The sequence below is a fragment of the Ascidiaceihabitans donghaensis genome (assembly GCF_900302465.1).
In the GTDB taxonomy this organism is placed as follows: Bacteria; Pseudomonadota; Alphaproteobacteria; order Rhodobacterales; family Rhodobacteraceae; genus Ascidiaceihabitans; species Ascidiaceihabitans donghaensis.
The window spans coordinates 515,381-573,051 of the sequence record NZ_OMOR01000001.1 but is presented as its reverse complement, the minus strand read 5'-3'; the positions used below and the strand labels follow the sequence as shown (position 1 = coordinate 573,051).

Annotated in this window: 51 protein-coding genes, 1 tRNA gene and 1 rRNA gene (1 of these 53 cut by a window edge); 24 read left to right on the top strand and 29 right to left on the bottom strand. The window is 55.7% G+C overall.

The window, feature by feature from the left end; genetic code table 11:
* The first annotated feature begins 121 nt into the window (after window positions 1-121).
* Both ASD8599_RS02805 and rpe read left to right on the top strand, forming a co-directional pair.
* On the top strand, window positions 122-1,132 hold the full coding sequence (locus ASD8599_RS02805) for an SDR family NAD(P)-dependent oxidoreductase (protein WP_108827126.1): 1,011 nt from the start codon (window positions 122-124) through the stop codon (window positions 1,130-1,132).
* Between the two features lie 104 nt (window positions 1,133-1,236).
* Window positions 1,237-1,929 carry a ribulose-phosphate 3-epimerase gene (gene rpe / locus ASD8599_RS02800; protein WP_108827125.1) on the top strand — a complete coding sequence of 231 codons (693 nt, stop codon included), beginning with the start codon at window positions 1,237-1,239 and terminating at the stop codon, window positions 1,927-1,929.
* A gap of 52 nt (window positions 1,930-1,981) precedes the next feature.
* On the opposite strand, the gene ASD8599_RS02795 is transcribed toward rpe, so the two are convergent.
* The 7 genes from ASD8599_RS02795 to ASD8599_RS02765 form a co-directional block, all read right to left on the bottom strand.
* On the bottom strand, window positions 1,982-3,472 hold the full coding sequence (locus ASD8599_RS02795; protein ID WP_108827124.1) for a class I adenylate-forming enzyme family protein: 1,491 nt from the start codon (window positions 3,470-3,472) through the stop codon (window positions 1,982-1,984).
* Window positions 3,469-4,242: an oxepin-CoA hydrolase, alternative type gene (locus tag ASD8599_RS02790; protein ID WP_108827123.1), complete on the bottom strand. Its 774-nt coding sequence runs from the start codon at window positions 4,240-4,242 to the stop codon at window positions 3,469-3,471. Before ASD8599_RS02790 ends, ASD8599_RS02795 begins: the two co-directional genes overlap by 4 nt.
* The gene (locus ASD8599_RS02785) at window positions 4,239-4,655 is read right to left on the bottom strand and encodes a PaaI family thioesterase (RefSeq protein WP_108827122.1); all 417 of its coding nucleotides are present in this window, start codon (window positions 4,653-4,655) and stop codon (window positions 4,239-4,241) included. The genes ASD8599_RS02790 and ASD8599_RS02785 overlap by 4 nt, the downstream gene beginning before the upstream one ends.
* Window positions 4,652-5,755 carry an acyl-CoA dehydrogenase family protein gene (locus ASD8599_RS02780; protein WP_108827121.1) on the bottom strand — a complete coding sequence of 368 codons (1,104 nt, stop codon included), beginning with the start codon at window positions 5,753-5,755 and terminating at the stop codon, window positions 4,652-4,654. Before ASD8599_RS02780 ends, ASD8599_RS02785 begins: the two co-directional genes overlap by 4 nt.
* Before the next feature lie 3 nt (window positions 5,756-5,758).
* On the bottom strand, window positions 5,759-6,952 hold the full coding sequence (locus tag ASD8599_RS02775) for an acyl-CoA dehydrogenase family protein (RefSeq protein WP_108827120.1): 1,194 nt from the start codon (window positions 6,950-6,952) through the stop codon (window positions 5,759-5,761).
* Window positions 6,953-6,970: 18 nt separating this feature from the next.
* Window positions 6,971-9,046, bottom strand: coding sequence for a 3-hydroxyacyl-CoA dehydrogenase NAD-binding domain-containing protein (locus ASD8599_RS02770; RefSeq protein WP_108827119.1), 2,076 nt, complete (start codon window positions 9,044-9,046; stop codon window positions 6,971-6,973).
* A 121-nt stretch (window positions 9,047-9,167) separates the two neighbouring features.
* A complete protein-coding gene (locus ASD8599_RS02765; RefSeq protein WP_245925910.1) occupies window positions 9,168-9,689 on the bottom strand; it encodes a class I SAM-dependent methyltransferase in 522 nt (173 codons plus the stop codon).
* A 145-nt stretch (window positions 9,690-9,834) separates the two neighbouring features.
* Here ASD8599_RS02765 and ASD8599_RS02760 point away from each other — a divergent pair, with 145 nt between their 5' ends.
* Genes ASD8599_RS02760 through ASD8599_RS02745 form a run of 4 tightly spaced genes read left to right on the top strand, consistent with a single transcriptional unit; the run spans window position 9,835 to window position 15,701 of the window.
* Window positions 9,835-11,604: an ABC transporter ATP-binding protein gene (locus ASD8599_RS02760; RefSeq protein ID WP_108827118.1), complete on the top strand. Its 1,770-nt coding sequence runs from the start codon at window positions 9,835-9,837 to the stop codon at window positions 11,602-11,604.
* Window positions 11,597-13,528 (top strand): ABC transporter substrate-binding protein, encoded by a 1,932-nt coding sequence (locus ASD8599_RS02755; protein ID WP_108827117.1) that lies wholly within the window; start codon window positions 11,597-11,599, stop codon window positions 13,526-13,528. Before ASD8599_RS02760 ends, ASD8599_RS02755 begins: the two co-directional genes overlap by 8 nt.
* Entirely contained in the window at window positions 13,525-14,550 is a 1,026-nt protein-coding gene (locus ASD8599_RS02750) for an ABC transporter permease (RefSeq protein ID WP_108827116.1), read from the top strand. Before ASD8599_RS02755 ends, ASD8599_RS02750 begins: the two co-directional genes overlap by 4 nt.
* The gene (locus ASD8599_RS02745) at window positions 14,547-15,701 is read left to right on the top strand and encodes an ABC transporter permease (RefSeq protein WP_108827115.1); all 1,155 of its coding nucleotides are present in this window, start codon (window positions 14,547-14,549) and stop codon (window positions 15,699-15,701) included. Before ASD8599_RS02750 ends, ASD8599_RS02745 begins: the two co-directional genes overlap by 4 nt.
* A gap of 72 nt (window positions 15,702-15,773) precedes the next feature.
* On the opposite strand, the gene ASD8599_RS02740 is transcribed toward ASD8599_RS02745, so the two are convergent.
* Window positions 15,774-17,903: a DEAD/DEAH box helicase gene (locus ASD8599_RS02740; RefSeq protein WP_108829967.1), complete on the bottom strand. Its 2,130-nt coding sequence runs from the start codon at window positions 17,901-17,903 to the stop codon at window positions 15,774-15,776.
* A gap of 73 nt (window positions 17,904-17,976) precedes the next feature.
* Window positions 17,977-20,337: a mechanosensitive ion channel family protein gene (locus tag ASD8599_RS02735; protein ID WP_108827114.1), complete on the bottom strand. Its 2,361-nt coding sequence runs from the start codon at window positions 20,335-20,337 to the stop codon at window positions 17,977-17,979.
* A 165-nt stretch (window positions 20,338-20,502) separates the two neighbouring features.
* Between ASD8599_RS02735 and ASD8599_RS02730 the strand changes: the two genes are divergently transcribed.
* The 9 genes from ASD8599_RS02730 (at window position 20,503) to ASD8599_RS02690 (ending at window position 28,939) form a co-directional block, all read left to right on the top strand.
* Complete coding sequence (locus ASD8599_RS02730; RefSeq protein ID WP_108827113.1) at window positions 20,503-21,771, top strand: nucleotide sugar dehydrogenase; 1,269 nt, start codon at window positions 20,503-20,505, stop codon at window positions 21,769-21,771.
* 37 nt (window positions 21,772-21,808) lie between these two features.
* Window positions 21,809-23,023, top strand: coding sequence for a glycosyltransferase family protein (locus ASD8599_RS02725; RefSeq protein WP_108827112.1), 1,215 nt, complete (start codon window positions 21,809-21,811; stop codon window positions 23,021-23,023).
* Complete coding sequence (locus ASD8599_RS02720) at window positions 23,020-24,267, top strand: glycosyltransferase family 4 protein (protein WP_108827111.1); 1,248 nt, start codon at window positions 23,020-23,022, stop codon at window positions 24,265-24,267. The genes ASD8599_RS02725 and ASD8599_RS02720 overlap by 4 nt, the downstream gene beginning before the upstream one ends.
* Before the next feature lie 62 nt (window positions 24,268-24,329).
* Window positions 24,330-25,340 carry a glycosyltransferase family 4 protein gene (locus tag ASD8599_RS02715; RefSeq protein ID WP_108829966.1) on the top strand — a complete coding sequence of 337 codons (1,011 nt, stop codon included), beginning with the start codon at window positions 24,330-24,332 and terminating at the stop codon, window positions 25,338-25,340.
* Entirely contained in the window at window positions 25,337-25,921 is a 585-nt protein-coding gene (locus ASD8599_RS02710; RefSeq protein ID WP_108827110.1) for a histidine phosphatase family protein, read from the top strand. Before ASD8599_RS02715 ends, ASD8599_RS02710 begins: the two co-directional genes overlap by 4 nt.
* A complete protein-coding gene (locus ASD8599_RS02705; RefSeq protein WP_108827109.1) occupies window positions 25,918-27,054 on the top strand; it encodes a glycosyltransferase family protein in 1,137 nt (378 codons plus the stop codon). The genes ASD8599_RS02710 and ASD8599_RS02705 overlap by 4 nt, the downstream gene beginning before the upstream one ends.
* Window positions 27,051-27,791, top strand: a complete 741-nt coding sequence (locus ASD8599_RS02700; RefSeq protein WP_108827108.1) for a polysaccharide deacetylase family protein — start codon at window positions 27,051-27,053, stop codon at window positions 27,789-27,791. Before ASD8599_RS02705 ends, ASD8599_RS02700 begins: the two co-directional genes overlap by 4 nt.
* The gene (locus ASD8599_RS02695) at window positions 27,788-28,288 is read left to right on the top strand and encodes a class I SAM-dependent methyltransferase (RefSeq protein ID WP_108827107.1); all 501 of its coding nucleotides are present in this window, start codon (window positions 27,788-27,790) and stop codon (window positions 28,286-28,288) included. Before ASD8599_RS02700 ends, ASD8599_RS02695 begins: the two co-directional genes overlap by 4 nt.
* 93 nt (window positions 28,289-28,381) lie before the next feature.
* Window positions 28,382-28,939, top strand: coding sequence for a PA14 domain-containing protein (locus ASD8599_RS02690; RefSeq protein WP_108827106.1), 558 nt, complete (start codon window positions 28,382-28,384; stop codon window positions 28,937-28,939).
* A 57-nt stretch (window positions 28,940-28,996) separates the two neighbouring features.
* Here the strand turns inward: ASD8599_RS02690 and ASD8599_RS02685 are convergent, their stop codons facing one another.
* Entirely contained in the window at window positions 28,997-29,182 is a 186-nt protein-coding gene (locus ASD8599_RS02685) for a CTP synthetase (protein WP_108827105.1), read from the bottom strand.
* 241 nt (window positions 29,183-29,423) lie between these two features.
* Between ASD8599_RS02685 and ASD8599_RS02680 the strand changes: the two genes are divergently transcribed.
* Window positions 29,424-29,723 carry a hypothetical protein gene (locus ASD8599_RS02680; protein ID WP_219928848.1) on the top strand — a complete coding sequence of 100 codons (300 nt, stop codon included), beginning with the start codon at window positions 29,424-29,426 and terminating at the stop codon, window positions 29,721-29,723.
* On the opposite strand, the gene ASD8599_RS02675 is transcribed toward ASD8599_RS02680, so the two are convergent.
* Complete coding sequence (locus ASD8599_RS02675; protein WP_108827104.1) at window positions 29,720-30,307, bottom strand: hypothetical protein; 588 nt, start codon at window positions 30,305-30,307, stop codon at window positions 29,720-29,722. The two genes, ASD8599_RS02680 and ASD8599_RS02675, sit on opposite strands and share 4 nt — an antisense overlap.
* Before the next feature lie 218 nt (window positions 30,308-30,525).
* Window positions 30,526-32,322 carry a translation elongation factor 4 gene (gene lepA / locus ASD8599_RS02670; protein ID WP_108827103.1) on the bottom strand — a complete coding sequence of 599 codons (1,797 nt, stop codon included), beginning with the start codon at window positions 32,320-32,322 and terminating at the stop codon, window positions 30,526-30,528.
* Between the two features lie 34 nt (window positions 32,323-32,356).
* Between lepA and ASD8599_RS02665 the strand changes: the two genes are divergently transcribed.
* Together ASD8599_RS02665 and ASD8599_RS02660 are read left to right on the top strand one after the other, a co-directional pair.
* A complete protein-coding gene (locus ASD8599_RS02665) occupies window positions 32,357-33,742 on the top strand; it encodes a hypothetical protein (protein ID WP_146188178.1) in 1,386 nt (461 codons plus the stop codon).
* Window positions 33,743-33,877: 135 nt separating this feature from the next.
* Window positions 33,878-34,255, top strand: a complete 378-nt coding sequence (locus ASD8599_RS02660) for a hypothetical protein (protein WP_108827101.1) — start codon at window positions 33,878-33,880, stop codon at window positions 34,253-34,255.
* 21 nt (window positions 34,256-34,276) lie between these two features.
* On the opposite strand, the gene ASD8599_RS02655 is transcribed toward ASD8599_RS02660, so the two are convergent.
* The 5 genes from ASD8599_RS02655 to hisD form a co-directional block, all read right to left on the bottom strand.
* Window positions 34,277-34,867: a GNAT family N-acetyltransferase gene (locus ASD8599_RS02655; RefSeq protein WP_108827100.1), complete on the bottom strand. Its 591-nt coding sequence runs from the start codon at window positions 34,865-34,867 to the stop codon at window positions 34,277-34,279.
* The gene (locus tag ASD8599_RS02650; protein WP_108827099.1) at window positions 34,864-35,253 is read right to left on the bottom strand and encodes a ketosteroid isomerase-related protein; all 390 of its coding nucleotides are present in this window, start codon (window positions 35,251-35,253) and stop codon (window positions 34,864-34,866) included. The genes ASD8599_RS02655 and ASD8599_RS02650 overlap by 4 nt, the downstream gene beginning before the upstream one ends.
* A complete protein-coding gene (locus tag ASD8599_RS02645) occupies window positions 35,244-35,705 on the bottom strand; it encodes an arsenate-mycothiol transferase ArsC (RefSeq protein ID WP_108827098.1) in 462 nt (153 codons plus the stop codon). Before ASD8599_RS02645 ends, ASD8599_RS02650 begins: the two co-directional genes overlap by 10 nt.
* Window positions 35,706-36,185, bottom strand: a complete 480-nt coding sequence (locus ASD8599_RS02640; RefSeq protein WP_108827097.1) for a UPF0262 family protein — start codon at window positions 36,183-36,185, stop codon at window positions 35,706-35,708.
* A gap of 139 nt (window positions 36,186-36,324) precedes the next feature.
* On the bottom strand, window positions 36,325-37,626 hold the full coding sequence (hisD, locus tag ASD8599_RS02635; RefSeq protein WP_108829964.1) for a histidinol dehydrogenase: 1,302 nt from the start codon (window positions 37,624-37,626) through the stop codon (window positions 36,325-36,327).
* Window positions 37,627-37,906: 280 nt separating this feature from the next.
* Between hisD and ASD8599_RS02625 the strand changes: the two genes are divergently transcribed.
* Window positions 37,907-39,319, top strand: a complete 1,413-nt coding sequence (locus ASD8599_RS02625; protein ID WP_108827095.1) for a calcium-binding protein — start codon at window positions 37,907-37,909, stop codon at window positions 39,317-39,319.
* Between the two features lie 254 nt (window positions 39,320-39,573).
* Window positions 39,574-41,184, top strand: coding sequence for a calcium-binding protein (locus ASD8599_RS02620; protein WP_108827094.1), 1,611 nt, complete (start codon window positions 39,574-39,576; stop codon window positions 41,182-41,184).
* A 100-nt stretch (window positions 41,185-41,284) separates the two neighbouring features.
* On the opposite strand, the gene ASD8599_RS02615 is transcribed toward ASD8599_RS02620, so the two are convergent.
* The 3 genes from ASD8599_RS02615 to ASD8599_RS20225 are packed head-to-tail and all read right to left on the bottom strand — an operon-like array spanning window position 41,285 to window position 43,170.
* Complete coding sequence (locus ASD8599_RS02615) at window positions 41,285-41,746, bottom strand: DUF2948 family protein (RefSeq protein ID WP_108827093.1); 462 nt, start codon at window positions 41,744-41,746, stop codon at window positions 41,285-41,287.
* Complete coding sequence (murA, locus tag ASD8599_RS02610; protein WP_108827092.1) at window positions 41,746-43,014, bottom strand: UDP-N-acetylglucosamine 1-carboxyvinyltransferase; 1,269 nt, start codon at window positions 43,012-43,014, stop codon at window positions 41,746-41,748. The genes ASD8599_RS02615 and murA overlap by 1 nt, the downstream gene beginning before the upstream one ends.
* Window positions 43,015-43,170: a hypothetical protein gene (locus ASD8599_RS20225; protein ID WP_181364391.1), complete on the bottom strand. Its 156-nt coding sequence runs from the start codon at window positions 43,168-43,170 to the stop codon at window positions 43,015-43,017.
* A gap of 84 nt (window positions 43,171-43,254) precedes the next feature.
* On the opposite strand from ASD8599_RS20225, the gene ASD8599_RS02605 reads away from it, so the two are divergent.
* Window positions 43,255-43,329: transfer RNA gene (locus ASD8599_RS02605), tRNA-Thr, on the top strand.
* 53 nt (window positions 43,330-43,382) lie between these two features.
* Here the strand turns inward: ASD8599_RS02605 and ASD8599_RS02600 are convergent.
* On the bottom strand, window positions 43,383-45,368 hold the full coding sequence (locus ASD8599_RS02600; RefSeq protein ID WP_108827091.1) for a S9 family peptidase: 1,986 nt from the start codon (window positions 45,366-45,368) through the stop codon (window positions 43,383-43,385).
* Window positions 45,369-45,625: 257 nt separating this feature from the next.
* On the opposite strand from ASD8599_RS02600, the gene ASD8599_RS02595 reads away from it, so the two are divergent.
* The 3 genes from ASD8599_RS02595 to ASD8599_RS02585 all read left to right on the top strand — a co-directional run bounded on the left by ASD8599_RS02595 (window position 45,626) and on the right by ASD8599_RS02585 (window position 49,919).
* A complete protein-coding gene (locus tag ASD8599_RS02595) occupies window positions 45,626-47,245 on the top strand; it encodes a GMC family oxidoreductase (protein ID WP_108827090.1) in 1,620 nt (539 codons plus the stop codon).
* 161 nt (window positions 47,246-47,406) lie between these two features.
* The gene (locus ASD8599_RS02590) at window positions 47,407-48,087 is read left to right on the top strand and encodes a TetR/AcrR family transcriptional regulator (protein WP_108827089.1); all 681 of its coding nucleotides are present in this window, start codon (window positions 47,407-47,409) and stop codon (window positions 48,085-48,087) included.
* Window positions 48,072-49,919 carry an FAD-dependent monooxygenase gene (locus ASD8599_RS02585; RefSeq protein ID WP_108827088.1) on the top strand — a complete coding sequence of 616 codons (1,848 nt, stop codon included), beginning with the start codon at window positions 48,072-48,074 and terminating at the stop codon, window positions 49,917-49,919. Before ASD8599_RS02590 ends, ASD8599_RS02585 begins: the two co-directional genes overlap by 16 nt.
* 10 nt (window positions 49,920-49,929) lie before the next feature.
* On the opposite strand, the gene prfH is transcribed toward ASD8599_RS02585, so the two are convergent.
* From prfH to rrf, 8 genes are all read right to left on the bottom strand, one after another.
* A complete protein-coding gene (gene prfH, locus ASD8599_RS02580; RefSeq protein ID WP_108827087.1) occupies window positions 49,930-50,574 on the bottom strand; it encodes a peptide chain release factor H in 645 nt (214 codons plus the stop codon).
* On the bottom strand, window positions 50,567-51,706 hold the full coding sequence (locus ASD8599_RS02575; RefSeq protein ID WP_108827086.1) for an RNA ligase RtcB family protein: 1,140 nt from the start codon (window positions 51,704-51,706) through the stop codon (window positions 50,567-50,569). Before ASD8599_RS02575 ends, prfH begins: the two co-directional genes overlap by 8 nt.
* A gap of 296 nt (window positions 51,707-52,002) precedes the next feature.
* Entirely contained in the window at window positions 52,003-53,148 is a 1,146-nt protein-coding gene (locus ASD8599_RS02570) for a M24 family metallopeptidase (RefSeq protein WP_108827085.1), read from the bottom strand.
* A gap of 2 nt (window positions 53,149-53,150) precedes the next feature.
* Window positions 53,151-54,299 carry an amidohydrolase gene (locus ASD8599_RS02565; protein ID WP_108827084.1) on the bottom strand — a complete coding sequence of 383 codons (1,149 nt, stop codon included), beginning with the start codon at window positions 54,297-54,299 and terminating at the stop codon, window positions 53,151-53,153.
* A gap of 96 nt (window positions 54,300-54,395) precedes the next feature.
* Complete coding sequence (locus ASD8599_RS02560) at window positions 54,396-55,655, bottom strand: phospholipase effector Tle1 domain-containing protein (RefSeq protein ID WP_108827083.1); 1,260 nt, start codon at window positions 55,653-55,655, stop codon at window positions 54,396-54,398.
* Window positions 55,656-55,668: 13 nt separating this feature from the next.
* Entirely contained in the window at window positions 55,669-56,301 is a 633-nt protein-coding gene (locus ASD8599_RS02555; RefSeq protein ID WP_108827082.1) for a hypothetical protein, read from the bottom strand.
* 84 nt (window positions 56,302-56,385) lie between these two features.
* Complete coding sequence (locus tag ASD8599_RS02550; protein WP_108827081.1) at window positions 56,386-57,504, bottom strand: DUF4123 domain-containing protein; 1,119 nt, start codon at window positions 57,502-57,504, stop codon at window positions 56,386-56,388.
* Between the two features lie 159 nt (window positions 57,505-57,663).
* A 5S ribosomal RNA gene (gene rrf, locus ASD8599_RS02545) occupies window positions 57,664-57,671 on the bottom strand; it runs 107 nt beyond the window's last position.

Genomic DNA, 57,671 nt, shown 5'->3' with positions numbered 1-57,671 from the left:
TTTCCGCCACTGTGACGCATTTAATTCTAAAGTTAAATTAAAAAGGTCCGTTCCGCTTGGCGCTGGCCTTTTCGCCTCCGGTGCTTCAGTTTGAAAACAAGGGATCAGGTAAGGCACAACAATGACACGCACTGCATTGGTAACAGGTTCGGCGGGGTTCATCGGCTACTTCACAGCCAAGGCACTTCTGGATCAGGGATGGCGTGTCGTCGGGCTGGACGCGATGACCGACTACTACGATGTCCGCCTGAAAGATCGCAGGCATGCCATGCTGCATCAAAATGCAGGCTTTAGCGCAGTGAACGCCCGCCTTGAAACACCCGGGGTGCTGCAAGATCTTTTTGAAACTCATCAGTTCGATGCAGTCGTTCACTTGGCAGCACAAGCAGGGGTGCGCTATTCTATCGACGCGCCGCGATCCTATGTCGAAGCGAATTTGATGGGCACGTTTGAATTGCTGGAAGCCGCGCGGGCCGTGCCACCAGCGCATATGCTTTTGGCGTCAACATCCAGCGTTTATGGCGCAAACACCCAAATGCCTTACACAGAAGCCGACAAAGTGGACGCGCAAATGTCCTTTTATGCAGCCACCAAGAAGGCCACCGAGAACATGGCACATTCTTATGCGCATCTGTACGATTTGCCGATCACAATGTTCCGGTTCTTTACCGTTTACGGCGCTTGGGGCAGGCCTGACATGGCGCATTTTAAATTCACCAAAGCTATTCTGAACAATGAACCCATCGAAATCTACAACCATGGAAAAATGCAACGGGACTTTACCTACATAGACGATCTCGTACGCGGAATAACCGCCTTGATTGATGCTGTGCCGCCAATGCCCGGGGCTGATCCGATCCAAGGCGATAGCCTGTCAGCAGTTGCGCCCCACAGGGTGGTAAACATAGGCACCGGCGCACCCGTTGCCTTGATGGATTTTGTGGAATCGATTGAAACGGCCATTGGCCAAAAGGCCACGAAAATATTCAAAGACATGCAACCGGGTGATGTCCCAGCGACCTGGGCGGACACGACCTTGCTCAAAACACTGACCGGTGACGCACCAACGACCCCGATCCAAACCGGCATCCAAACCTTTGTTGACTGGTACCGCGACTATTATCAGGTCTGATCCGGCTTCATCTCGCCAAATAAACCTCCCCCGGAGGGTCCTAAGGTTTGCCACGCACGCATGCACCCGCTATAGCGCGGCAAACCCAACAAAAAGGCACTGCCATGACCTTCAATCGTTCTATCAAAATCGCGCCGTCCATTCTTTCCGCGGACTTCGCCAACTTTGGCGCTGAATGCGAAGCAATTGAAGCACAAGGGGCAGACTGGGTGCATGTGGATGTGATGGACGGACATTTCGTGCCCAACATCACCTTTGGCCCTGCCACCTGTGCCGCGATCCGCCCCCATATCAAAGGGGTCATGGATGTGCACCTGATGATTGCGCCTGTTGATCCCTATATCGAAGCTTTTGCAAACGCAGGTGCAGATGTCATCACGGCGCATGTTGAGGCAGGACCACACATCCACCGCACCATGCAAGCCATCAGAGGGGCCGGAGCCAAAGCCGGTGTCGCACTGAACCCGGCCACTCCCGCGTCCGCGGTCGAATATCTGCTGGATATGGTGGATTTGGTCTGTGTGATGACGGTGAACCCGGGATTTGGCGGACAGAAATTCATTCACAGCCAGGTCGAAAAAGTCCGGCAGCTGCGCGCCATGATCGGGGACCGGCCCATCCACATCGAAATCGACGGTGGCGTTGATCCGACGACGGCGCCTTTGGTCGCAAATGCGGGCGCTGATGTTCTGGTTGCTGGATCCGCGGTGTTTCGAGGGGGCTCTGTGCTAGACCCTGCACCCTACGGAGCGAACATCCGATCGATTCGTGAGGCCGCAACCAGCATCGAAGTTTGAAACCGGGGCTCTGCCCCGGACCCCGGGATACTTACAGCGAAAAGAAACAGGATCAGTCGAGTTGATCCGCAAATGTTTCGACAAGCTTATGCTTCAAGATCTTTCCTGTTGGCGCAGCGGGCAGCACTTTGGCAAACACATAACGTTTGGGTCTTTTGTACCCCACCAGCCGCTCGGATACGAATGCGCCAAGGCTTTCGGCATCCAGAGCGTCAAGGTCCGCAAGCTGCACAAATGCCAACACCTCTTCATCGCCGTCTTTGCGCCGCCCTACAACTGCCGCTTGCACGACTTTCGGGTGGTCATTCAGTGCGGCTTCGACCTCGGGCGGGTAGACGTTGAACCCACCATGGATGATCAATTCCTTTGAACGCCCAACGATGTGCAACAGACCATGATCGTCAATCCGCCCCAGATCACCTGTGTGCATCCACCCATTGGCATCCAGCACTTTGGCGGTCTCCTCGGGGTTCTTGTAGTAGCCTTTCATAATGTGTGGCCCGCGGGTGATAACCTCTCCCACGCCTGCGCCGCCCCCGGGCACGTCCTCGTCGATTCCGATTTCGATGCCCGGCAACGCTGGGCCCACAGATGTGTCGGAATTGCCGATGGGATTGCTTGTGGCGGACGTCCCCGCTGTCGTTTCCGTCATCCCATACCCGTTTTGGATCGCCACGCCATAGAACGCCTCGGCCTCGCGCTTCCATGTGGGATCAAGGGGGGCCGCACCGGAGGACACATAGCGCAGCGTCTCGGACCCCAGTTTTTCCAGTCCTTGTTCTTTGGTGTATTGCATCAAAAGCGCGTGCATTTGCGGCACGCCTGAAAACAGCGTCACCCCGTCGCGCAATGCCGCATACAACTTTGCCACCTCGAATCGCGGCGCAAGCCGCACAGGCGCCCCCGCATAGACCGCCGCCACCACCACCGAACACAGCCCGAACACATGTGTGGTGGGCAACACGCCATAGATTACATCTTCGTGCTTCATGTTTCGCAGGTTGGCTGATGTCAGCCCCCCGAAGCGAACATTTGAGTGCGTTAGCATGACCCCTTTGGGGTCTCCGGTCGTTCCGGTGGTATAAAGCAAAACCGCCACATCGCCTTCGGCATCAGGCTTGCTGGTCAATGCTTTCATATGAAGCGAACCGTAGTCCCCTGAGATTTCATGCCCGCCCATGCGCGTGGCATGCGCCTTTGCATCTTTGGACACAGACGTTGTCATAAACACAGCCGCAGGTTCGGCATGGGCCAGAATGCGATCTACTTCGCTTTCCGTCTGTCGCGCGTTAACCGGAATCGCCCGTGCGCCCAGTTTCCAACATGCAAACAGCAAGGCCACAGCCGCCACGCAATTTTCGGACAAGATCAACACACGGTCGGCTTTCTGGACGCCTGCATCTTCAAGGACCGATACAAGCGCGTCGCTGGCCGCGTCCAAACCACCATAGCTCAGTGCAATCCCCGTCACATCCGACACTGCATCCGCCTCTGCGCGAGATGCCACTTGCGCCGCCAGATAGTCTTCGACGCGTGCGTTCATGTGCCGTACTCCGGTTTGCGTTTGCCCAAAAACGCGGCGATGCCTTCTGCGGCCTCATCCGCGCCTGCCGCGTGGGCCATGGCATCGCGTTCCACATCCAGCTGCGCCGCTTCGCTTTGGTCATAGGCTTGCGCCACCATTGCCCTGATCCGGCCCTGAGCGTTGCGCGGGCCAATTGCTACGGCATCCGCCAATGCGTTGGCTTCTGCCAAAACCTGATCCAGCGGGCACGTCACATTGATCGCGCCTAGGCCTTCCATCCGCTCCGCAGTAACGGGCCGCGCCAGAACGCACATTTCCATTGCCAAAGGACGCGGGATCATCCGGGCCAAAGATGCTGTTAATCCCCCATCCGGCACCAACCCCGCCTTGACGTAAGCGGCTGTAAATTTGCAGCCCGCTTCCGCCACAATAAAATCACAAGCCAAAGCAATAGATGCTCCGGCCCCGGCCGCGCCGCCTTTGACAGCCGCAATCACAGGCACGTCGCACGCGCGAATGGCACGGATCACGTCATGCAGTATTTCGATCTTTTGCTGGCGCCCCTCTTCCGAAAGCGATCGCCGTTCTTGCAACGCATTCAAATCGCCGCCAGCGCAGAAGAAATCCCCTTGGGATGTGATGATAACAGCCCGAACACGTCGATCTTTTGCTTGGGTACAGGCCTGTTGGATCGCGCCGTAGTATTCCGGTGTGATCGCGCCGCGCTTGGCTGCATTCCCGTTCCATACGATCAAACGATCGCCTGCGTCTTCGATGTAGGCTGTCATGCAAGTCTCTCCTGTGGCACCCGTTTAAACACCCCCGAGGACGTGGCAATCACGCGCCCTTCTTCGTCCACCAGTTCGGCATCAATGAACAAAAGGCTTTTGCCACCGCCCGTCACCCGCCCTGTCGCCGTGACACGCCCTTTGAACGCAGGGGCCAGATAATGCGTGTTCATGGAGATCGTCAAAAACGGCGCTTTGCCGGTGTCGTCCACCGTCAAGGATCCGGTGGTGCCCGACGCGTTGTCCAGAAGGCAGGTGATAATCCCGCCATGCAATGCCTTGTGGCGGTTGGTGTGCTGCGGGCCGATGTCCAGCCAGCAGCGTCCTTTTCCATCTTTTGCAGACACATCCACAACGTAACCAATCAGGCTTTGTGTGCCTGTCTCGTCCCGGATTATGCCCGTTTCACTCATGCGGCGCTCAGCGCGATGAACTTTTCAAGGTGGTGGTCCGTGTCCCCAAAGCGGTGATCCGACATGGTAATCCGTTTGGCAATATGCGCCAGTTCGTATTCCTGCGTCATGGCGATGCCACCATGCATCTGGATCGCTTCCTCTGACACAAGCCGCCCAGCTCGCCCCATCAGGTTTTTCGCTGCGTGGATGTTCATGTCGCGCATCTTTGCGTCAGCCTCAAGGTAGCCAGCGGCGCGGGTCACAGCCGAGGTCGCTTGCTCCATCTCGATCAGCAGATCGGACATGCGGTGCGCCAGCGCCTGAAACGTGCCAATGGGCCGCCCGAATTGCTTGCGTGTCATCAGGTATTCCTTGGTCAGGTTCGCCGCCGTGTGCATCGCGCCCAGCGTCTCGGCACATTGTGCAACAGTGGCGGCTGCGTTGGCGCTTTCAAGCAGCGCGTACCCTTTGCCTTCTTCCCCGATCACGGTGCCTTCAACGTCGTCCAAAGTCACCTCTGCGGCGCGCCCACCCGACATCAGCGGATAGCCTTGCATGGTGACGCCTTTGGCCCCTTTTTCGACAGCGAACAGCGTGATGCCATCCTTTTCGCCAACCTCGCCCGAGGTGCGCGACGAGACGATCATCACGTCTGCGGCTTCGGCGTTCATCACAACGGCTTTGCGGCCATTGATGACATTGCCTTTGGCGGTGGTTTGTACGCGGTTCAGGTCATAGCGGCTGGTCGGTTCGCCGTGGGCCAGCGCCAGTTGCAGACCGCCGCCAATGATCTCTTCAACGCGGTCGGTGTCGCCTGCTTCCGCCAAGATGCGGCCACACAGAAGTGCACCATCAAGGAACGGTTCGACCACGCCTGCGCGCCCCAATTCTTCAAACACCACAGCGATGTCGAAACCCATGCCGCCAAAGCCGCCTTGATCTTCGGTAAACAGTGCGCCGATGACGCCCAATTCGGCCAGTTGTTCCCAGATTTCGGCGGACATGCCGCTCTCCGAATCCAAAATCTTGTTGCGGGTTTCGGTTGTGTAGCGGTCGCTGAGAAAACGGCGCAGCGTGTCTTGCAGCATTTGCCGCTCTTCGGTCAGTTCGAAATTCATGGATCAGCCCCCCATTGAAACTTTTGCGATGATCCCGCGTTGGATCTCGTTTGAACCGCCGAAGATCGACAGCTTGCGATTGTTGAAATAATGCGCGGCCAGTGGGCCTGCGTCATGTGGATCGGGCAGCGGCTCATTGCTGCCTTCCACCATTTCGGATGCAAACGGCATGGCATAGACGCCCACGGCACGCCGTGCCAAGTCGTTGATTTCCTGACGGATAATCGTGCCTTTGACCTTCAACATCGACGCTTCGATCCCCGGAGCGGCCCCATCAGCGGCACGTGAAATGATGCGCAGGTTCGTTGTTGCCATCGCCATCAGATCAATTTCCACCTGCGCCACACGGGCTGCGAAATGCGGGTTCTGCATCAAAGGTTTGCCGCCGGACATTTCGGATTTTGCGATCCGTTTGACCGTGGCAATCCCTGCTTGGGAATAACCCACGCCTGCAATGTTCGTGCGTTCATGGGTCAGCAGATACTTGGCGTAGGTCCAGCCTTTGTTTTCCTCGCCCACAAGGTTCTCGACCGGCACTTTGACGTCTGTGAACCAGACCTCGTTCACCTCATGGGTACCATCCAGCAGGATGATGGGGCGCACTTCGACGCCCGGTGTGTCCATGTCGATCAGCAGGAAGGAAATGCCTTCTTGTTGCTTCACGGTGCTGTCGGTGCGCACCAAACAGAAGATCATGTTGGCGTGCTGGCCCAGCGTCGTCCATGTCTTTTGACCGTTGACGATATAGTGGTCGCCCTCGCGCACAGCCTTGGTTTTCAAGGACGCCAGATCAGACCCCGCACCCGGTTCGGAATAACCCTGACACCACCAGTCGGTGCCATCCAGCATACGCGGCAACCAGTAGTCGTTTTGTTCCCTTGAGCCGAATTTGTGCAGCACAGGCGCCAGCATCGAAAAGCCGAACGGCACGGTGCGCGGCGCGTGGTAGCGGGCGGATTCCTCGTCAAAGATGTGGCGCTGCACGGCGTTCCATTCGGTGCCGCCAAATTCGGCAGGCCAGTTGGGCACCAGCCAGCCTTGGGCGTTCAGCGTTGCGTGCCAGCCTTCCATGTCGTCCTTGGACAGGCCCGTGCCAAGCCGCACTTTGTTGGCCAGATCCTTGTCCAGTTTTTCGTCAAAAAACGCGCGCACTTCGTCGCGAAAGGCCAGTTCTTCGTCTGTGTAGTTCAGATCCATGGGTCTTCCTTTCGGGGTTTAAGAGTTCAGGCTGTCGAAGGTTTTCCCTTCGGCCACCAGTTGTTCCAGCAAGGGCGCGGGCGCCCAGAATTCGGGGTTGGTTTCAGCGTAGGACTTAATGTCGCCAAGCAGATCGTCGAGGCCCACAATGTCCGCCCATTTCAGCGGTCCACCGCGATAGCGCGGGAAGCCGTAGCCAAAGAGCAGCGTCATATCCACGTCGAGCGGGCGTCGCGCGATGCCTTCGCCCACGACCTTCGCGCTCTCGTTGACCATGGCGGCCATGTAGTAGCGCACGATGTCGTCAGCGGTGAATGTACGTTGCGGCGTTCCAGCGCGATCTTCCTCGATCAGGGGCATGACGTCAGGGTTCGGCACGCGCGCCTTCGCGCCAGCCGCATAATCGTAGTAGCCTTTGCCAGTTTTCTGACCGAAATTGCCCGCCTCACACATTTTGTCCGCATAGGTGGCACCATCCGGCATCGTGCCTTCGGCCCGTTTGCGCTTGCGCACCGCCCAGCCGATATCAAGCCCGGCAAGGTCGGCCACGGCGAAAGGCCCCATGGCGAACCCGAAGGCCTCTAAGGCGGCGTCAATGTCATAGGGCGACGCGCCTTGCATCACCATTTGATCGGCGGCTTGACGGTACGTCGACAGGATACGGTTGCCGATGAACCCGTCACAAACCCCTGCGCGGACAGAAATCTTGTTCAACCGTTTGCCCAGCGCAAAGCCCGTTGCCACCACGTCAATGGCGGTTTTATCGGGCACGACAACCTCAAGCAGTTTCATCACATGGGCAGGCGAGAAAAAGTGCAATCCAATCACGTCTTCAGGCCGTTTGGTGCAGGCCGCGATTTCGTTGACGTCCAGATAGGATGTGTTGGAAGCAAGGATCGCGCCCTGTTTGCAGACGTCGTCCAGCTTGGTGAAAACCTGTTTCTTGACGGCCATATCCTCGAAGACGGCCTCGATCACAAGATCCACGTCAGACAGGGCCGCGTAGTCCGTCGAGACCTGCAAGGCCTTGTCCATGATCGCGTCGTGTTGGGCCTGGCTGATCTTGCCGCGTTTGAGCGCGCCTGCCAGATTGCCACCGATGCGGCCGCGTGCGGCTTCGCCTGCCTCGGATGACATTTCCAGCATGGTGACTTGCAAGCCCGACAGCAGCGCCGCCGTGGCGATGCCAGCGCCCATGGTGCCGCCGCCAATGACGCCGATGTGGTCCACGGCGCGCGGGTCTACCCCTTTCAGTTCGGGCAGGTTGCTGACCGCATGTTCAGAGAAAAAGGCGTGGATCATGCCCTTGCGCTGGTCGGTGTTCATCAGTTCGATGAAGATGTCGCGTTCGGCCAACAGCCCCTCGGCGAACGGTTTTTCCACGCTGGCCTGCACCGCACGCACGGCTTTGGCCGGGGCGATTTGACCACGGCCACGGGCCAGAACCGCATCGTAGGTCGCGTCCCAGTCGATGCCCTCGGGCGCGGGCATTTCGCTGACGGGGCGACGGGCGGCGCCGTCGTCCAGCAGCTTTTGGGCGTAGGCGATGCCAAGCTCTGTTGGATCGCCATCCTGCACCACGTCAATCGCGCCCATCTTATGCGCTTCATCCGCTTTGACGTGGCGGCCCGTGGTAGCCATGTCGATGGCGGCTTGTACACCCGCGACGCGTGGCAATCGCTGCGTGCCACCAGCACCGGGGATCAGCCCCAGATGAACTTCGGGCAGTCCGATACGGGCAGAAGGCACCGCGATGCGGTAGTGGCACCCAAGGGCAACTTCAAGACCACCGCCAAGGCTGACACCGTGCATGGCAGCCACGACGATCAAAGGTGATGCTTCGATCCGGTCGATCACATCCGGCAAGGACGGCTCCATTGGCGGCTTGCCAAATTCGGTGATGTCCGCGCCCGCGATGAAGGCCCGGCCTTCGCCTACAATCACCACGGCCTTAACGCCCGCATCGCCTTCGGCTTGATCCATCCGGGTCATCAGGCCCTGACGCACAGCTTGGCTTAGCGCATTTACCGGCGGATTGTTGATGGTTAGGACAGCGACGTCACCGTCGCGTTCATAGGCAATTGGGTCTGACACGTAAACAGGCTCCTGCTGGGATAGAACACCCGCAAACCTATGCTTTGGCTTGCCTTAGGGGCAAGAGCCACGTTTCACCTGCGCCGCAGCGTCACTTGCCGCAGGCCCTCACCCCGACGCCTCACGTGCAGGTATAAATAAAGCAACGCCCCCGCACGGCATCTGGCGGCAATGCGACTTCGGTCAATGTATCAAAGTACATTCGGTCCGATGCAACCATCAGCCCCCCTTGCGCTAAAATGGGTTCAATCACAGGGGACAAAGCCCGCGCAAACTGGTCATTCTTTTCGCGGTTGTGCCCGCCAAGATCGGCATGGATCAAGGCCGCTGTCGGGCCAAAGCGTTTCAAAGCTGCAGGCAAAGTTTCAAACACATCGCCCAGCAAAACGCGATCCTCTGGCGGCGTGCTATCGGGATGAGACGCAACAGCACGTTCAAACACGTAAATGTCACGGTCCGGCATGATCTGGCGCATGTGCGAATACGTGCGGCCATTGCCCAAACCCAGCTCGAACACGGGGCCGGACATGTCCTTTGTGGCGTCTGCGGCAAAATCCAGACAGGCGCGTTGCGACACCATGCGGTTGATGAATAGGTCCAGGCGGCTTTCCATAAATTTTGCGTCCATTATCTGTTTGTTCATGCCTGATCTATGAAGGTTAGGGCGCAATTGCCAGAGTTTACCACGCCTTGGCTGGACGTTGGGGCTGGAATCGGGTTTGACTGGTGCCAACGCTCCGCGCACTTGATGCAAAAAGACGGACGACACCAACAGTTGGGACGACTTGATGACACCACTCCTTGATGTGCAGGGGCTAAGTATTGGTTTTGGCGATGCGCCGCCAGTCGTGCACGACGTGAATTTTCAGGTCATGCCCGGAGAAACCATGGCGTTGGTCGGGGAAAGCGGATCAGGCAAAACGCTGACGTGCCGTTCAGTGCTGCGCATCCTGCCCGGAGCCGCACAATTGCGTGCGGGACAAATCAATTTTTCCAACGGCAACACCATGGTTGAACTGTTGTCCATGCCGGAAAAGAAAATGCGCAATGTGCGCGGCAACCGGATTTCGATGATCTTTCAAGAACCCATGCGGTCGTTGTCTCCCTTGCACCGCATCGGCAATCAGGTGGCAGAGGTTCTGCATCTGCACCGTGGCATGTCGGCAGCCGAAGCCAAAAAGGACGTTCTGTCCACATTTGAACAAGTCGGGTTTCCCGACGTTGAACGCGCCTTTCGCGCCTACCCCTTCGAGATGTCAGGCGGGATGCGCCAACGCGCCATGATCGCCATGGCAATGGTCGCAAAACCCGATTTGCTGATCGCGGACGAACCCACAACAGCTTTGGACGTCACAACCCAAGCCCAGGTGCTGGGTCTGATCAAAGACTTGCAAAAAGACACCGGCATGGCTGTGGTTCTTGTGACGCATGATTTGGGCGTTGTGGCGAATATGGCAGAACAGGTTGTGGTCATGAACAAAGGCCGCGTGATGGAAAGCGGACCAGCGGCCGCTGTTCTGGGCGCTCCCGGCCATGGATATACCCAGAAACTCTTTGCCGCAGCCCCCGTCATCCCCGAGGTCGCCGAACCGGCAGCACCCTTGGAACGCGATGATCTGATCCTTGATCTGAAAGGCGTTTGCAAAACCTACACCGCCAAGGCAGGCGGGTGGAAAGCGGCCAAGAAGATCCATGCTTGCATAGATGTGAACCTACAATTGCCACGCGGCAAAACCTTGGCCGTGGTGGGCGAAAGCGGGTCGGGCAAAACAACCTGTGCGCGCATTGCGTTAGGCGCTGAGGTGCCGGATGTGGGATCAAAAGTTTTGTTTTGCGGCACAAAGGACGCGGACCCTTTGCCCGTCCATGCCATGACACGTACCCAGCGTATTGCCTTTCAAAAACAAGCCCAGATGGTGTTTCAAGACCCCTATTCCTCACTAAGCCCGCGCATGCGCGTTCAGGAGGCCCTGACAGAACCGATGGAAATTCACGGAATTGGCAGCCGCGCAGACCGCCGCGACAAAGCCGCTGAAATGCTGCGATGGGTGGGTTTGAACCCCGATATGCTCAAACGCTTCCCGCATGCGTTTTCCGGCGGCCAACGCCAACGGCTGTCCATTGCGCGCGCCCTGACGCTGGATCCGACGCTTTTGGTCTGTGACGAACCTACGTCAGCGCTGGATGTATCTGTTCAGGAACAAATCCTGACCCTTCTGGAAGACATCCGTGACAGCATGGGCCTGAGCTATTTGTTCATCAGCCACGATTTGGCTGTGGTTGCGCGGATCGCCGACGAGGTGGCTGTGATGCGCCAAGGCGTCGTTGTCGAACAAGCCCCCCCCGACACATTGTTCTACAACCCACGCCATCCCTACACTCAGGCGTTGATCGCGGCGCAGCCTGAACCCAATGTAAACCGCCCCATCAACCTAAGCCTTGTCGCCAAAGGCGCGGGCAGCCCCGACACTTGGCCCGATACGTTCCGCTTTGAAGGCATAAGTGCCCCTGATCTGATCGAGGTTGATCCCGGCCATAAGGTACGTTGCCATGTTTAAGCCTCTCTTAGTTTGCGCCACATTTTTATGGGCCTGCGCCACTGCGTCGGGGTCTGTGGCCGCGCCTTTGAAAGAAAGCTCTTTCTGGGCACAAGAAGTCGAAAACGGCACCTTGCCCCCTGTGGCAAATCGCATTCCTTCAGAACCACTGATTGTGGATTTGGAAGCAAAGGGGCGCACAACAGGCACCCAGGGCGGCACGTTGGCCACGATGGTCACACGGTCGAAAGACATCCGCCAAATGGTGGTTTACGGCTACGCCCGACTGGTGGGCTACGACCAGAATTACGAACTGCAAACCGATCTGTTGCGCGACTACGAAGTAGAAGGCAACAAGCGCTTTACCCTACATTTGCGCAAGGGGCATCGTTGGTCGGATGGGGCGCCTTTTACGTCCGACGACTTCAAATACTATTGGGACCACATCGCCAATAATTCTGAACTCAGCCCCAATGGCCCCCCCGATGTTATGCGTATTGACGGCGTTGTGGGCACCATGACATTTCCGGATTTGTACACAGTCGTGGTAGAATGGGACCGACCGAACCCGCGGTTCTTGCAAATTCTCGCAGGCGCACGTCCCCCCTTTATTTACCGCCCCGCACATTACCTAAAGCAGTTCCACATTGAGTTCGCGGAAACCGAGGCTTTGGCAGACCTTGTAAGATCAAAGCGCGTACGAAGCTGGGCGGCGTTGCACAACAAAGTCGACAATATGTACAAATTCGACAACCCCGCCTTGCCAACCTTGCAGCCGTGGATGTCAGCCACCGCAGGCAAATCCAGTCGTCAATTGTTTGTGCGCAACCCCTACTATCACCGTATCGACACCAACGGCACGCAACTGCCCTACATCGACGTCGTGAAAATGACGATTGTGGGCGGTGGTCTTGTCGCGGCGAAAGCCAACGCAGGCGAGGCGGATTTGCAGGCGCGGGGTCTCGATTTCCGCGATGTGTCTATCTTGAAAAAGGGGCAAGCGGACGGCGGCAACTACCGGACGTTTTTGTGGGCCAACTCTGCCGCATCGCAAATCGCAATTTATCCAAACCTGAACTTTGCCGATCCCGTCTGGCGCAAAGTTATCCGAGACGTGCGGTTCCGTCGTGCCTTGTCCATGGGCATAGACCGCCGCATGATCAACCGCACGCTGTACTTTGGTTTGGCCAAGGAAGGCGGCATGACGGCGGTGTCGCGCAGCCCCTTGCATGACCCCGAAAACCTGAACGCTTGGGCCAACTACGACACGGCACAAGGCAACCAATTGCTGGACGATATGGGCCTCACAAATCGCAACCCTGCGGGCCTGCGTCTTTTGCCAGATGGACGGCCCATGGAGTTTCTTGTCGAAACGGCAGGGGAACGCCAAGAAGTCGAAAACGCGCTGGCCATCATCAGCGACACGTGGCGCGAACTGGGCATCAAACTGGTGATGCGCCCCTTGGACCGCGACATCCTGCGCAACCGTGTTTACGCTGGCGTGTCGATGTCGGCTGTGTGGTTTGGCTGGGACAATGGCTTGCCGCAGGCTGCAACCCCGCCTGAATATCTGGCCCCCACGCAACAGGAATTCTTTGCTTGGCCCAAATGGGGCCAGTATATGCAAACACGCGGCGCCGCCGGCGAACCAATAGACATTCCCGAAGCCGAGCGTTTGATGGAATTGTGGCACATGTGGGAACGCAACGAAGACGAAGCCGCCCGCACCGAGATTTGGCGCGAGATGCTGGCCATCCATGCTGACCAACAGTTTGGCATTGGCGTTCTGGCAGAGGCCCCGCAACCTGTCGTGGTCAACAACGACCTGCGCAATGTGCCAGAACAAGCCAAATGGGCATGGGAACCCGGTGCGCATTTTGGCATTCACCGCATGGACGAATTTTTCTTTGATGGCGACCGTGCCAAAATGCAGGTGTCGCAATGATGTTTCTGCGCTATGCCGTTTACCGGTTCATGACGATGCTGCTGACACTGCTTGTTGTGTCGGTTCTTGTGTTTTTCATTATCAACCTGCCGCCCGGTGACTTCCTGTCCAACCAGATCGCCGAACTGCGCGCCACGGGCCAAGCAGAAGGTGTCGCCAAGGCCGAATTTCTACGGACTGAATATGCACTGGATCGCCCGCTTTGGGAGCAATACCTGATCTGGGTGGGCTTTGCGCCCGGCCCCAACGGATTTTCCGGTCTGATACAGGGGGATTTCGGCTGGTCTTTCGAATTCGACAATCCCGTCGCGGACATTGTGGGCGACGCTTTGTGGCTAACAGTTTTAATCAACCTGTCGGCTGTGTTGTTTGTGTACCTTGTCGCTTTGCCACTTGGGGTTTTGGCCGCCGCCCGTTCGCAGTCATGGGTCGATTACACAACGGCTTTTGTGGGGTACCTTGGGTTGGCGACCCCAAACTTTCTGCTTGCGCTGATCTTGTTTTACTATGGCCAGAAATACATCGGGCTTCCCATCGGCGGCCTCATGGACCCGGCGTTTGAGGGCGAACCAATGTCCTTTGCCAAGGCCAAATCCATCGCCATCCACCTGATCGTTCCGACTTTCGTCATCGGTACAGCGGGCGCTGCAGCCATGATGCAACGTCTGCGCGCGAACATGCTGGACGAGCTTAGCAAACCCTATGTTGAAACCGCCGTCGCCAAAGGCCTGTCACCCACGCGCATGTTGTCAAAGTACCCCCTGCGCATGGCCTTTAACCCCTTTGTTGCCGACATCGGCAATCTGTTGCCCGCGATGGTCTCCGGCTCTGTTTTGGTGTCGGTGGTAATGAGCTTGCCCACAATCGGCCCCGACCTCTTGGCTGCCTTGAAAAGTCAGGATCAGTTCCTTGCCGGTTTCATTTTGATGTTTGTGGCCTTTTTGACTCTGATCGGTACGATGGTGTCGGATATGCTTTTGGTCCTGCTTGATCCCAGAATTAGATACGGAGCGCGCGAATGAGCACTTTGCCAGACGGGCGCTATATCGACGACGCGCCGTATGACCCTCATGTCGATTTGTCCGCCCTTGACCGCACCGACATGGACGCGCCCAATTGGGTGCTTGTGTGGCGCAAATTCAAAAAGCATAAACTGGGGCTGATTTCTGGGATTTTCCTTTTCCTCAGCTATCTGATGTTGCCTTTTGCCGGCTTCATCGCGCCTTATACCCCCAACGAGCGCAGCGCAGATTACCTGTACGCCCCGCCACAAGGACTGCATTTTTGGCACGATGGCGCCTTCATTGGCCCCTTCGTCTATCCCATCACAGGGGAAGCGGACCTTGAAGAATTTCGCTGGCGCTACACTTTTGACACCGACGCACCGCAACAGTTGGAATTTTTCTGTAAGGGCGACGATTATAAACTGGCCGGTCTGTTTCCTACCGACACCCATCTGTTTTGCGCACCATCTGGTTCCACTGTATTCTTGTGGGGGTCAGATCGCCTTGGACGCGATGTGTTCAGCCGCATTTTATATGGTGCCCAACTGTCCCTGACAGTCGGTTTGATCGGGATTACGGTGTCTTTCCTTTTGGGTATCACATTTGGCTCTATCGCGGGTTACTTGGGCGGTAAAATCGATTGGTCCATCAACCGCCTGATCGAGATATTAAGGTCCTTGCCAGAACTTCCCATCTGGCTGGCTCTGTCCGCCGCCGTGCCCTCAAATTGGGGGCCAGTGTCCGTGTTTTTCATCATATCAATCATATTGGGGATTTTGGATTGGCCCGGTTTGGCGCGGGCCGTGCGATCCAAATTCCTGTCTTTGCGCGAAGAAGAATACGTACGAGCCGCTGAAATGATGGGGGCGAAACCGGGGCGCGTTATTCGCAGGCACTTGCTGCCCAACTTCATGAGCCACCTGATCGCGTCCGCCACCTTGTCCATTCCGGCGATGATTCTGGGCGAAACCGCGCTGTCCTATCTGGGCTTGGGGCTGCGCGCACCGGCTGTCAGTTGGGGCGTGATGCTAAACGATGCGCAGAACCTTGCGTCCATCGAAATCTATCCGTGGACCGCGATCCCGATGTTGCCAATTATTGTTGTTGTCCTGGCATTCAACTTTTTGGGTGACGGTTTGCGCGACAGTCTGGACCCCTACAAAGGTTAGCCGTGGTCAGGGGGCGCTGCCCCCGCCGCGTGCCGCGTCTCCCCAGAGGTATTTTGGCCAAGATGAAGCCTATTAGCGGCGCGGCGGCTTGCCGCCACCCTCTGCCGCGGCACGACGGGCTTTGTTCTTTTTGGAATTGGGCTTGCCGACTTTTGGTGCAAGGTTCTTTCCGCCCGATGGTTTGCCACCGGGTTTTGCACCCTTTGGTTTGCCTTCGAATTTGCCTTTAGGCTTCGCACCTGGTTTCGCAAATTTATCGCCACGTGGCTTTCGTTCCGAGACGGCCCCGTCTTCACGCGCCCTATCCATCGTCGACTTTGGCTTTGTGAACCGTTTCGACGCCGGATGTGCTGCTGTGCCGGTTGGTTTTGCAGCAGACGGTTTGGGTTTGCGCGGCTTGGGTGCTGGCGCGTCGTTGTAATCAATAGGCGCACTTGATGTTCTGGGTTTGTCGTCTTCGCGCGGCTTGTAGCTTTCGCGCGGTTTCTCGTCACGGGGTTTGTAGCTTTCGCGTGGTTTGTCCTCACGCGGCTTGTAGTCCCGTTGCGGTTTGGATTTGTCAAAATTTCGCCCCGCACCGTCGCCTTTTGGTTTGCCCTTGAAAGGGGGGCGGGGGCTTTTGGCCGCTGCAGGCGCATTTGCCAATTCGCTTACCGTCAAGCCGCCTTCGACTTTCATATCTGCGCCAAGAGCCGCCTTGAATCCGGCGACGCTGCTTTCCTGAATTTCAACAAATGTCTCGTCGTTCTGGATGCGGATCGCACCAATGTCGTCTTTTGTAATGTCGCCTGCGTTGCACAGGATCGGCAACAAGCGGCGCACTTCAGCACCTTGATTACGGCCCGAGGACACACTGAACCACTTGGATGGCCCAAACGGTGCACGTGCTTTGGGCGCTTTGTTGTCCCCTGCGGCAGACAGTTCTTCAGGCGCTGACACGCGTTGGGCGTACAAGCGCATGAAGGCTGCAGACAGTTGTTCCGGGCTGAAATGCTCCATCAATTTGGCAACCATTTCGGCTTCGTTGTCTTCCACCGGATTGGACCACATGGGATCATCCAGCAGACGCGCTTGATCTTTTTCACGCACTGCATCCGCGGAGGGCGCATTGCCCCATTCGGCGGAAACCTTTGCCATATGCAAAATGCGTTCTGCCTTGCGGCGCACTTTACCCGTCACGATCAGGGCAGACACACCTTTGCGCCCGGCGCGTCCCGTCCGACCAGACCGGTGCAACATAGTTTCGTGGTTGTTGGGCAGTTCTGCATGCACCACAAGGTCAAGCCCGGGAAGGTCAATCCCGCGGGCCGCAACATCCGTGGCCACGCACACGCGCGCACGACCGTCCCGCATCGCTTGCAAGGCATGTGTCCGCTCTGCCTGAGACAATTCCCCCGACAGGGCCACGACCGAGAACCCCCGGTTCGACAAGCGTGTCGTCACCCGGTTCACCATGGCCCGCGTGTTGCAAAAAACGATGGCATTGGGGGCCTCATAGAAACGCAGGATGTTGATGATTGCGTTTTCGCCATCGTGGTTAGCAACGTTCATCGCATGGTATTCGATGTCAGTGTGTTGCTTGGCTTCCGCCACTGTTGTCACGCGAACAGAATCACGTTGGTAGCTTTTGGCAAGATTGGCGATGGCTTTTGGCACCGTGGCGGAAAACATCAAAGTGCGGCGGTCTTCGGGGCATTCGCCTAAAATAAACTCCAGATCCTCGCGGAACCCAAGATCCAGCATCTCATCCGCTTCGTCCAGAACCACAGCGCGAATGGCGCTTAGGTCGATGACGTTTTTCATGATGTGGTCGCGCAAGCGCCCCGGTGTGGCCACCACGATATGCGCCCCCCGCGCAAGGCTGCGCCGTTCATCGCGCATGTCCATGCCGCCCACGCAAGACGCCATAATCACACCAGCTTTTTCGTAAAGCCATGCCAATTCGCGTTTCACCTGCATTGCAAGTTCACGGGTTGGTGCAATGATCAAAGCCAAAGGCGGGCCCGCACGATCAAAGGATTCGTCTTCCCCAAGCAGGGTGTTGCCCAGCGCCAAGCCAAAGCCCACCGTCTTACCGGAACCAGTTTGCGCAGAGACCAGAAGGTCCGCACCCTCTAGATGGTCTTCTGTCACCGCCTCTTGGACAGGTGTCAGGGTTTCGTAACCGCGTTGTTGCAACGCATCGGCAAGGGCTTGTTTCAAAGGAACGGGCTTTCTGATGGGATCAAACCGCGCGAATAAGCGCTTTATCCGCCCTTGTATAGGGTCAATCGGTTTACCGATCGTCACCATCGTCTTCAATTCCACCTTCCAACAAGTCATCATCTATGGCGGCGTGCGCGGCAGCCGTTACCGTTTTGCGCTGCTCCGGGGTCAGGTCTTCGACATTGCCATCCGCCAAACGCACGGTCACTTCCTTATGGGCAAACTTGATCCCTTCGCGTTCAAAGAGTTCGCGGATTTCCTGATAGACTTTCTTGCGGATCACCCATTGGTCACCGGGTTTCGTCATAAATTTGACCCGGATGATCATCGCACTGTCTTGCATTTCGATGACGCCTTGTGATTTCAAAGGCTGGATAAAGTCTGGCCCGATAATCGGATCTTCCAACAAGGCCACACCCAGTTTTTTGATCAGCTTGCGTACTTTTTCGACGTCTGTGTCGTAGGTTACGCGCAAGGGAAGCTTCATAATCACCCAGTCACGCGAATAGTTTGTCAGCACCTGAATTTCACCAAACGGAATGGTGTGCAGTGCCCCAAGGTGGTGGCGCAGCTGGAACGAGCGCACAGAGATATTTTCAACCGTGCCTTTTACCCCGCCAATGTCGATGTATTCACCTTTGCGGAACGCATCGTCGAACAAAAAGAACGCACCGGAAAAGATGTCACGGACCAAAGATTGCGATCCAAAGCCCACAGCGACACCAACCACACCCGCGCCCGCAAACAGCGGCCCCACGTTCACGCCAAGTTCCAACAGGATGATCAAAATTATTGTCACAAAGATAATAATCAGCATGAAATTGCGAAACAACGGCAACAAAGTCGCCAAACGACTGGCACTGGTCCCGCCGCCTTCGTCGCCCAACTCGGCTTCGACCACTTCGCCTTGCTCTTCCAGAATTTTGGCATCGATCCAAATGCGAAAGGCGTGAAACACGATATAGCCGATAAACACGATAACCATCACATCCAGAACCCGCTGGGTCAGCGGGTTTTCTTCGACCATCGATTGCGCAGACGACCCCCAAATACTGATCAATGCATAAGATCCGGCCACAAAGGCTAAAATGCCGGACACACGACGCGCCAGTTCTTCGAACGTGCCCATCTTGTGGCGCGGCATATGCGCGAGCTCCATGGCCTCTACCTCGGCAGCCGTCATGTCGCTTTCGTCATCGTCACTTTCCAGGATCGCGTTCATATCCTGAATACGCCGCGCACGCTGGAAGTAGGCTTCGATGCCGAAGTTGATCACGCCATACACAATCAAAATGGTCATAAAGACCGCGTATGCACCAGCCACCAGAGGGATCGACAATGGCTGTTCCAAGACCAGATCAAACGCCAGCTCAAACCATCCGAACACCACATAGATAATGACAACCGGCGCCCAGAAACGTGCAATCAAACGTGTAAGCATCGCCACATCCTGAGCCGCACGACCATTTCGAATTGCGTTTGAGATGGCGCGTCGGTTGAACAGGGCGACGCAGATGTTCAGCGCCGCCATAATCAACGCAAGTCCACCATATCCGATGGCATAGACGTTGTAGTTCAGCCCGAAATCCTTGATCCACGTCGCAAAAGTGACAACACCAATATCCAGCGCCGCCACATAGAACACCCAGCGATACAAAACCAATGCGTCCCGATCCGACAGGTTGGGAATGCGGTATTGCGCCAGAAACGGCGATAGCATCATGCGCCACACATCCCCAATCGTACGGATCGCGAAGAAGGCCACGTAGATGGCCAGAATAGTGACTTGAATCGCTTGATTTTCTACGGGCGGAAAGATCAGAGCCCCAAGCACATAGGCAATGGCCATGCTGATCAGGGTTGCAAAAATTCCCACAAAGAAGCGAAATACCAGAAACGGCATCTTCTCGCGGTAGCCTGCGGGTTTTTCTTTGATCCGAGAGGTGACAAAGTTCCGGAAGATCTTTGGGCCAACGAAGTACACCATTACCAATCGGCCAACACCGAACAACAATGCAGAATATAAAAGCACCTCAACGAAGGTCATAATCCGCCCATCCGCGCTGGTGGCGCGTAAAATATAGGCCACTTCGTTGAGTGAATCCGGTAGCGCTTGCAACCTTTGGCGCAGCATCCCCCGAAAGGCAGTGCCTTGGGCTTGTGCCATCATCAACGCGGATTCACGCGGCTGGGCGCGTTCATCCTGTGCGTCCTTTGCACCGCCCACAATAATGTTGCCCTGCGTGTCAACCACCACAACACCCAAGCCGTTCTCGGCCGCCAATCGCAGTGTATCGGCCAAAGCATCCGTGTCATCATCAGCCTCTGAGGCCGGCAATGAAAACAGGCTTTGCGCAGAGACCTGCGCCCCCGGGATCGCCATGGTCAAAAGCAAAAAGGTCGTGGCAAGGCAAAGAAGCAGGCTGCGCATGTGTATTCATCCAGATATTCGGGCTTCGCCAAACTAGAGTGTGGCTTTTGAGCGGTAAACCCCCAGTGAACTCAATGTTTGGGGGTGTTTTACATGACGTGCGTGTTTATGTCATAGCGGCTGCAACAATTGGCCTGCAAAGGTCGAACCAAAAGGACTGCCTGAATGACAACTGGCCCCATTGCTATTTTAGGTCTTGGTTACGTGGGCCTGCCCTTGGCGTTGGCCTTGGACCGTGCAGGATTTGACGTTGTGGGGTTGGACACCGACCCGGATTTGGTGGCGGCCCTACACAAGGGGACAGACCCCAATGGGGAAATTGCGGATGCTTCCCTTGCGCAATCAAATGCCACATTCACCGCTGACCCTGCGGCTTTGGCATCCTGCACCACATATATCATCGCTGTGCCCACCCCGATCACCAAAGCCAAAAAGCCAAACCTTGATGCGGTTTTGGGGGCCTGCGCCACCATCGCGCCACACTTGTCCGCTGGCGATTTGGTCATTTTGGAAAGCACCGTCTACCCCGGTGTCACCGAAGACGTTTGCGGCCCCGCTTTGGAAGCTGGCAGCGGGCTGGTCTGTGGTCTCGACATCAAACTGGGGTACAGCCCGGAACGGGTAAACCCCGGCGACGCCGAACATTCCATGGAGAATGTCATCAAGGTTGTTGCAGCCCAAGACGCAGAAACCCTGACCCGCGTGCAAGCCATTTATGCCCCGGTCGTCAAAGCGGGCCTACATGCCGCCACCGATATCAAAACAGCAGAAGCCGCCAAGGTCATCGAAAACACACAGCGCGATTTGAACATTGCCTTGGTCAATGAATTCTCGCTGATTTTTGCGCGGATGGGGCTGGATACGTTAGATGTGTTGGAAGCGGCAGGCACCAAGTGGAACTTCTTGCCGTTCAAGCCCGGCCTTGTGGGCGGACACTGCATTGGCGTGGACCCCTACTACCTGACCTACCGCGCCGAACAGCTTGGGTATCACCCCGAGGTCATTCACGCAGGCCGCCGCATCAATGATCAAATGGGCAGCTATGTCGCCCAAACGCTGATGAAAGCGATGATCAAGCGCGATATGAATGTGAAACATGCCAAGGTTCTGATCCTTGGATACACCTTCAAGGAAAACTGTTCAGACACCCGAAATACCCGCGTCGAGGACATTCTAAACGAACTGCGTGATTATTCCGTCGACGTGGATGTGCACGAACCTTGGGTTGCTGCCGAAGTCATGAAAAAGCGCCATGGGATTGACCCGGTGGCCAAGCCTGTCGCAGGGTCGTATGACGCTATTGTTGTGGCTGTCGGGCATAAAGAATTTGTAGAAATGGGCCCCGATGCCATTCGCGCCTTAGGCAAACCGGGCGCTGTAGTATACGATATAAAAGGCATATTCGGCAAAGCCGGCAGCGATCTGCGTCTTTGACTGAAACGACACGAAGAAGAAGACGAAAGAAGACTCTATGGTGCAGACACCTCTTCCTGCCAGCGACCGCCCCCGGCGCGTGGTGCTTTACAGCCACGACACCTTCGGGTTGGGGCATTTGCGCAGGTCACGGGCGTTGGCGTCTGCGCTAACCGCCAGCGATACCGTACAATCTGCAATCATCCTGACCGGTTCTCCGGTTGCCGGGCGTTTCACCTTTCCGGAACGTGTGGACCATGTGCGCCTGCCCGGCGTCACCAAACTGCCCGACGGGTCCTATGTGTCGCAGACACTGGGTCTGGATATCGACGAAACAACAGCGTTGCGTGCAGGTCTGATCCAATCCGCCATCGAACAATATGACCCAGATCTGCTGATCGTGGACAAAGAACCCACAGGTTTTCGCGGGGAGCTTTTGCCAACGCTGGAATGGTTAAGCCAAAGGGGCAAAACCAAGCTTGTGTTGGGGTTGCGCGATGTTCTGGACGAACCGGATGTGCTGGCCGCGGAATGGGACCGCAAGGGCGCTGTGCAAGCCACCGAACAATACTATGACGAAATTTGGGTCTATGGCGTGAAATCCGTTTATGATCCCACAGCGGGACTGACACTTTCGGACAGTGCACGCGCCCGAATGTATTGGACCGGATATTTGCGCCGCGAAGCCGCAGAGGTCAGCGAAGTTCCCGAAGATCCGTTTATCTTGATCACCCCGGGCGGTGGCGGGGACGGAGCTGCGATGGTGGACCTTGTCTTGTCTGCCTATGAACAAGATCCAGACCTGAACCCGCCCGCTGTGCTGGTCTACGGCCCCTTCTTGTCGGGCGAAGTCCGCGAAGAATTTGAAACCCGCGTTGAAAAGCTGCAGGGCCGTGTCACTGCTGTCGGATTTGAAAGCCGCATCGAGGCCCTGTTTCATGGTGCTGAGGGTGTTGTGTGCATGGGAGGCTACAATACATTTTGTGAGGTTCTGTCGTTTGACAAGCGCGCCGTGATCGTGCCGCGCACAGTGCCCCGTCTGGAACAATGGATACGCGCAAGCCGCGCAGAGGAACTTGGATTGGTACATATGCTGGACGAAGATCGCGACGGCATGACCCCCGACGCCATGGTCGCCGCAATTCGTGGGCTAAAGACCCAAAGCAAGCCATCGGACGCCGGCGCGGACGGTTTGCTGGATGGTTTGGATTACGTCATCAAACGCACCCGTAAGCTCATGGGCGATGCGGCGCTGGACGCCGCCGCCGAATGACCCAAAGTAACACAACTCCAGACCCCGCCTTGGCTGTCGTGGTCAAAGGCTGGCCCCGCCTGTCCGAAACCTTCATCGCCCAGGAACTTGTGGCGCTGGAACAGACAGGTATCGCCTTTGAAATTTGGTCGCTGCGCCATCCGACAGACACAAAAACCCATCCGCTGCATGACCGTCTGCAGGCGCGCGTCCGATACTTGCCCGAGTACCTTGAAGACGAACCGGATCGCGTGGCCGCAGCCCTGAAAGCCGCAGAACACCGCCCGACGTATGCCGCGGCCCGTGCCGCGTTTGAACGCGACCTTGCCCGCGATGCGACCCCGAACCGCGAACGCCGTTTTGGACAGGCTTGTGTTCTGGCCCATGAAGCACCGGCCGCCTTGCGCGGGCTGTATGCCCATTTCTTGCATACACCATCATCCGTCGCCCGTTATGCCGCGATACTTCTGGACCTCCCTTGGTCCTTTTCAGCCCATGCCAAAGACATCTGGACATCGCCCGAATGGGAGCTGCGCGAAAAGCTTTCCCATGACAGTTTCGGGGCATCTTTTGGCGCAACATGCACCGGATTTGGCGCGGCGCATTTGCAAGGGCTGTCCAACGGCACACCTGTCGATTTGGTGTACCACGGTCTGGATCTGCAGCGTTTTCCCGCGCCGCCAGAACGCCCTTTGCGCGTTGCGGGGGCGCCACTGCACATGATGTCCGTCGGGCGTTTGGTGGAAAAGAAGGGTTTTGACAGGCTGATTGCGGCCTTGGCGCTTCTGCCCTCTGAGATGGATTGGCACTGGACCCATATCGGTGGCGGCGCGTTGCGTGACCAAATGATGCAGGCGGCACACGACGCACAGGTTGGCCACCGCATCACATGGCGCGGGGCCTGTGACCAACCGGAAGTCATCGAAGCCATGCGCGCGGCCGATGTCTTTGTGTTGCCAAGCCGCGTTGCCGAAGACGGTGACCGGGATGGCCTGCCAAACGTGCTGATGGAAGCGGCAAGTCAAAAGCTACCGATCTTGTCCACGCCCGTGTCTGCTATCCCCGAATTTATCGACACAGAAGTTCATGGCATTCTCAGCGACGATGACCCCACCGCGTTGGCCCGTGAAATGAAACGCTTTGCACACGATTCCGCCCTAGGACCGCGGTTGGCCGATGCCGCATTTACGCGGTTGCGTCTTGATTTTTTGATGGCGCCCGGGATCAAGCATCTGTCACGCAGATTAAACGAGATGCTGGCATGAAAATTGCCTTTTATGCGCCCCTTAAATCCCCAAATCATCGCGTGCCTTCAGGGGATCGCACTATGGCAAGGGCCCTTATGGACGCGCTGAAAGACGGGGGCGCAGAGGTGCATTTGGCCTCTGAGTTCCGCAGCCTCGAAAAGACAGGGTCGCGACAGCTTCAAACAGGTATGATTGAGCAAGCCCATCAACAGGCTGCTGATATAGTTCAGAAATTCCAAGACGCCCAACTGACCGCATGGGTCACATACCACAATTACTACAAAGCCCCTGATCTGATCGGCCCCGCCGTCAGCGCTACATTGGGCATTCCCTATCTGATTATCGAAGCCACCCGAGCCCGCAAACGTCTGGACGGGGCATGGGCCACGTTTGCCGCACGATCAGAAGCTGCGTGCGACGCGGCACAGGTGATTTTCTATCTCACCGACCGCGACAATGAAGCGCTGGAACGTGATGCGCCGGATGCACAAACCCTGATCCACTTGCGCCCGTTTCTGAACCGCAGCACCCTACCCGCTCCTTCGTCCCAAGACGGCCCGATGCTAAGTGTTGGAATGATGCGCGAAGGCGACAAGCTGGCGTCTTACCTACTGATCGCGGACACTTTGGCTGTGTTGCGTCATCGGGACTGGCGCCTTGATATTATCGGTGACGGAGATGCACGGCACAGAGTGGAAGACATGATGGCCCGGTTCGGGAAAAACGTCCGTTTTCTGGGCCGGCAAGACGCAAAAGAAGTGGCCGCAGCGTACAGCCACGCGAAATTGCTATTCTGGCCCGGCGTCAACGAAGCTTTCGGCATGACCTATCTGGAAGCCCAAGCCGCCGGTGTCCCCGTTGTGGCACAGGATCGCCCCGGCGTTCGGGACGTGGTTTTGACACATGGCCCTGCCCCCCGCCAAGGCCCCGGGCCTATGGCGCAACGCATTCAAGACTTGCTGGACAACAATCAGCAAGCAACAAACGAAGGCGTTGAAGCCCGCAATTTCATTCAACGTCGCCACCTGCGCCCCGCTGCAACACAGACCCTGCTCAAAGGCCTGTCCGCGGCCATTGAGGCGGCCGCATGATCCGTTTGGGCCTTTTGCGCCACGGCCACACCGCATGGAATCGCGCAGGCCGCATCCAAGGGCGCACTGACATTCCGTTGGATGCCGACGCATCCGCAGCCCTTTCGAAACTGTGTCTGCCAGACGGTTGGACACAGGCTGATTTATGGTCTAGCCCGTTGCTCCGTGCCGTAGAAACAGCCCAGCTAGTCGCGTCACGTGCGCCCCGAACATCCCCCGCGCTTACCGAAATGAATTGGGGTGATTGGGAAGGGAAACACGGCAAAGATCTACACGCCGATCCTGCCAGCGGTTTTCGGGATATGGAACACTGGGGTTGGGATTTCACACCTCCAAACGGCGAGGCCTTGTCGTCCCTACGGTCCCGTACGGTAACTTGGGCGGCAGGCCTGCAACATGACACGGTAGCTGTATGTCATATCGGTGTGATGCGGGTTCTTATGGCGCATGCGTGCGGTTATAATTTTGCTGGAACGCCTCCGTTTCAGGTGAAACGCAACCGCCTGTTCTGCATTGAGATCACCCAAGAAGGCTGGACCTTGCACCCTGACCCAATTCGCTTAATTGAAGACCTATCATGAAGCTTATGATCATTGTGACGCATCTGTTGGGATCGGGACATCTAAGCCGTGCGCTGACTCTGGGCCGGTGTTTCGCACAAGAAGGTCACGCGGTGCGCATACTGTCAGGCGGACTGCCCGCCCCACATCTGGACACCACCGGTGTGCAATTTCTGCAAATGCCGCCGTTAGGATCGGACGGCACCAATTTCACGGACCTGTTAGACGACAAAGGCATAGTAGCAAACCACGATTACATGTCGAGCAGACGGGATATGTTGGTGGACGCTTTGCGCGCAGACCCGCCAGACGTCATCATTACAGAGCTGTTCCCCTTTGGTCGCCGCAGCCTGAAAGATGAATTTCAACACCTGCTGAGCGCAGCGCACAATCTGTCCCCAAAGCCTTTGGTGTTCGCCTCAATCCGCGACATCCTTGCGCCCCCCTCCAAGCCACGCAAAGCCGAATTCGCCGCTGAGGTGTTGGACAGGTTCTACGACGGCGTCTTGGTGCATTCCGACCCCGAGATAACGCCGCTTGGCATCAGTTGGCCTGTCACGGACGCTTTGGAACAGCGCCTTTCATACACCGGATTTGTGGCGCCCGGCCCTCCGAACGATCATCCACAGGCGCTTGGGCAAGGCGAAATACTTGTCAGCGCAGGGGGCGGCAGCGTGGGGGATGGTATTTTCGAAACCTGCATCAAGGCTGCAATTTTGCGGCCGGACTTACAGTGGCGTATTCTTGTGGGGGGCGGTGATGCCGATGTGCGCATTAAAGCCTTCAAGGCAATCGCACCAGCCAACGTCATTTTGAACGCGGCACGTTCTGATTTTCGCCAGATGCTGCGCCACGCAACGGCTTCTGTTTCAATGTGCGGTTATAACACTGCCCTGGACGTTTTGCAGACCCAAGTACCTGCCGTCTTCATCCCCTTCGATGCCGGTGGTGAAGTCGAACAAACCCTACGCGCCAAGGCCTTGGCGGCACTTCCGCGCATACAGGTTGTCTTGTCCGATGTGCTAACACCGAACGCGTTGATCGCTGCGCTGAACGTAGTTTCGAAGGACCACACAAACGAAACACCAAGATTTGGGTTTGATGGCGCACGGCGCACCGTTCAAATTGTCGAACAGAAACTGGCCGCACGATGATTGACTGGACCCCTTTGCGATCAGCCTTGGCGCGATACCGTCAATCCGAAACACCTCTGCCCGTTTGGTGGCGCGACGACGATGCAATTGCGCCGACACCGCAGTTGGACCAGCTGCACGCGCTTTCGGTGCAACTGGATTTGCCGGTGCATCTGGCGGTCATCCCGGCCCACACAAAAGACACATTGGCGGAATACATGGCAAGCCGGCAAAACCTGCGCCCCATGGTGCATGGATGGGCGCACCAGAACCACGCAGAAGCCGGAATGAAAAAATCCGAATTCCCGCACAATGATGCAGCGTGTCAAAGCCGCGCGTCGGAAGGGTTGAAGACGCTGACGCATTTGTTCGGCTCAGATCTTTTGCCCGTGTTTGTTCCCCCTTGGAACAGAATGGACACAGGGCTGTCGCAGCATCTGAAATCGGCAGGTTATCACGCCGTATCTACCTTTGGGCCACGCAAACCGCAGTCCGGTATCTTGCACATCAACACCCATATCGACCCCATCTTCTGGCGGGGCACACGGGGGTTGGTGCCACCCGAACGGCTGATTGCGCAGACGGTTGAGCGGATTGAAGCACGACGAAACGGCACCGAAGACGCCGCGGAACCTTTGGGGTATTTGACGCATCATCTGGTGCATGATCCGGACATTTGGACGTTCTCTTATGCGTTCCTGAACGAATTATTGGATGGTGGCGCAACACCCGCACACCTTGGAAAGGACTTGGCATGAGCCGTTTGGAATCGTTTCGACGCAGGCTGAATGCACAGATTGATGGCATCAACTGGGCCATTGAAAATATCGGCGAGACCGAGGGCGAAAATACAAACGCCATCCAAGGGGACATCCTTGAAATGGGGCTTGGGAACGGGCGCACCTACGATCACTTGCGCGAATATGCAAACCGGCGCATCTGGGTGATCGACCGTGTGCTGCAATGCCACCCGTCATGCGTGCCGCCCAAGGCCGATTTTCTGCAAGGGGAGGCCGATGACATGCTTGTGCAAATGGCGCAGCGCGGCACGCAAATCGCGTTCACCCACTATGAGTTCGGGATTGGCGTCAGCGATGTTGACAGCGCCGAAGCCACACGGTTGGCCCCTTTGATCAAGGCTGTCATGGCGCCGCAGGGCTTGGTGGTGTCACAGCAAAAGATGCCGGTAATGACGCAAATCGACGGGCCGCCCACCGTTGATCCCGACCGGTATTTTTTCTACCGGAACGCGTGATTGCGGCAGGTCCCTTGCCCTGTTTGACGAGACGCGGTTAAGCTGGCGCCAAGACGGTCCAAAAACGAGGCCGATCAACAGGGGAAGACATCAATGAAAACCATTCTATCCGCTTGTCTTGCAAGCGCTTTTCTGGCGACAGCGGCCTTTGCAGGGCCCCTGAAACTGACACCAGCAAACCCGCAACCCAGCAGCGTAAAGCCCGGCCTGTCGGTGAAATATGCCTATCCGGGCGACGTCAAGACGTTGTCCCAAGCCCGCAAGGCGCTGAAAAAGGGCACACCGGGCACCCCATTGTCGGGGCTGGATTACATGGACACAAACGATGGCGACAAGACCCTGACGTCCAAACGCGCGCACCATGTGGCGGCAGGCATTTCTGGCTACGTCAAGTTCGACGCGCCCGGCACGTACACTATTGATTTCCTCAGCAACGACGGGCTTGAAGTGTCCATCGGCGGCAAGCAGGTCGTCGACTTTGACGGACGCCACCCGTGTGAAGAATCCAAACCCGCGCAGGTGCAAATCCCGTCCGCGGGTTGGTACGATCTGAAGGCGACGTACTTCCAACGCGTGGGCACCGCCTGCCTGCACATGCGCGCAGGCCAAGGCGCACCCGACTGGATGCCAAACTCGGCCTTCGGGCACTAAGTCTGACACCATATTCTAACGGAAGGGGCGGGGCGAAAGCTGCGCCCCTTTTGCGTTTCAGCTTTTTGACAGCAGGGTCTTGGCAATCATGGCGCTGACGGGAAAGGCGATGACAAAGCCTATGGCCGCCGCGATCAGGATCGGGGTGAGCGTACCATACCCCATGGTGAGCGCCGCAATCACGCCGCTGCCTGCAAGTGTTGAGCCGATGAAAAGGTGAAGGATCAGGGTTAGTCTGAACATGGTGTCCTCTGGGTCTATTGCCGCGCGTTTTGGTGCGCGGTTGTAGGGTAGAGGATTGCGGTGTGGGGGGCTTTGATCTGGGTCAGATTGGGGAAGTGAGGCCAATGAGAGTGGCGCGTGCCACATGAGGGCGGTTCCTGCGCTGCCAAATCGGAGATTTGGTATGCTACACTTGAAATGACACTCCTGCGTTGCCATTTTTTCAACTTGGCAATTTCGCCAAGTAATTTGAAAGGTACTAATGATATATCGAGAAGATCAAATACGAATAGAAGCATTAATTGAGTTGAGCAATTCTAAATCTGGGACTTTAACAACAACTCAGTTGATTGAACTGCTAGAAGACAGGCTTGCCCCAAACGGCAAGGACGCGAAAATCGTGGATGGCCGTAGCGACACTTATTTTTCGCAAAAAGTGCGCAACTTGGTTTCACATCGAGATCAGGGCTTGGGTTTGGCAAACCAAGGCTTGGCGATCTACAATAGCGAAGATGAAAGCTGGACCATCACCGAAAAAGGCCGCAACAGCATTTCTACTTAGGCAAATTTAGATTTGTACCCAGTCGGAAGCCACTTAAGCTGCGTGGGACCATCATAGTGGTGGTCCCATACATACCAAGCATAGGCAGTTGTACCACTTCCCTTACGAACCGCGCCACTTGGATAGAATGTAATCCGTTCACTAAAAATCCACACGGAGCTTGGTGGGGTAATCGAGAAAATGGACTTCTGCCTACTAGCACTTTCTAGAAAAGCAAGACGTAGCAACAACGCGAGTTTATTTTTGCATTGACGCAATCCTGCGTGAACAAATTCTTCTGCGCTATGAAACGGAGGGTTCGTCACGATGTTATCTACGACTCTATTTTCACTTCGAAAATCAATTCCAGCTTCCCCGTATCCTCGATCATACAAATCTGAGGAAACTACGGAATTGCCATTCTTTTTCAGGACTTCAGCCATCGCGCCATCACCACACGCACATTCCCAAATTTCACCATTGAATTTCTCGTTGTCCGCTAAGACATGGGTCGCCCACTCTGGAGTAGGATAAAAATCCGGACCTTCTAAATCCGCGACACGCTTCATCGTTGGCTGAGGAGCCAGTACAAATTGTTGGTTCATCTTATTTTTCCTGCTCGATTTTCTTTGAGTCTGGCAGCATAATTCACTCACGGCAACTACGCTGTGAATCTACTTTTGTTTCAATAGCTTAGAAAAATTGACGCCAATGCCCTGCTTTTTCTAACCCCATTGCACCAATAACCACTGAGCGGGGCCGCGCATTGCTGCGCAATACTCTCATCCCACCGTCCTTTATTCGCGCACAAAATGAACAGCTTTCAGCTGTCCATTTTGAGAGCGCTAATAAAGGCTTCCTGCGGGATATCTACTTTACCAAACTGCCGCATCTTCTTCTTACCCGCCTTCTGCTTATCCAGCAGCTTCCGCTTCCGCGTCGCGTCGCCGCCATAACACTTGGCCGTCACGTCTTTGCGCATCGCGGACAACGTCTCACGCGCAATCACCTTGCCACCAATCGCCGCTTGGATCGGGATTTTGAACATGTGGCGGGGGATCAGGTCTTTTAGCTTTTCGACCATCGCACGGCCCCGCGTCTCGGCGCGGTCGCGGTGCACCATCATGGACAGCGCGTCGACGGGTTCGTCGTTCACCAACACCGACATTTTCACAAGGTTATCGGTTTGGTAGCCCGTCATCTGGTAGTCAAAAGACGCATAGCCTTTGGTCACAGATTTCAGACGGTCGTAGAAGTCGAACACCACTTCGTTGAGCGGCAGGTCGTAGACCGTCATCGCACGTGAACCCGCATAGGTCAGGTCCATCTGCACGCCGCGCCGTTCCTGACACAGCTTCAGAACGTCACCCAGATATTCGTCGGGCACAAGAATGGTCGCCTTGATGCGGGGTTCTTCCAGATGGTCCACCAGCGTCAGGTCGGGCATGTCGGCGGGGTTGTGCAGTTCCACCATCTCGCCGTCGCGCAAGTACACATGGTACACCACGGAGGGCGCGGTCGTGATCAGCTCGATGTCATATTCGCGCTCGATCCGGTCGCGGATCACCTCGAGGTGCAAAAGCCCCAAGAACCCGCAGCGAAAGCCGAAGCCCAGCGCGGCGGACGTTTCCATCTCAAAGCTGAACGACGCATCGTTCAGCGCAAGCTTGTCAATGGCGTCGCGCATGTCCTCAAACTGCGACGAATCCACAGGGAACAGCCCGCAGAACACCACGGGCTGCGCAGGCTGGAAGCCGGGCAAAGGCTCAACCGTTTTGCGTTCGTGGGTGATTGTGTCGCCGACCCGAGTGTCACGCACCTGCTTGATAGAGGCCGTCAGAAACCCGATCTCGCCCGGTCCAAGGCTGTCGATCATCTCCATCTTTGGGCGGAACACACCGATGCGGTCCACGTGATGCGTGGTGCCGTTCGAGATGAATTTGACCTTCTCGCCCTTTTTCAAACGTCCGTCGATGACACGGATCAGAACGATCACACCGAGGTAGCTATCGTACCACGAATCCACCAGCATCGCCTTGAGGTCCGCATTCTCATCGCCCTTTGGGGCGGGCAGTTCGTTCACGATGGCTTCGAGTGTTTCGGTGATCCCGACCCCGGTTTTCGCCGACACCCGGATCGCGCCGGAGGCATCGATGCCGATCACATCCTCGATCTGTTCGGCGACGCGGTCACAGTCGGCGGCGGGCAGGTCGATCTTGTTCAGCACCGGCACGATTTCGTGGTCGGCGTCGATGGCTTGGTAGACGTTGGCGAGCGTTTGCGCTTCGACGCCTTGGGTGCTGTCCACCACCAGCAACGACCCCTCAACCGCGCGCATGGAGCGAGAGACCTCATAGGCGAAATCGACGTGGCCGGGGGTGTCGATCAGGTTCAGCACATAGCTCTCGCCATTTTGTGCGGTGTAGTCGATGCGCACGGTGTTGGCTTTGATGGTGATGCCGCGCTCGCGTTCGATGTCCATGCTGTCAAGCAGCTGGGCCTGCATGTCGCGATCCTTCACCGTGCCCGTCTCTTGGATGAGCCGGTCAGCAAGGGTGGATTTCCCGTGGTCGATGTGGGCCACGATGGAGAAATTGCGGATATGTGAGAGTGGTGTCATGGTAGAGGTCTTAGCGGGTTTTGGGGGGTGGTCAATGGGGCACAGTGTTAAGTCGATTATGACGTTGAGCAAAGAACCGGCTGACCTTCGGGCTCAGTTTGTTTCAAAGCGATTGCTTGAAGAATTTGAAGCCCTCTTGCCTAACGTAGCCAAAGACAAAGACAATTCAAACGGGCAAGGATACCGGGACGATGGGCATATGGCTTTGTTCGCACAACTTGCTGTTTTGCGGAGTATTTTCAGACATGAGCTAAAGGGCCATTATCGTATTGAAGCCCCGATCAGCAAAGAGAAAATCGCGTTGAGGTGCCCCCATTTCCTATTCGTGGCCACTTCTGAGAAAATTACGTTCGAATATCGCAGGGAGAGCGGCAAAGCTGGATTGCGATCAAGAACCACACATATGGATTACATGGATCGACCAGCGAATTTGGGTCAACCTGCCATAGAAAAAGACCTAGCCCAATGGGATGGTGAGTCGTTTTCAATGTTTTCGGTGCCTCTACATGGGGTAAGGTCTAATCCTTACAACATACCTTTTTTTTCGACTAGAGAATGGGGTTTCTGGACCAAATGGTATCAAGGCTATTTAGATGGGCTTCCACTGGATTGGAAATTGCAACTTGAAGTCGCAAAAATACGAGATGGCATCTGGGAGGCTGGCCCCGAAGCCGTAGCCTATGAAATCGAGCGCATCCAGGCCGAAATGTTTTTCGCCAACAGCCCTCAAGTCGAAGAGGTCTATAAAAACAGCGATGGGCTTTACGATGTCCGTGCTTCCATTCTCGACCCAAGTACACTTGTACAAAGCGTCCTTGATCGCGTGTCTTTTGCCCTTTCTTTGGCGCTGGATAGCAATCACTGTGATCTAAATTCCATGAGCGTTGCAGCCAAGATGTTGCGCCATGCTTTGGAAAACTGCCCAGATGACCCCAACGCGTTGGAACAATGGCTACGCAATGCGAATGGTCTAATTTCCAAAGGCATAGAGGGAGCCAATCTTGCCGAAAGCGATGAGCTAGATGCATTAATATCCACCCTAACCGAAACTGCATTACAATTGCGAGCGGACCATCCCGAGGTGGGCGAAGCTGTCAAAACGCGTACTGCGCAACGCTTGCGTGAAATTGCGGCGGAAAAGCGAAAATCGGTGGCGTTGCGGATGGACGCGATGGTTGACGGTACAGGTGCCCGCTTGCGTGCAGAATACCAATTGGACGCTGCAATCACCCGCGATGGGTCAGATGTCGACGCAACGGCAGAAGCAATGCAACGCAGTGGTAATCGGGCACAAAAGATCAGCTTGGCTGAAAGGGCCAAGAAGGTGGAAGGGTCAGGTGCTATGTCTGTGGCCAAGATTGGAATGCGCGCCAAATCGCTGGTCGAAATCATTGCGAGTTTGTTTAGCGGTATTGGCTAGACTCGCGTTTCCCCCCGTAAGGTGCGTCTTGACGCACCACCCCTTCGTGAATTGCACCCTTCCCCACTTTGCGCCATACTTCGTCCAAAGCAGAGCAGAGCGGCGCAAACAGCCGCCACAATCGGGTACAGGCATATGACACGCATCTTGGCGGCATTCTCCATTCTAACCTTCATCGCGGCTTGTGGTGGCGGCACGCAGTATTCCAGCAGCAATGCCGCGGGCGGGCGCAGTTCCTATACGACACCGGCACCGGCTGTTCTTTTTGCCAGCGGCCCTATCGCACAGGCGTGCCGTGCCGGCGGGCGCAAGCAGGCCAGTCGGGCGCGGTGCGGGTGTGTGCAAGCGGTGGCAAATCAGTCTTTATCCGCATCCGACCAACGCAAAGGGGCTGCATTTTTCAACAACCCGCAAAGTGCGCAAGACACGCGGCAGTCGGACAATGCAGCCAACGAACGGTTCTGGAAACGCTGGAAAGCCTTCGGCAATGATGCGGCGCGTTTGTGCGGCTAAGGCTGACACGATCCGAATGCTTCAGACATCAAGACGGCGCATCCAAAATTGTAGTTTCTTTTGTGTCTGCTGCGCATCGCCAACATCGCGCCATGCGAATTTTGCTTTGACTCCAGGCAATTGAGCATACCCCCGCCCCGCCCAAAAACTACTTAAATCGCGGGGGGTTGCGGGTCGGGACGGGTGCGTGACAGGGCGGTCTACTGCACAAAAACAGATGTTTTCAAACCCAAGGTCGGCTGCAAACTGTTCGCGGCGATCAAAGAAGCGATGCCCAATCCCCTGCCCCCGATAGCTGGGCATCAGCACGCTTTCCGCGCAGTAAAATGTAGCATCCACATCAACGTCTGTGCCCTCGAAGGCCGCAGCAAAATCATCTGCGTGTTCGCCAAGTGGTGCCCCTGTCGCAGCTCCGACCATCCAGTCGCCATCAAACGCCCCAACCACAACGGCGCGGTTGGTGTTGCGGTACATTTGAAGATATTGCCGTTCGTACGCCAGATCACCATCGTACAGATACGGCCAATCGCGAAAAACCGCGATGCGCAAGGCAGCCAGATCGTCCAATTGGTTTTCAAGATCCTCGTGTGGCACCACACGAACATCAATCATGTAACCTGCGCCGTCCAGTCAGCCAAATTGTAGTAGGTGGTGACGCGGGCAATTTTACCGTCGCGCACATCAAAGAAAGATCCGGCTGGCAGCCTATAGCTTTGACCATGTGCTTCAGGCAGCCCCGCATCCGTTTTTAGATACGTTCCGTTGACTATGTATTCGGCGCAAGCACGCGATTGATCGTCGTTGGACATCACCACCATATCCGTCAGCTGTTCTGCATAGCTGTCGTTCATATGCACACAAAACGCTTCAAACAGCGCCTTTCCCTGCCGAACTTGCCCCTCATTGACGTGATGCGCCACATCATCGCAAAGCTCAGCCAACATTCCAGCCACGTCACCGGCATTAAAAGCCGCAAAATATCGTTTGATCACATCCATCCGTTGCCGTGCCCCCATTTCGCCTGCAGTTTGCCCACGATTTGATCTCGGGCCTGACGGTAACTGTCCAGCTTCGCGTCGCGGCCTTCGCCAAGGCCCGTTGGGTCCAAAATGGGCCAATATTCGACCTCAAGATGGAAAAAGCGCGTCAGCTCCAATGCCCGGCGCTGACTGGCCGGGCTTAAGGCAATCACAAGATCGAATGAACTTAGATCGTCACCCCAATTTTCCATCTCGTCGAAACTGCGCGACCGGTGACGCGACAATTCCACGTTCAGCTCCTGGCATACGGCAATCGAAAACCCGTCGATCTCCATGTCGCCTTTCACGCCAGCGGATTGCACATACGTGTCCGTGCCATAAAGTTTCTTCATAATCCCCTCTGCCATGGGGGACCTTACCGCGTTGTGATCGCAGCAAAACAGCACGGATTGGGGCAGGTCGTCCGCCATTCAGCCTCCGAAGTGTAAAACGCAGATCAACGTAAACAGACGGCGTGCTGTATCTGTGTCGATCTCGGCTTTGCCTTCAAGGCGTTCTTGCAGCACTCGGCTGCCTTCGTTGTGAATGCCCCGCCGCGCCATATCGATCGTTTCTATCTGGCTGGGCGGCATTGTTTTCACCGCATCAAAATAGCTTTCGCAGATTTGGAAGTAGTCTTTCACCACCTGCCGAAATGGCCCCAACGACAAATGGAATTCTGCCGCTTTTTCGGCGTGTTCCGTGTTCACATCGAACACAAGCCGTTTGTCACGGATCGAAAGCCCCACATGATACGGTCCATCGGGCACAGGGCGTTCTTCGCGTTTGGGCAACACAAATGTGTTGTCTTCCAGCAAATCGAACACAGCCACTTTGCGCTCTTGCTCGATCTCGGGCGTGGGCGGTGGCAGGTTCGCGTCGTCAAGAGCGATGTGTGAAATACGGGTCATAGGCACAAGTCCGAAGAGAGAAGCATCCCGCATCTCTAGCCCAGATCAGGCCGGCTTCACAACTGTGCCGCGCCGTAAAAGCGGCCAACACAAAAATGATCCCCAAGAAATTCGACATTTGATGCCCAGCGCGGATTGATTACCGGTTCAAGGCTTGCAGTCGCGCAGTGACCGACAACCCATGCGCCTCAAGGCTTTCCGACGTCGCAAGCGCCTCTGCCCCTGGCCCGATGGCCCGCAACGCATCCGGTGTCATCTGCGCCAATGTGGTGCGTTTGACAAAATCCATCACCGACAATCCAGAAGAGAACCGCGCAGAGCGTGCCGTGGGCAAAACGTGATTGGGTCCGCCGATGTAATCCCCGATAGCTTCAGGCGTCCACTGCCCCAAGAAAATCGCACCGGCGTGGGTGATCTTTTCGCTCAGCGCATTCGGATCGGCCACACATAGCTCAAGGTGTTCGGGGGCAATGCGATCGGACAGGGCGGCGGCAACATCCAGATCCGGAACAGTGATTACCGCCCCGAAATCACGCCAGCTTGCGCCTGCGATGGCACGGCGTTCCAAAGTCTCAAGCCGCTTGTCCACGGCCTGTGCAACCGCTTTGCCAAAAGCGGCGTCTGTGGTGATCAGCAAGGATTGCGCACTTTCATCGTGTTCCGCCTGGCTCAGCAAATCAAGGGCGATCCAGTCGGGATCGTTGTCCGCATCGGCAATCACAAGGATTTCTGACGGCCCTGCAATCATGTCGATGCCAACCTTACCGAACACACGGCGCTTGGCTGCGGCGACGAAAGCATTGCCCGGGCCGGTGATCTTGTCGACCGGGGCGATTGTGTTTGTGCCATACGCCAATGCTGCAATCGCCTGGGCGCCACCGATCCGGTAGATTTCATCCACCCCGGACAGTTTTGCCGCCAGCAAGACAGCGGGGTTCAGGATACCATCCGGCGTCGGCACCGTAATGGCCAAGCGCCCAACGCCCGCAACCTTGGCGGGGATTGCATTCATCAGGACAGACGACGGATAGCTTGCCAATCCGCCCGGCACATACAGCCCTGCGGCGGACACTGGCGTCCAACGCCAGCCCAATGTGGCGCCTGCATCATCCGTCCATTGCTGATCTTCGGGAAGTTGTTTGGCGTGGTAGGCTTTGATGCGGTCCGCGGCCAGTTCCAGTGCCGCGCGCACATCAGGCGTGACTTTCGCAGCCTCCGCTTCAATCTCAGCGTCCATGATGCGCAAACGATCCGTTGTTAGATCAAGGCGGTCAAACTTTGCTGTCAGCTCCAACACCGCAGCATCGCCGCGCGCCCGTACATCTGCAATAATGTCGGCCACAATGGCATCCACATCGGGGCTGTCTTCGCGCTTTGCATTCAGCAGGGTTGTAAAGGCGGCCTCAAAATCGGGGTCTGTGGAATTAAGGAAAACAGGCATGGTGGCTCCGGTCTTTGCATTGCTGACGACATAGCGCTGCGGCGCCATAGGGGAAAGGGGGGATATGTCGCATGGAACGCCTGAAACCATAGCGGCCAGCACCGTCAGAAGATGTACGATAGCGTATGAGATTTGCGCCACCGCACCGCTTGGTAAGCTTCTGTTTTTCAACCAGAAAGTGAAACCCACAGCTAAAACGCAGGTTTTGCTGGTTTTGGATGAATTAACCTGCGTAGGTGCCTTTTTAATACTTTATTAATTTATGGAAGCATTCTGAAAAATGACCACAATCACGCTAACCGGCATTTCCGCCACCTATTCCTTTGACCCAAGCACTGGCCAACCTGTCAACGAACAAGTTGGCACAGCCACCTTGACCGCAACTGTCAGCCAAGACCAAACCTTTGAGTTTTCACAGGCGGGCCTTGGCCTCGTAGACGCGACTGGCAGCTTGTTCAAAACAACCCTATCCGGTCTGAACGGTCAAATTGTTGATTCATCGGATCCGCTGTCCATTGACCCGAGTTTGAAATCAAAAGCAGACCTTTTTGTCATGCGATGGGAAGAGGACGGCGTAAAGAAATCCGCAGTCATGGTAGATTTCAGCACACGCGTCGCCCTACCTGCCGGGAGTGCGCCTGCGGCCCCGACCCCAACAGGCTCAAGCCAATTGTTTGTTCTGGGTGGTGATGCACTGCCTGCCTTCGCCGATGTAGCGGCCTACACGCTATGGGCAGAATCAGCGACGAAAGACTACCCAGGCCTGCTTGCCACATCATTCATCCCCGGCACTCCGTTTGATTTACGTGATGTTCCGGGTGCAACCATATCCGAAGACGACGTTATTTCCGGGCCAATTCTGCCGGAATACATCGTTGTGGGTGACGGCAACGACTTCGTAGATGGAGCGTTTTCCGAAGAAATTACAATTGTTGGCGGCGCTGGCAATGACACGTTGGAAGGCGGCAGGTTCGAAGACTTTTTGATGGGCAATGCCGACCATGACCGCCTCGTGGGCCGCGGTGGCGACGACACTATGCTGGGCGGCAGCGGCAATGACACGATGAATGGCAATGTCGGAGACGACGAGATGTTCGGCGGCAGTGGCAATGACCGTATGCGTGGCGGGGCTGGCGAAGACAGCCTGTTTGGCAACAGTGGAGACGATACAATTGACGGCGGACGCAACCACGACACTGTGGATGGCGGCGGCGGCAACGATCTGCTGGCCGGGGAACATGGCAACGATGTGATGTTTGGCCAGTCTGGCAATGACACAATAGGCGGCGGTGAAGGCCGCGACACGTTAAATGGCGGTGCGGGCGATGATGTCCTGACCGGTGATGCCGGCCGGGACCGTCTGGTTGGCAACAGCGGCGACGACACTTTGATTGGCGGCAGGGACAACGATGTGCTGCGTGGCGGCGCCGGGGCGGATGTCTTTGTGTTCGGGTTTGGTCACGATCAGGATCGCATCGTCGACTTCACGGACGACGTGGATCGGCTGGAAATCACAAGCGGTCGGTATGCAACCGTGTCAGAAATGCTGGACGATGCAACCGAAATTGATGGGGACGTGCTGTTGTTAACAACCGGCACCAGCTTGGGCAGCAACGCAGACTGGGTGTTGATCGAAAATATCACCATTGCGCAGCTTGCAGATGACATCGACCTGACATCAAATTTGTTCTGACCCCACGCTTCCGCAAATTTCGGACGGCAAACATACAAGTCGGGGTGCTCTCGCTGCGCACCCCGAATATCTGATAATCTACGTTGGCTCTTACGCAAGGCGTTATCAACGCTTGCAACATTGCGCATATTTTCTTGCAAACCTCCCGCACTGGTTGAGGTTTGTGGATTAGGTGGGTTTTTACTTGTTTCAGAAGGCAGGCAGCCTGTACCCTATTTCCAGAAATTTTAAGTAATCAAAGGGAATTTAGCGTTATGACAACAACTACATTCACCGGCTTTTCGTTTACCTATATTTACAATGGACCGGACGACGACGACACCATCACGGGGATTGGCGCTGGAAGCTTACAAATAACAACCAGCGACGACTACCAAGCCAGCTACACATACACAGCGGACCTGTTTGACGATGAAAATGTCGACATCGGGGTCGGCGCAGGCGCGCTCTACAACGCGGTTTTGAATGGGTTGGGCGGCCCCCAAGACATCAGCACAGGTGGAGGGATAAACTTCGATCTGGAAGCTGAAATGCTTAACGCTGCTTGGTCCCTTGGCGGCATGTCTGGCACGTCCCAATTGTTGGTCATTGATGGCTACAACAGTTCCACAAATACCGGCACGACCTATGTGTTCCAAATTGGGGGGGATACCCTTCCAACCGCATCCAGCATTTCAGAGCTTGAGCTGTTTATCGACACCACCAATTTTGGACCAATTACCTCCGGACCGCTTACCCCAGGCACAAACATAGACCCGACAACCTTGGACAACACGACGACCGCCGAGAAAGACAAGGTCACGGGCACAGCACTTGATGACAACATCAATTCGGGGGCCGGCAACGACACCGTAAACGGAGGTGACGGCAACGATACGGTGCAAGGCGGCGGCGGCAATGACCGCCTGAACGGCAACATCGGCGACGATCTGTTGAACGGCGGCAACCAGAACGACCGTCTGGATGGTGGGTTCGACAACGACACACTGAACGGCGGTAACAACAACGACACGCTGATCGGCGGCAATGGCAATGACCGCCTAAACGGCAACCGCGACAATGACTTGCTGAATGGCGGTAATGGCAACGACACCATGGACGGCGGCTTCAACAATGACACGCTGAACGGTGGCAACAACAACGACCGGCTGTTGGGCAATTCGGGTGCGGACCGCTTGAACGGCAACAAAGGCAACGACTTGCTGAATGGCGGCAACGGCAATGACACCATGGACGGCGGGTTCGACAATGATACGCTGAATGGTGGCAACAACAACGACCTGTTGTTGGGCAACGCCGGCAGCGACCGTTTGAACGGCAACAAGGGCAACGATACGCTCAATGGTGGCAACGGAAATGACACTCTGGACGGTGGGTTCAACAACGACACGCTGAATGGCGGCAACAACAATGACCTGCTAAAAGGCAATTCAGGCAACGACCGGGTTAATGGCAACAGAGGCGACGACACCTTGGATGGCGGCACGGGCAACGATCGCTTGGACGGTGGCTTTGGCGGCGACGTGATTGATGGGGGCGCAGGCGAAGACACGCTGCTTGGCAACACGGGCGAAGATTTGCTGGACGGTGGCATAGGCGACGACATTCTGACCGGCGGCGCGGATGCGGATGAATTCGCCTTTGCGACGGGTTACGGCAATGACACGATCACCGACTTTTCGATCGACGATTTTGAGAACGTGCGCCTGGACGCCAACATGTTCAACAACATCGATACGGTTCTGTCAGAGGCCCAACAGATCGGAGATGATGTTGTTCTGGACTTTGGCAACGGCGATTCCCTGACCTTCGAAGACCTGTCTTTGATGGAACTGGAAAGCACGTTCTTCTCACCCGGGGCATAATCCTATTCCCGAACATAAAAAAAGGCTCCGATTGTTTCGGGGCCTTTTTTTGTAAGCGATATACCGAAAATCCAGATTTCACACGAAAGCGAACTGTTTGTTACTCTGGATGGGACGGTGCCCTCTTGGACGGTGCGATGTAGGGCTTGGTCACATCCTTCAGACGTGCCTCGATGGTTTCGACAGACAGGCGCACGGCACCGTCCCCCGCCAGCGTAATCTCGATCAGGCCTGCGCCGTCTTCGCCTGCTTCAAAAGCAACCGCCAAAACCGACAGGATCATGTCCTTGTCGCTGCGGTCCACCCCTTGGCTGGACACATTCAAAACGCCTTCAAAACTCAGCATGGATTGCACGCGTTCTTTGCTTTGTGTGCCATTTTCCCAGCGAAAACGGTTCAAAAGCATAGCAAAACGCCGGTCTCGGGCGCGGTACGTCATTTCGGTGATCGGAAGAACGGCGTCCTGCACAAGTGCCGACATCACCTTCAGGTCATCTGCATCCATAGCCCCAAGATTCAACGGCGCCTCGCGTCCGTCTTCAAAGCGCGCATCATCTACCATCAGTCTTTGACCCGTTCGATTTTTGCGCCAACCCCTTCCAGTTTGCGCACCACATGTTCATATCCCCGATCAAGGTGGTAAACACGGCTGACCTTTGTTTCGCCTTCCGCTGCAAGACCCGCAAGGATCAAGGAAACAGACGCCCGCAGGTCCGTCGCCATCACTGGCGCACCTTTCAGCTTTTTCACGCCTGTGACCGTCGCCGTACCACCGGAAACGTCAATTTCAGCCCCCATACGGATCAATTCAGGGGCGTGCATAAAGCGGTTTTCAAAGATTTTTTCTTCCAGAACGGATGTACCGTTGGCCGTGCACAACAGCGCCATCATTTGCGCCTGCAAATCCGTTGGAAAGCCCGGAAACGGTTCGGTTGTTACATCCACGGCTTTGATGTCGTCGGCGCGTCGCTTCACCATCAAGCCTTTGTCCGTTTCGGTCACATCGATTCCGGCCGCATCCAGTTTTTCGCAAAACGCCCCGACCAGAGACAGCTTGCCGCCAAGCAATTCGACCTCGCCGCCGCAAATCGCAGGAGCCAGCATGTAGGTGCCAAGTTCGATCCGGTCTGTGACAACAGGATGTGTCGCCCCGTTCAAACGGTCCACGCCCTGAATGGTGATGCTTGAGGTGCCGTCGCCTTCAATCTGTGCACCCATTTTGCGCAAGCAGTCCGCAAGGTCGACGATTTCGGGTTCGCGGGCCGCGTTGTTGATGACGGTCGTGCCTTTGGCCAGCGTCGCCGCCATCATAATGTTTTCGGTCGCCCCGACTGAGGCAAAGGGGAAGTCGATGACCGCGCCCTTAAGGCGTCCGCCAGCCGCTTTGGCGTGCAAATACCCGTCGCGCAGTTCGATGTCCGCGCCCATCAGGGTCAGGCCGTCGGTGTGAATGTCCATAGGGCGCGCGCCAATTGCACAGCCGCCAGGCAGCGACACTTCAGCCACGCCTTCACGCGCCAAAAGCGGCCCAAGCACAAGGTTCGACGCCCGCATCTTGCGCACAATGTCATATTCCGCGCGGGTGTTGATGGTCCCATGGCACGACATCGCTTGCACTTGGCCTTCCTGCATCGAAGTGATCTCGGCCCCCAGCGATTGCAGCAATTCAGTCATAGTTTTGATATCGGACAAACGCGGTGCATTGGTCAGCGTCAGCGGCTCTTCGCTGAGCAAAGTTGCAGGCATAAGGGTCAGGCATGCGTTTTTGGCCCCCGCGATCGGGATTTGCCCGTTTAGCGGTCCACCGCCCTGCACAACTATCGAATCCATTTACGTGTCCTTCGCCTGTTTGTCTTTTGCATCATCGGTGCGCGCGCGGGCTTGTGCCTTGCGTCGTCCCATATTGGCTTTCAACGCTGCCTTTAGCCGATCTTCGCGGATCTGGGCCTGCGTTTTGCCTTTGTTGGATGCTGTTTTCTCTGCCATGGGACGTGTCTAACGCAGGTCTTGGGCCGGGTCCAGAATAGGGTTGCACGATTGTGGTTTTGACGCTACTCAGCCGCTCACGGCGCTGCTGTAGCTCAGAGGTAGAGCACTCCCTTGGTAAGGGAGAGGTCGAGAGTTCGATTCTCTCCAGCAGCACCATGAAAACCCTGTGGCTTTGGCTATGTCATAGGCTTGTGCAATTTCTTAGCGGTTTAATCCCACAAAACATGTGCGCCCAGCACAGCATAATCAAACCCGTCGGCTCGGCCGCCCAGATGTTTAGCCAAAAACCGTTCCATTCGGCGGTAGGCAATGATGCGGGTTTTCCATCCCCAGCTGCTGAATTGATGACCTGCCCCATCCAGCAACATGTAGTCGACATCTTTCCCTTCCGCTTTCAGTGCGTCGACCATGCGATCTGCCTGATCCTGAATGACACGTACATCATTTGATCCTTGAATGATCAAAAGAGGCGCCTGCACAGCCGCCGCGTGATACAAAGGCGACCGGTCTTTGATCTCTGCCAGCATTTCGGGATCAGATGGATCACCAATGTATTTTCGGTACCAGTCGGGCCAACCTTGCCAATACGCGGGCACCTCTTGGAGCATCGTCGATATATCCGAGATACCGTTGATGTCTATTCCAGCTGCAAAAAGATCAGGGCTTTGGGTCACGGCTGTCAGAACCTTCAACCCCCCGAAGCTTCCACCTAAAACGGCGACGTTATCGGGATCGGCAAACCCCTGGTCCACAGCCCACGCACGGGCATCCACGATATCGTAGTGCATTTTCCGACTGACTTCCCCGACTGCGGCCTCTCGGAAATTTCGTCCAAATCCTCCACTGCCTCGATAGTTCACGTCAAGCACGACATACCCCCGGTTTGCCAACCAACTGTGCAAACTGCTGAAGCCCCAAGCGCTGCGCACCACGGGGCCGCCATGAATCAAAACCACCATGGGCGCCGGTCCTACCGCCCCTTTGGGACGGGTCATCGTTGCATGAATGGTCAACCCGTCACGGGCGCTGAAAGTAACGGGTTCCATCTTGGACAAGTGATCCGCTTGCGCCGCAATCGGAGGGACCGCGATTGTCTCGACAGAATTGTCACTTTGGTTGACCAGATACTTGGTCCACCCTTTTGTTGAGTGCTCTGTTTCGATGATCATTTTCGACATGTCATTCGTGGTCGATACCCGGTGACGCGCCGTCTCACCGTCATGAGGCACTGCGTTCAAAGCGGCTTCGTAGTCGGGATCAAAGAATTTCCGGTGCTGAAAATCAGGATAAGATACAGCACTGAGGGCTGCACCCGTAACAGGATGTAATTCGACCCAAGCCGTATCGACTGCATCATCATCAAACAGCACATTTTCCGTTTGCAATTGCGTGTCAAATGTCACCACAGCCGACTTGTCCCGCCCCAACGTCGAAAGCGCCAAGAGGTTTCCATCCTCGTCCGGTTGGCTGAGCACCCGAAACCAGTCTTCCATGCCGCCTTGCGCGATCTCATTCCAACTTCCGTCTGGTTGTCGCAACTCTGTGCGCCAGTCGTTCTGAGATTTATGGACGGTTCGCGCATATACCTCGCCTTGACGGTCCACGCTCCAATGCACGCCAATTTCGGAGATGAGATCAAGTGCAGTGGTCTTGCCTGTTTCAAGGTTCAAACGGTAAAGATCAAACTTTCTGGCGTCGCGTTGATTGTTCCCGATCAAAATCTCCGATCCGGCTTCTGCTGGAACAGAATGAATCCAGCTTTTTACGTTCTTCCCAAAATCATAGCTGCGGGGTTCCGCATCTTTCTGGGTCACATCAATCGAGACAATGACGTCGTTTTCCCATCCGTCGCGGTTGGCTTGGTATAGCAAATAGCGCCCGTCGGCAGACCAACTGTACCAGCGCACCTCGTCCTTGGTGTTGAAAACATCGGCCTCTTCGCCATCGAGTGGACGCACCCAAAGCGCCGGTCGAAAACCCTTGGTTGCCAACCAGGCGATGTATTTGCCATCTGGCGAAAGCCGGTAGCGCCATTTCGAGTCCGTGTTCGCGTAGAAATGGCGCAAAGCGACAAGTTTCGGAAGGTCAGCCTGCAACGCCTGATGCGTGGCAGCAATAGGCCGAAAAATGTAAAGGATGGCGATGGCAGCAATAGCCAAAATTCCAAGGCCTATGAACGCGGCTTTCTTAAACATGCTTCAATCCATCTGATCTTGTTGCGGCCCATCGCGGTTCGTGACGAAAAGATACAATTGCCGCAAAACAGGTATGACCATTGATAACTTGCGCCGCGCATTGCGACAACCATGACGCGCACCTCCAGCAAAGGGGCCATCAGCAGACGATTTCCGGTGGGATGGCCAAGACGACGCGACGTCAGGACAAAAAGCTGATCAGGTGTCCAGAAAATATGTTCAGATAAATTCAACGCTCATTGGCTTGGGAGGGTCGGATGGAATTTGATTTTGTAATTGTTGGGGGTGGCTCTGCGGGGGCGACAATCGCCTCTCGGCTCAGCGAAGACCCAAACACCAACGTGTGTCTTCTCGAAGCAGGCGGCAGCGGCAAAGGCATCTTTATCCGCATGCCCATCGCTGTGGTCGCAATGTTACCCGGCCGCCCGAAGATCAACAATTGGGCGTTTCACACAGTGCCGCAACCTGGTCTGAACGGGCGCAAGGGGTATCAGCCGCGCGGAAAGGCCCTGGGCGGATCAAGCGCGATAAACGCGATGCTATACGTCCGCGGCCAAAAGGAAGACTACGACAGCTGGGCGGATCTGGGGAACGACGGTTGGGGCTGGAATGATGTTCTGCCCTATTTTCGAAAGGCCGAAAACAACGTGCGTGGTGCAGATGATGCACACGGCGACAACGGCCCTTTGCAGGTGTCTGATCAAAAAGCACCGCGCCCCATTTCGGAGGCCTTTATCGAGGCCAGCAACCAGATGCAGCTGCGGTCCAATCCCGACTTCAACGATGGCGACAACGAAGGTGTGGGCATGTGGCAAACCACATTGTTCCATTCCCCTGACAAAAACGGCGAACGCTGTTCGGCGGCGGCGGCGTATTTGCATCCCGTTATGGACGACCGGCCCAACCTGACTGTCATCACCAAAGCGCACGCCACCAAAGTCATCTTTGAAGGCAAACGCGCGGTCGGCGTGGCGTACCGGCACGGTAAACAGGACAAGGAAGTGCGTGCCGTAAAGGAAGTGGTATTATGTGGCGGCGCGTTCCAGTCGCCGCAGCTTTTGATGCTATCTGGCGTTGGCGATCCAAAGGCCATCACACGGCATGGTATCGAAATGATCCATGCCTTGCCCGGTGTCGGGCAGAACCTGCAAGATCACCTTGATTTCACCATGGCCTACACAACCAAAGACACCGACAACGTGGGAATTGGCCTGCGGGCGGGTGTGAAGCTGATCGGAGAGATTTTCAAATGGCGCAAGCACGGCAATTCGATGGCTGCGTCCACCATCACCGAATGTGGCAGCTTTTTCAAAAGCGACCCTTCCGTTGAACGCGCTAACCTGCAAACGCATTTTGTGATTTCCATCGTCGACGATCACGCACGCAAACTGCATCTGGGACATGGGTATTCCTGTCACGTCTGCAACCTGCGCCCCTATTCCCGCGGTGAGGTTTTCTTGCAAAGCAACGATCCCATGGCGGCCCCCGGCATTGATCCCAAGTTTCTGTCAGATGACCGCGATCTCGACATCATGATCAAAGGCGCCAAACTGACGCGCGCTACGCTGGAGGCACCGGCATTGGCAAAATACAAACACAAAGAACTGTTCGGAGTGCATGACAAAATGACGGATGCCGAATGGGAACAGGTCATTCGCAATAGGGCCGACACCGTCTACCACCCGGTTGGCACCTGCAAAATGGGCCACGATGATATGGCTGTGGTCAGGTCTGACCTGAAAGTGCACGGTCTGGAAGGGCTGCGTGTGGCCGATGCGTCCATCATGCCGTTGCTGGTCTCTGGCAACACCAACGCACCCACCATCATGATTGGCGAAAAATGCGCCGACATGATCAAATCCGAATACGCCGCATGAATTGCATCAGTTGAAAAATCAGCGAACAAAACGAACAGGAAGCCTGATTATGGATGACGGGTGCTTGCAAATTGTCGAAGGCGACGCTGATGGGGGGCAAGGTTGTGCCGGGCCGATAAAGTGCCGCAGACATCAAATTTGAAGCTTAAGACATCGCCACCATGAACGAGTTGCCAGCAAAATTGAAAACGCGCACAGACCGTAAAACGGCAAAACATGACGTCAAGAAACGCCAGATCGCGGATAGCGCGATCTCGGCACTTAAAGAACTGGGTTATGCAAATACGACCTTGCGCGACATAGCAGCAAAAAGTGCGCTATCGCTGGGCATGCTTCACTACTATTTTGCAGATCGCGCAGAGCTTATCATCTATTGCGTCGAAATCTACAAAGAGGACTTCGTTCACAAGGTCGCAAAAGCTTTGGAAACGGCACAAGGCAGGGATCAGGTCATAGAAGCCTTCACCGAAGCTCTTGTCGCTTCGATCTTTGACGACGCAATGACCCACAGGCTTTGGTATGACATCCGTACCCAAGCCATGTTCGATACGTCGTTCCGTCCTGTCGTTGCAACAATCGAACAGGCTTTGATCGGGCTGCTGCGCACAGCATTCGAAAAAGCGGACCACCCTGCACCACTGCAAATCGAAATTCACTATGCGCTTCTTGACGGTGTGTTTCGCCATATCATGCAAGGACAATTCGAAGAACACCCGCGCCGGACTTTCCGAAATTTTCAGGGGCCTGTTGAACCAATTCATGTAAAATACCCAAGCGGGTTTGCCCGTGTGGCTGACCTCAACCAAACTAAGGGCAAAGGAAAAATATGCAGTACCACCTGAATGGGTACAAATCCGGTTCGCCCGACATTGCCCCCTCTGAAAATCACGCGCCGTCCAACCCGAACAAGGTTGATGTTCTGATCGTGGGGTGTGGTCCGGCAGGCTTGACACTGGCCGCCCAGCTGTCAGCATTTCCGGACATCGCCGTTCGCATACTGGACAGCAAGCCCGGACCTTTAACAGTAGGGCAAGCCGACGGAATTGCGTGCCGATCAATGGAGATGTTTGAAGCATTCGGTTTCGCCGACAAAGTGCGCCGTGAAGCGTATTGGGTGAACGAAACGGTTTTTTGGCGCCCCGATGGCAACAAGGGCATCACGCGAACGGGTCGCATTCAGGATGTTGAAGACGGGTTGTCAGAACAACCGCACACGATTCTGAACCAGGCCCGCGTGCACGACTTTTACCTAGAGACCATGAAGAACGCGCCCAACCGGCTGGAACCAGACTACAACCAAACCCTTGTTTCACTGCGCAAAAGTGATTTCGCCGATCATCCGGTCACGGCAGACATCATGTGCGCAGATGGGGAAACAGAAACAATCGCGGCGCGGTATGTCGTGGGCTGCGATGGCGCACGCAGTACAGTGCGAAAAGTGCTGGGACTGTCATTGCGAGGTACTGCCGCACGCCAGCTTTGGGGCGTGATGGATGTGCTCGCCGTGACGGATTTTCCCGATGTTCGCCTGAAATCAGCGGTCCAATCCGCCAGCGCAGGCAGCCTGCTGATTATTCCGCGCGAAGGCGGATACATGGTGCGGATGTATATTGAACTTGATGCTTTGGCGGATGATGAACGTGCGGCCGACCGTAATGTGTCGCCAGACATGTTGATCCAGAAAGCCCAAGCCATATTAGCGCCCTATCATCTGGACGTGAAAAATGTCGTTTGGTGGTCTGCCTATGAAATCGGGCAACGGGTGTGCGAACGGTTTGACGACGGAACACATGATCCACGCATCTTCATTGCGGGCGATGCCTGTCACACCCACAGCCCGAAGGCTGGGCAAGGCATGAACGTTTCTATGGCTGATGCCTATAATCTTGGCTGGAAACTTGCCTCTGTTCTTCGCGGGCAAGCGGCACCGGACCTTTTACGCACCTATTCATCAGAGCGTCAGGCCAAAGCGCAGGAACTTATCGAATTTGACCGCGAAATGGCCCACATCTTTAGCACAACATCAGCGTCAGATGTCTTTCAGCGTTATTTTTCAAAACACGCACGCTACACGGCAGGCGTCGAAACACGATATGATCCATCAATGATCGTCGGCGGCGACACCCATCAAGCGCACGCCATCGGATTTCGGGTCGGAACGCGGTTTCATTCCGTACCAGTGATCCGGCTGGCCGATGCCAAACCAATGCATCTGGGCCATGTGATAAAGGCCGATGGTCGGTGGCGTTTGTTTTTATTTGCCGGCCAAGACGACACAGGGCAAGCGGACGGTGGTATCGCGGCGATCGCAAAATTTCTTGCGGAGCACCCGGCATCACCGATCAAACTGTACACGCCACACGAAATGGACCGCGACGCGGTGATCGATCTGCGTGCAGTCTTTCAACAGCCCCACAAGGACCTCGCCTTTGACGAGATGCCACAACTGCTGCGCCCGCGCAAAGGGCGGTATGGGTTGGTGGACTACGAAAAGATCTATTGTGCTGATCCCAAAACCGAAGACATCTTCGACAGCCGCGGCATCTCACGCAGCACCGGAACGATGATCATTGTGCGTCCCGATCAATACATCGCACAGGTTCTGCCGCTGAACGCAACGGCAGAACTTTGTGCAACTTTTGCAGCCTTCATGCAGCCCGTCAACGCCACCTAATGCACGTCACCTAATGCACGTCGCGAAATGATACGCCCTTAAAGCAACGCACAGGGTTTCCCCGTTCAAGCGACGCATGCATCTGGTTCTGATCGCTTTTTCGCGCATCTGCATCGGCGACGTCTTTGGACGCCATAAGCAGGACAAGCCGTTCCAAAGCCAGCGCCTTGTTGCGGTGTTGTGACCTCATTTCGCGGGCGATGGCGATCATCCCGGACGGCACATGCGTTGCGCGTACAGCGCTGTCGGTGGTGTTTTGATGCTGGCCGCCGGGGCCACCTGCGCGAAAGCTCTGGAACTTCACATCTGCGAGACACACATCGGGACGCTCTGCAGGCACCTGCATTTCAAAAACGCCAACGAACCAGTTTGCGCGCTTGTGCTGAGGACGCAAAGAGCTTTTCCAGCGCCACTGCACAGTTCCCAACCAATTTTTGGCCAAGTGTCGTGCCGCAGGTCCATGCAGAACGATCAAAGCGGACTTGATGCCATGTTTGGCCTTTGTAAGGCTGACATCTGCGTCCAATCCGATGGTCTCCGCGTCCTCCAGCATACGGGTCACGACATGTCTTGCAGCGATGCAACACTCAGCGGGACCATTGCCGCTGGTCACCAGCAATGACACGCTTTGGTCTGCTTGGGTTGTTTCACGCATTGCGCAGTCCCCCTGTTCTGGTTTTCTTGAACGTCAAAAGAGGATGGAACGTGGCAACCGTTTTCGCGACACCCGTTGCTTTCAGATCAGCAGCGACTGCGGCGGCGGATTTGTAGGCCAAAGGCGCTTCTTCGATCAGCAAAGCACGATCTTCACATATGACGCGCCCCCCGAATGATGTGCGTTGCATCGCTTCAAGATCAGATCGTTTGGTACCGACCCGGCCGTGCATCGAAGACCTGTCATACCGGCGACCGGACCCATGTGCCGTGGACCACAGTGCGGCCTCCGTGTGGCTGGGACGCAACAGGTAACTGGGCGTCGCCCGTGATCCTGCAAGCGGGACCAATCCTGCATCTGCCTGCGCAGCCCCCTTGCGATGCAGCCATCCATCGCCGACACGCGTCAGCAGATTGTGCGGCACATCTGCAATCAACCGAACATCCGTTCGCAACGCATCTGCGGCCCGCTCTGCAATGATGCGACGGTTCAAACGCGCCCAACGCGCCGCTTGGTCGTGGCCGGCCAGATACGCCCGAGTGGCATCCGCATCTGGATGCATTCCGTTGAACCCATCATGTGGGACATCTGCCAGAACAGCTGTGCCATACCCGCGCGACCCCGAATGGATCAGCAGATACAACGCGCCAACATCCAAACCAACATCCGGTTCACACGTGGCCAATGTTTGCACTTCGCAAAAGTGGTTCCCGCCGCCAATTGTGCCTAAGGATTTCGAAAATGAAAGCACACGCGCATCGGTTTCATCCAGACGCGCAGAGTAGTCGGTTGATGGATCGTGACCCAGCATACGCATCCGGCGCAGGGCCTTTTCCAGTTTAAATTTGCGTTTCGGCAAATCAATCTGGAACAAAGCCATGCCGCACCCAATGTCATTTCCGATCAGTTGCGGATAGATGCGATCCGCCAGCACGGCACACCCCACCGGCCCATACTTGCCGGGATGAAGGTCCGGGAAGGCCGCGATCTTTTGCACCCCCGCCCAGTTGGAAACGTGTTTCAATTGTTCTTCGGCGCGGCCATCAATCCAAGCCGCTGATGTGTAGAATTTCTGGATGGCGGCGTCGCGTGTTGCAGCAGACACGAAGCCATCCAAGACAGAATTGCCCATTGAGATTACCCAATTCGTAGATATTTTTTCGCAGATTTGCTCAGCGCACTTTAACGCGAGCGCAATGGATCAGCTGGGCCCGTATGGGTGTTATGCAGTGATCCGGCCTGAAAAGGCATTGTGACAGACAGACATGATGAACCCTTTCCTGGCTATAGCAACGCAAAATCGCGTCGGCTGTGTTTGGGAGTGTCTAGAATATTATCCACCGAGGTGGCAAATCCGAAATCGCACCGCAAACAGTTCGTTTTATTTTTGCAACACCCATAGATGCGGAATAGTCACAACCCGCAAGGCTACAAGATCACATCGGCCACGGCCTTTGGATGATCTGTAAGCAATTCGTATCCGGTGTCGGTAACAATAAGACTGTCACCGACTTGGGCACGAAATGTCTTCACGCTGACAGAACCATCAACGGCCAACACCATACCGGGCTGCAAAATTGTGGTGTCGCCCGTGACCAACTGCGGATGTTCCAAAAAACTAAAACCTGTCGCCCGGCCGCATCGGAACGGGTATTCGTGGCCCGCGTCTTGGATAACTTCGGCATAGGCCGCGTGCACATCCTGTGCCATTACTCCGGGACGGATCATATCAAGGGCAGCCTTTTGGCTGGCGACTGCGACTTCGTAGACATCCGCCTGTGTGCGATCTGCAATATCGTCGATCCAGAACGTGCGATCAAACCCCAACTTGAAGCGGTGGAAATTGGTCATGCCACAAAAGCACAAAAATACCGGTTCACCTTTGGCCATCACACGCGTCGATGCACGGTGATGGGTTTTTGTGATGTCCGGGCCGGACGCCATGATCTGTAGGAAATGCGTGTTTGGAGACATGTCCGCGTCGTCATAATGCGCGGCCAATAATTCAGCCGCCTTTCGCGTGCCCGCGTGTGACGTAGCAAGAGCGACTTCATATTCGGCCACACCGTGCCCGATGGCGTCACGTCCTGCGGCCATCATCGCGTTGGCCACCTGACCAGCATGGCGCGCCAACTGCAGCTCTGGCGCGGATTTGATCATGCGCATATCCGCCAAGATTGGCGTCGCTGACGTCAACCTATCTATGCCAACTAACTGCGACACATAGGCTTGTACGATTGGCGGCATATGGTTCGGTTCTATCGCAACGCATGACGCGTTCTGAACCGCTTTTGGCAGCTCTGTGCGCCATTCGTCCCCCATGCCGTCATTCCATGCCGCAATTGCGTCTACCTGCGCGTGCGCCTGAGCGGCGACAAGATCGATTGTGGGGGTGATCAGCAGGCTTCGCCCCTCGCGCGACACGATAAGAACGGTGGGACGGCCAAACTCCATGTGCAGGTAATCGTAGTAGCCTGTCAGATAGTAAACATTGTCTTCGTCCGTAATCAACGCCACGTCGACGCCGGCGTCAGACAGCTTTTGGCAAAATACATCCATACGAGATCGGTACATGCTTAGGCCTTTGTGTTTGTATCAAGGGGTAATCTATCACGCACAAGCTGCGCCCAGAACGCAGCACCAATAGGCAAAAGGGCATCGTTGAAATCATAATCAGCAGCATGCAAAGGTTGCCCATGCGGCCCTTCTGTGCCGTTACCCAACAACAAAAAGCATCCCGGCACGGCGGCGCAAAAATGCGCAAAGTCCTCCGAAAAACTCATCGGATCGCGGTCACCGATGGTCTCGACCCCAATGCCACGTGCGGCCTTTACCACGGCTTCAACCGGCATTGGATCATTGAGCGTTTCGATGAATTCAGTGCGAAAATCGACTGTAACATCTACGCCGTGCGCCGCCCCTATGCCGGTCGCGATCTGCGTCATCAAAGTCGCAACCTGATCACGGTCTGCAGGCTGTTTGGTGCGCACATCACCCTTCAAAGTGGCGGTACCGGGCAAGACATTGCGTTGACCGTCTGTCAAAAATTCCGTCACCGACACCACGGCCCCCGCCCCCGGCGCCAGTTTACGCGACACAATGGTCTGCAACGCCTGCACGATTTCAGCGCCAATAGTGATGGCATCCCGCCCGACATGTGGCATCGACGCGTGTCCACCTTGGCCGTTTATGGTGATTTCAAACAGACTTTCGCTGGCACAAATCTGCCCCGCCCGCGTCGAGATTTGCCCAACAGGCGCGCCCGGTAAATTGTGGATCGCATAGACTTCTTCAATGGGAAACTGGTTCAGAAGTCCCTCTTCGATCATTGCCTGGGCCCCAAGCCCGTGTTCTTCGTTTGGCTGGAAAATGAAGACAACGGTGCCATCGAAATCGCGGGCTTTCGCCAGCTTTTCCGCTGCCCCCAACAACATGGTCATATGCCCGTCATGGCCGCAGGCATGCATCACACCGTGGGTTTCGGAAACATAATCATGTGTGCTTGTCTCAAGGATCGGAAGCGCGTCCATGTCTGCACGCAACCCGATGGCGCGATTGCCTGTGCCGCATTTCAAGATCCCAACGACGCCGACGCCTTCATGAACCTCCAATCCAAATGAGGACAGAAAGCTGGCTATCCGGGCTTTGGTGTTATGTTCCTCAAACCCAAGTTCAGGAGCGCGGTGAAAACTGTGGCGTACATCGGCAAGGTCAAGAGCAGGCATATGAGGTCCGGAAAGCTTCAGAGTTGTCACATGCTAGCCGAAGGACTTTTGTAACACTTACTCAAAAGCGACCTTTTGGGTGGACGCTCAAAAACCCTATCTGGTTGCGACCAGCCGGCGTCCGCTTTCACGCGGCAGGCTGACGTGAACCCCCCATGTCGTTTCATTGTTAAATGACACATGCGCGTGCCGAAGCCGCACATCGCGCACAAGCGTGCTGTCAACGGAGTTCCTGTTGGCCTTAAGCGCATCATAGTAGCGTTTCAGCAAGCTGGTACCGCCGCCCAGCCCCACATCGATGCCATCTATCGTGTCGCTCCAATCTTCAAACGGAACACCCGCGTCTTTGGCCTCATCGTACATCAGTTTCAGCGATACGAATTGCAAGCCATGCTCTGCAGACCATGAAAACGTGGATAGGCTTTCGCCTGCATCATGAATTTGCCACCTGCTTTGGGCGATCGTTGTCATCGTATCAGGGCTTTCGCTGTCCGCGGCACCACTGCCGCCGGTTAGCCCCCAATTGCGTGACAAATAGCCTGGCAAGCCTGTGTAGTCTTCATGCTCAAATTCGAATGTGCCCGTTTCCGTGCCAAGATCATATCCACCGCCAATGTCGGAATGTGCACCAACCATACGGTAGCGTTTGCCGCTTAGCGCCAGCGTAAGCGGAAAGTTTTCACGAATTTCGTCGTCCGCGGTTATGTGTACGATCTGATCCGCGACGTTGCGTGTTTCCACACGCACATTGTCATCCGCGCCCGATGTTTCAATCCCGAAACCGATCATGACAACAGTGTCGTAGATGCCTAAAAACTTAACGCGCGCAGTTGCTTCTTGAACGCCCAGCTCACCGTCTTCGATCAAATTGGCAAAATGCCGTGCGGCCGCTGATCCACGCGAAAATCCAAACACATCAAACCAAAGGTCGCAGACTTCCATGCCGTTGGCTTTGGCACGGATTTGCCCGCGCAACTGATTTACAGCATCTTCAACACGGGTTCGCACCCCTTCTGCGCCCATTCCGCGTCCGCTGCCATTGGTTGTGGTTCCACCCCCCGCTTCGACGCCGATGCCACGGAAGTATTCTTTGCCGTAATTCACTTCGCGTGTCTGGCCATCAACCTCGCGGGTGACTTTAGATTCCGTCTCTTCGTAAATGCGTTCCAACAGGTCGACGTTGGTGTGCCATGCAATGTCCTCCAGCGCCGTATGATCGCGGGAGTTGTTTGTGCCGTCAAAGAAGACACCGTAGCGGATGAGGTCACATGAGATCGCAATTGAATCGGCGGATCCTGCCCCGGCCTCATCGCCTGCGGCCGAAGCCGTTTGGTTTGCTGCAACTGGGTCAGTCATTACAAATTACCTTTCAACACCGATCACGCGGGGCTGTAGCTGCCCCTGTTTGCTGCGCATCCGCTTTGTATCTTTTGGCCCGCTTTAAAGTTTGCGCATCAAGCCAGGTCTTCATTTCCACAGCGTGGGGATCAGCAGCTTCAAGCTGTGACGCACAAAAGGTCGCCACGACAACCGGGGCATCCATTTCGGGCGTAATTTTATCTTCTGTGCCTTCGCGCAAGTGTTTGTTCAACTCTGGATGCGGTGTCATGACATCAACCGCACCGTTTACACCGATACGAATGGTCAAAGACGCATGCTCACCCTTCGCATCCAGCCTCGATAAGGACTTGGTCGGAACCTTGATGCTGGTTTGAAAGGCAGTTTCGTTGAACACCTCAATCCATCGGAGTTCTACATTCAGTGTTTTGTCGAAATACCCAGTATAAGGCGTAGCACCAGTATCACCCAAGCGACTGGATCGCCGTGTGGCAATTTGTTTGTCGTTTATGGTAATTTGAAACGATACCGGATCATGAGAGGAAAACGTGACATTGGTGCTGAGTGTATCTGGCCGGCCGCTAAACATCTGAGCTGTGGCACCGCCAGCCAACAAGCTGAACACGATCCCCCCCAAAAGCACAAACGCCCATATGTGTTTCATGTACCAAATTACTCAAATTCATAGGATTACAATCGAAGGGTAGCCTAACCGTTCTATTCTGGCAACTTTACCAATCTCGGCTGCTTATGGTGTGGATTTAACCCCGGCGTGCCGGGCTTTTTGTTCTGCCAGCATTTTAAGCTGGATTTCGGCGTTCGTCGGTTCTTGGGGCGGTTCAAGGAATAGCCCGATCTGCTTGATCGCTTCCCAATCGGAGGGCTGTGAAATCAAGATGCGTTTGATCTGGCCGTCGGCATATGTGTCGATAAACTCTGGACCAAGCATAAGCTCCCACACACAAAGCTTGGTCAGGTGGTCGCGCCGCCAGAACCCCATCTTAAAGAACTTTTCGCGCTTTGACCGCAAGTGTATGGCCGAGCTTTCCCTATCTAACTTCATTTGCTTTTCTACATGCTTTTGGGCAATCGCGATGATTTCCTCAAATTGCTGGACCCTGCGAATGTATCGCATCCAATCCTGCACAATTTGGGTTAAACGAGGGCGGGCTGTTGGGGGGACGGTACCGGCTTTGCGTGACAGGACTGCGTTCGAAAAGTCCGATAGAACAATTATCCGAAGCGTATCCCGCCCGGTTGGAAACAAAGGGGCGACAAACTGTTGTAGGTCCGGCACGTTGCCAAATTCCATAAGCTTCGTGCTTACGGGAGCGGACCAGAAACGGTTGAAAAACCAGGTGCCGTCGTCATCCTGCACCCGGGTGAATTTGCGAAGATGGCGCCAAACCTCATCCAATGGCTGGCGGGATCGTATGAATATCCCCAATCGCATGTGCCATAGACCTGCTGGCTCGGTTTCACCCATCATTAGGTTTCTTGTAAACGGATGGTCCGGTTCGAGCTTGACCAACCAAGGCGCAGCGTCTCCGAATTCTTCCAGCGCTTTGCCCGTGAACAAACACTTATGATGCAGTTCCGATGTTTCCAGCATTTCAGGAAGCAATGTCAGGACGCTGGCGTCCAGAATGGCATAAGTGTGCGCTTCGGGTATGTTTTCATTCCCCCAAGCCGTAATCTCATCAGGGCTTGGATCAATCGACGCAAAGAGATGCGGGATCAAAGGCGTTGGTGCAGTTGGAATATCTACGCCAAACTCAGTTTCCAAAGGCAAAACCGGGCCAATGGAAATGACATCTAGCCATTCAGTCAGCTCAAGCGTGCCGGTGTTAGAGTTAGCTTCTGCCATTGGGTCAACCTACACTACAATTACAGTATTACGAATTGTAATCAGCTTAAGGCTGAGAGCTACAGTTGCGCAAACATTGTTTGCAGCATCGAAGCTGGTGCTATTCTTCTGCGTTTGTGTAATTTTTGTTATCGTTTAAGATTGAATGGTTCTTATTAGGTTTGGCG

Coding starts and splice junctions, on each gene's coding strand:
- ASD8599_RS02805 (WP_108827126.1), top strand. CDS start 122: ATGACACGCACTGCATTGGTAACAGGTTCGGCGGGGTTCATCGGCTAC.
- rpe (WP_108827125.1), top strand. CDS start 1,237: ATGACCTTCAATCGTTCTATCAAAATCGCGCCGTCCATTCTTTCCGCG.
- ASD8599_RS02795 (WP_108827124.1), bottom strand. CDS start 3,472: ATGAACGCACGCGTCGAAGACTATCTGGCGGCGCAAGTGGCATCTCGC.
- ASD8599_RS02790 (WP_108827123.1), bottom strand. CDS start 4,242: ATGACAGCCTACATCGAAGACGCAGGCGATCGTTTGATCGTATGGAAC.
- ASD8599_RS02785 (WP_108827122.1), bottom strand. CDS start 4,655: ATGAGTGAAACGGGCATAATCCGGGACGAGACAGGCACACAAAGCCTG.
- ASD8599_RS02780 (WP_108827121.1), bottom strand. CDS start 5,755: ATGAATTTCGAACTGACCGAAGAGCGGCAAATGCTGCAAGACACGCTG.
- ASD8599_RS02775 (WP_108827120.1), bottom strand. CDS start 6,952: ATGGATCTGAACTACACAGACGAAGAACTGGCCTTTCGCGACGAAGTG.
- ASD8599_RS02765 (WP_245925910.1), bottom strand. CDS start 9,689: ATGAACAAACAGATAATGGACGCAAAATTTATGGAAAGCCGCCTGGAC.
- ASD8599_RS02760 (WP_108827118.1), top strand. CDS start 9,835: ATGACACCACTCCTTGATGTGCAGGGGCTAAGTATTGGTTTTGGCGAT.
- ASD8599_RS02755 (WP_108827117.1), top strand. CDS start 11,597: ATGTTTAAGCCTCTCTTAGTTTGCGCCACATTTTTATGGGCCTGCGCC.
- ASD8599_RS02750 (WP_108827116.1), top strand. CDS start 13,525: ATGATGTTTCTGCGCTATGCCGTTTACCGGTTCATGACGATGCTGCTG.
- ASD8599_RS02745 (WP_108827115.1), top strand. CDS start 14,547: ATGAGCACTTTGCCAGACGGGCGCTATATCGACGACGCGCCGTATGAC.
- ASD8599_RS02735 (WP_108827114.1), bottom strand. CDS start 20,337: ATGCGCAGCCTGCTTCTTTGCCTTGCCACGACCTTTTTGCTTTTGACC.
- ASD8599_RS02730 (WP_108827113.1), top strand. CDS start 20,503: ATGACAACTGGCCCCATTGCTATTTTAGGTCTTGGTTACGTGGGCCTG.
- ASD8599_RS02725 (WP_108827112.1), top strand. CDS start 21,809: ATGGTGCAGACACCTCTTCCTGCCAGCGACCGCCCCCGGCGCGTGGTG.
- ASD8599_RS02720 (WP_108827111.1), top strand. CDS start 23,020: ATGACCCAAAGTAACACAACTCCAGACCCCGCCTTGGCTGTCGTGGTC.
- ASD8599_RS02715 (WP_108829966.1), top strand. CDS start 24,330: ATGGCAAGGGCCCTTATGGACGCGCTGAAAGACGGGGGCGCAGAGGTG.
- ASD8599_RS02710 (WP_108827110.1), top strand. CDS start 25,337: ATGATCCGTTTGGGCCTTTTGCGCCACGGCCACACCGCATGGAATCGC.
- ASD8599_RS02705 (WP_108827109.1), top strand. CDS start 25,918: ATGAAGCTTATGATCATTGTGACGCATCTGTTGGGATCGGGACATCTA.
- ASD8599_RS02700 (WP_108827108.1), top strand. CDS start 27,051: ATGATTGACTGGACCCCTTTGCGATCAGCCTTGGCGCGATACCGTCAA.
- ASD8599_RS02695 (WP_108827107.1), top strand. CDS start 27,788: ATGAGCCGTTTGGAATCGTTTCGACGCAGGCTGAATGCACAGATTGAT.
- ASD8599_RS02690 (WP_108827106.1), top strand. CDS start 28,382: ATGAAAACCATTCTATCCGCTTGTCTTGCAAGCGCTTTTCTGGCGACA.
- ASD8599_RS02685 (WP_108827105.1), bottom strand. CDS start 29,182: ATGTTCAGACTAACCCTGATCCTTCACCTTTTCATCGGCTCAACACTT.
- ASD8599_RS02680 (WP_219928848.1), top strand. CDS start 29,424: ATGATATATCGAGAAGATCAAATACGAATAGAAGCATTAATTGAGTTG.
- ASD8599_RS02675 (WP_108827104.1), bottom strand. CDS start 30,307: ATGAACCAACAATTTGTACTGGCTCCTCAGCCAACGATGAAGCGTGTC.
- lepA (WP_108827103.1), bottom strand. CDS start 32,322: ATGACACCACTCTCACATATCCGCAATTTCTCCATCGTGGCCCACATC.
- ASD8599_RS02665 (WP_146188178.1), top strand. CDS start 32,357: ATGGGGCACAGTGTTAAGTCGATTATGACGTTGAGCAAAGAACCGGCT.
- ASD8599_RS02660 (WP_108827101.1), top strand. CDS start 33,878: ATGACACGCATCTTGGCGGCATTCTCCATTCTAACCTTCATCGCGGCT.
- ASD8599_RS02655 (WP_108827100.1), bottom strand. CDS start 34,867: ATGATTGATGTTCGTGTGGTGCCACACGAGGATCTTGAAAACCAATTG.
- ASD8599_RS02650 (WP_108827099.1), bottom strand. CDS start 35,253: ATGGATGTGATCAAACGATATTTTGCGGCTTTTAATGCCGGTGACGTG.
- ASD8599_RS02645 (WP_108827098.1), bottom strand. CDS start 35,705: ATGGCGGACGACCTGCCCCAATCCGTGCTGTTTTGCTGCGATCACAAC.
- ASD8599_RS02640 (WP_108827097.1), bottom strand. CDS start 36,185: ATGACCCGTATTTCACACATCGCTCTTGACGACGCGAACCTGCCACCG.
- hisD (WP_108829964.1), bottom strand. CDS start 37,626: ATGCCTGTTTTCCTTAATTCCACAGACCCCGATTTTGAGGCCGCCTTT.
- ASD8599_RS02625 (WP_108827095.1), top strand. CDS start 37,907: ATGACCACAATCACGCTAACCGGCATTTCCGCCACCTATTCCTTTGAC.
- ASD8599_RS02620 (WP_108827094.1), top strand. CDS start 39,574: ATGACAACAACTACATTCACCGGCTTTTCGTTTACCTATATTTACAAT.
- ASD8599_RS02615 (WP_108827093.1), bottom strand. CDS start 41,746: ATGGTAGATGATGCGCGCTTTGAAGACGGACGCGAGGCGCCGTTGAAT.
- murA (WP_108827092.1), bottom strand. CDS start 43,014: ATGGATTCGATAGTTGTGCAGGGCGGTGGACCGCTAAACGGGCAAATC.
- ASD8599_RS20225 (WP_181364391.1), bottom strand. CDS start 43,170: ATGGCAGAGAAAACAGCATCCAACAAAGGCAAAACGCAGGCCCAGATC.
- ASD8599_RS02600 (WP_108827091.1), bottom strand. CDS start 45,368: ATGTTTAAGAAAGCCGCGTTCATAGGCCTTGGAATTTTGGCTATTGCT.
- ASD8599_RS02595 (WP_108827090.1), top strand. CDS start 45,626: ATGGAATTTGATTTTGTAATTGTTGGGGGTGGCTCTGCGGGGGCGACA.
- ASD8599_RS02590 (WP_108827089.1), top strand. CDS start 47,407: ATGAACGAGTTGCCAGCAAAATTGAAAACGCGCACAGACCGTAAAACG.
- ASD8599_RS02585 (WP_108827088.1), top strand. CDS start 48,072: ATGCAGTACCACCTGAATGGGTACAAATCCGGTTCGCCCGACATTGCC.
- prfH (WP_108827087.1), bottom strand. CDS start 50,574: ATGCGTGAAACAACCCAAGCAGACCAAAGCGTGTCATTGCTGGTGACC.
- ASD8599_RS02575 (WP_108827086.1), bottom strand. CDS start 51,706: ATGGGCAATTCTGTCTTGGATGGCTTCGTGTCTGCTGCAACACGCGAC.
- ASD8599_RS02570 (WP_108827085.1), bottom strand. CDS start 53,148: ATGTACCGATCTCGTATGGATGTATTTTGCCAAAAGCTGTCTGACGCC.
- ASD8599_RS02565 (WP_108827084.1), bottom strand. CDS start 54,299: ATGCCTGCTCTTGACCTTGCCGATGTACGCCACAGTTTTCACCGCGCT.
- ASD8599_RS02560 (WP_108827083.1), bottom strand. CDS start 55,655: ATGACTGACCCAGTTGCAGCAAACCAAACGGCTTCGGCCGCAGGCGAT.
- ASD8599_RS02555 (WP_108827082.1), bottom strand. CDS start 56,301: ATGAAACACATATGGGCGTTTGTGCTTTTGGGGGGGATCGTGTTCAGC.
- ASD8599_RS02550 (WP_108827081.1), bottom strand. CDS start 57,504: ATGGCAGAAGCTAACTCTAACACCGGCACGCTTGAGCTGACTGAATGG.